We start from the raw sequence: 57671 nt of genomic DNA on the forward strand, positions 1-57671 counted from the left end.
GTCGGGCAGCTCGACGGTGGCGCGTCGTTCAACGTGGTGCCGGACACCGCCCGGGCCCGCGGTGGGCTGCGCGTCATGCGGGAGGAGGACCGGGTCCTGCTCCTCGGGGCGCTCACCGACGTCGTCCGGCACACCGCCGCGGCCCACGGCTGCACGGCCGAGGTGCACAGCCAGGCCAACATGCCGGTGCTGGCCAACGACGCCGGGCTCGCGCGCGGCGCGGCGCCCTGGCTGGCCCGTGCCGGGATGGTGGTGGACGACGGTTTCCGGTCCTTCGGCGCGGACGACTTCTCCCACTTCTGCGCCGACCACCGCGGGCTGATGCTCTTCCTCGGCGTCGAGGGCGGCCCGGCCGGGCCCGACGGCCGGCGGCCCGGCCTGCACTCCCCGCGCTTCCTGCCCGGGGACGAGGTGGTCGGGCAGGTGGCCGAGGCGCTGCTGGCCGGGTACCTCGCCGGGGCGGAGCTGCTCGGACCCGTGGCGCCCCCGCCCGGCTGACCGGGGCCGGGGATCCGCGACATGCCCGGCCCAGCCGGTCGCCGGCCGGCCCGCGGCCTAGCCTGACCGGGTGCCGGCCCACACCCACAGCTCTGGTCCCGACACCGACGTCCCGGTCGACCCGAGCGCGGTCGCCCGACGGCGGCGGGCGGTCCGGCTGATGATGTACCTGCTCGTCCCCGTCGCGCTGGCCACGGTCCTCGGCCTGGTCGTGCTGTGGCCCGCCGGGGAGCAGTCGGCCGCGCAGCAGGCCGCCGAGCAGTACTTCCCCCCGGGCCAGACCTACCCCCAGGCGACGGTCGTCTCGTTGGAGACCTACGACTGCTCCGAGGACGCCGGGCGGCCCCGCGAGTGCGGCACCGCGGTGATGAACGTCAGCGAGGGGGCCAGCGCGGGGGACTTCGTCCGGATCGACCTGCCCGCCGAGGTGGTCAACGTCGGCGTGGAGGTCGGCGACGAGTTCGTGCTCACCCGCGACCCGGCCCTGGACGGCGGCCAGCCCAGCTACGCCTTCCAGGACTTCGCCCGCGGCGCGCCGATCGTGGTGCTCGCGCTGGCCTTCGCGCTCATCGTGGGTGCGGTGGCCCGGTTGCGCGGCCTGCGCGCGCTGGTGGGCCTGGGGTTCGCCTTCGCCGTCCTGCTGCAGTTCATGCTGCCGGCGCTGCTCGACGGCGGCCCGCCGATCTGGGTCAGCCTGACCGGCTCCTCGGCGATCATGTTCGTCGTCCTCTACCTGGCGCACGGCTTCTCCGCCCGGACGACCACCGCGCTGGTCGGCACCCTCTTCGGCCTGGCACTGAGCGCCGCGCTGGGCGCGGTCGCGGTGGCCGCGGCCCGGCTGCTCGGGTTCAACAACGAGGCGACCATCCAGCTGCTCACGTTCGACCCGACGCTGGACTTCTCCGGCCTGGTGCTGGCCGCGACCGTCGTCGCCGGGCTCGGCATCCTCAACGACGTCACGATCACGCAGGCCTCGTCGGTCTGGCAGCTGCACGAGGCGGCGCCGGACGCCGGCTGGCGGGACCTCTACCGCCGGGGGATGGCGATCGGCCGGGACCACATCGCCTCGACGGTCTACACGATCGTCTTCGCCTACGCCGGGGCCGCGCTGCCGCTGCTGCTGCTCTTCGAGCTCTACCAGCGCCCGTTCTGGGTGGTGCTCACCGGCGCGGAGGTGGGTGAGGAGGTGATCCGCACGCTGGTCGGCGGGATCGCGCTGGTCCTCGCCGTCCCGGTGACCACGTTGGTCGGGGCGCTGGTGGCGACGGCGGCGTCGTCCGCCGCCCCCGCAGCGCAGCCGCCGGTGGAGCCCACGCCGGTCCGCCGCCGCCCGGCCGAGGCGACGGCCGGGCCCACGCAGGTCCGCCGGCCGCCGGCCGAGGCACCGGGGCCGGCGTCGCGCCCGGCGACGTCCGCCTGGCGGCACCCCAAGCTCGACCCGGGTGGTCCCGCCGGCCCGCGGGGACCGCGGTGAGCGGCGCCGGGTCCGCGCGACCAGGGACCGGCGACCTGCTCGCGGCCGCCGCGGCCGCCCCGGGGTTCATGCCGCCGGACGAAGGCCGCGCGCTCTACGAGGCCGCCCGGACGGTGCCGGTGGCGGGGCCGCTGCTGGAGGTGGGCAGCTGGCTGGGCAAGTCCGCGCTGTACCTGGCCGCCGCGGCGCGGGAGACCGGCCGGCAGGTCGTCACCGTCGACCACCACCGCGGGTCCGAGGAGCACCAGCCCGGCTGGGAGTACCACGACCCGTCGCTGGTCGACCCGCTCGTCGGCCGCATCGACACCCTGCCCGGCTTCCGGCGGACCATCGCCGGCGCCGGCGCCGAGGACGTGGTGATCGCCGTCGTCGCCCGGTCGGAGGTGCTGGCGCCGCTGTGGTCCACGACGCTGGCGCTGCTGTTCCTCGACGGCAGCCACACCGAGGAGTCGGCCCGGCGCGACCAGGACGCCTGGGTGGCGAAGCTGGCCGCCGGCGGCACGCTTGCCATCCACGACGTCTTCCCCGACCCCGCCGACGGCGGGCAGGCGCCGTACGGGGTGTACCGGCGGGTCCTCGCCTCGGGGGAGTTCACCGAGCTGCCGGGCACCGGATCGCTGCGGCTGCTGCGCCGGACCCGCTGACCGGCGGCCGGACGCAGAGGAGGATGGGCGCGTGACCGCAACGGAGGAGCTGGCCCGGGCGCGGGTGGAGGCCCTCGCCCAGATCGACGCGCTGACGAGGGAGTTCGACGCGATGGTGGCGGCGGCGGAGTCCTCCAACGCCGACGACGAGCACGACCCCGAGGGCGCGACGATCGCCTTCGAGCGGCAGCAGCTCGCCGCGCTCCTGGAGTCCGCCCACCGACGGCTCGCCGACGTCGACGCCGCACTCGTCCGGGCGGCGACCGGCGACTACGGGCGCTGCGTGGAGTGCGGTCAGGAGATCGCCGCGGAGCGGCTGGCGGCCCGGCCGCAGGCGCGCACCTGCATCGCCTGCGCCACGGCGGCGGGCGCGTGACCCGACGCCGGCGTCAGCTCACGTAGCGGCGCGCGGAGGACCTCCGCTGGGCGTCCTCGAGCGCAGCGAACCGCGCCTCGGCGTGCGGCGGCAGCACGCGGCGCTCGCGCAGCACCCAGGGCAGGCCGCGGACCGCCTGCACCAGGCCGCGGGCGGTGACGCGGTCGCGGGGCACGGTGCGCAGCAGGTGGACGGTGCGGCGCAGCGCGGGCCGGGCCGGGCGGCGCAACCAGGTCGTCCAGAGGGTGTTGCGGATGCCGTCGGCCCGCCGCCTGTGCGGGTCGCGCGCGGCGCTGGCCTGGTGGTGGACGGTCAGCTGGGGGAGGTAGCACAGCTCCCATCCAGCGGTGGCCAGGTCACCGGCCATGAGCTCCTCCTCGCCGCCCAGCCACAGCCGCTCCGAGAAGCCGCCGACCTCCTCGAACGCCTCCCGGCGCAGCACGCTGGCGCCGGCGAGGAAGCTGCCCAGCGCCGGGCCGGGCAGCCACGGGGCACCGACGACGGGGGAGTCGCGCAGCTCGGCCACGATCGGGTCCTCGGTGCCGCCGGGCTCGACGAGGATCCGTGCGGTGACCACGGCCAGCCGGGGGTGCGCGTCGAGGACGTCGGCGGCGGTGCGCAGCGAGCCCGGGTCCCACCAGGTGTCGTCGTCGCAGAAGGCCACGTAGGGGGTGTCCAGCCGGGCCACCCCGAGGTTGCGGCCCACGGCGCCGAGGTTCTCCGGGCTGGCGATCAGCTCGACCCAGGGGTGTTGCGCCCGGACGGCGTCGGCGGTGCCGTCGGCCGATCCGTTGTCGACGACGACCACGTGCGGCTGCTCGGGCAGCGCGCGCAGCCGGGAGAGCGCGAGCAGCAGTTCGTCCCGGCGGTCGTGGGTGATGACGACGACGGCGACCCGCGGGTCCGCGGCGGTCCCGGTCGGCACGCCCTCGCTCAGCTCGCTGGTCACTTCCGCAGCTCCCGGACGCCGGTCATCACGGAGGCCGGCAGCACCCGGCGGCGCCGCAGCGCGGCAGGCACCCGGGGCAGGGCAGCGGCCAGCCCGCGGCGGCCGGGGCGGCCGGCGCGCAGGGCCCGGACCAGCTGCCCGGCGAGGTCGCGCAGCGGATAGCGCATCACGGCGGTCAGCAGCCGGCTGCGCCAGATGCCGACCTGCCGGTCGGCGGGGGGCTCGCGCCGGACGGAGGGGTGGTGGTGCACCGTCACCTCGTCGACGTAGGCCAGGCCCCAGCCGGCCGCGGCGAGGTCGAGGGCCAGCCGCTCCTCCTCGCCGGGGAAGCGGACCACCGGGTCGAAGCCGCCGGCGGTGGTGAACGCGTCGGTGCGCACGAGCGCCGCGCAGGCAGCGAAGCCGAGCAGGGACGGGCCGGGGAGGTCGGGATCCGTGCCCAGGGGGCTCCGCGCCATCTCGCCGCACATCGGGTCCAGCTCCTCCTCCGGCCCGACCAAGATGCGGGCGGCGAGCAGCCCGAGGCGCGGATGGGCACGCATGACCTCGACGGCGCGGGCGAGGTCACCGGGCGCCCACCAGGAGTCGTCGTCGGCGAACGCGACGAAGGGAGTGCCCGCGCGCTCGACCCCGAGGGTGCGGGCCAGCGCGCCGGCGTTGTGGTCCAGGGGGACGACGGTGACCTCGGGATGCGCCGCCCGCACCGCGTCGACGGTGCCGTCGGTGGAGCCGTTGTCGACGAGCACGACCGGCGCCTCGTGCCGCGGCAGGGACGCCAGCAGGTCGCCGCGCCGGTTGCGGCTGGCGACCACGCACGTCACCGCCGACCGCGCGCCACCCGGCTCGGAGATCACCCGCGCACCCTGCCCGCTGCCCGGGCTGGTCAACCCCGGGCCTGCCTTCCATCGGAGCGGTCGGCCCCCACGGGAGGCGGCCGACCGGACGCCGGGTCCAGCCGGTCGAGCGCGCCCGGGTCGGCGAACAGCGTGGCGGCGGGTGAGGTGCCGGCGATCGCGTCGGCGGCGAGCACCACGGCCGCCGCCGTCCAGGTGGTGCGCTCGACCGGCCACCGGGCGTCGTCGGCGTAGACGAGGCCGGTCCAGTAGGAGCCGTCCTCCGCGCGCAGGTGCTGCATGGCGGCGAGCTGCTCGACGGCGGCCCCGGTGCGTCCGACCGCGGCCAGGGCGAGGGCCAGTTCGCAGGTCTCGGCGCCGGTCACCCAGGGCCGGTCGGCGACGCAGCGCACGCCCAGCCCGGGGACGACGAAGGTGTCCCAGCCCGCGCCGAGGCGCTCGTCGGCCGCTGGGCCCGGGAACGCGCCGGCCAGCACCGGGTAGTACCAGTCCATCGACCAGCGGGACCGGTCGGCGAAGGCGTCCGGGCGGGTCCGCAGGGCCGCCCCGAGGTCGGTGACCGCGAGGTCCCAGTCCGGCTGCGGGTCGTCGACCAGCGCGGCGAGCGCGATCCCGCACCGCAGCGACTGGTACAGGCTGGCGTTCCCGGTGAGCAGGGCGGTGTCGTCGGCGGACCCGTCCGGGCGCAGCGCCCAGCCGACCGCGCCGGTCGGCAGCTGCATGGCCGTGACCAGGTCCAGGGCGCGGCGCACCGCCGGCCACAGCCGGTCGACGAGGCCGTCGTCCGCGGTGGACAGCCAGGAGTGCCAGACACCGACGGCGAGGTAGCCGGCGTGGTTGCTCTCCGCGGCTGGTGCCACGACCCGGCCGTCCCGGTACTCCGACGCCCACGACCCGTCCGGCCGCTGGTTGCCGGCCAGCCACTCGTAGGCGGCCAGCGCCCGGCCGTGCTCCCCGCCCACGTCCAGGGCCATGGCCGCCTCGACCATGTCCCAGGCGTCGAGCCGTCCGCCGCGGAACCACGGGATCGCCCCGTCGGCCGACTGCTCGGCGGCGATGGCGGCGACCGTCTGCCGCAGCTGCCCGGCGCTGAGCACACCGCTCACCTCGGGCAGGGGGTGGTCAGGCACGGGCCAGCCCCGCCGCCCCGTCCTCCGCCCGGTCGGCGCCGGCGGCGGGTCCGGTCCGGCCGGCGGGCTTGGCGGCGTAGACGACGAGGCTCTTGCCGAGGACCGGGTCGAGCACCCGCTCCGCCGTGCGGGTCAGCCACGGGCGGTGGGTGAGGTCCCACACCAGGAGCCGGTGGTAGGCCCGGGTCAGCCGGGTCTCCCGGTGCACCCCCACCGCGCACCTGAGCCACCAGTAGGGGGCGTGCAGCGCGTGGGCGTGGTGCCTGCCGGTGGGCTGCAGCCCGACCGTGGCCAGCCGCTCCTCCAGCTGGTCGCCGCGGTAGATCCGGATGTGCCCGCCCTCGTTGGCGTGGTAGGCGTCCGACAGCGCCCAGCACACCCGCTCGGGGCCGTAGCGCGGCACGGTCACGGCCACCCGGCCGCCGGGCCTGAGCACCCGGGCGATCTCGGCGAGCGCGGTGCGGTCGTCCGGGATGTGCTCGAGCACCTCGGAGGCGATCACCCGGTCGACGCTGCCGTCGGGCACCGGCAGCGCCCGCAGGTCCGCCCGCGCCGCTCCGGCCGCCGACCCGGCAGGGGCCTCGCCGGCCGCCGCGATCGCGCCCAGCCACTCGCGGGTGGTCGCCACCTCCTGCGCGCCCCAGTCGACGGCCAGGACCGTGGCCCCGCGGCGGTAGGCCTCGAAGGCGTGCCGGCCCTCTCCGCACCCGAGGTCGAGCACCGTCATGCCCGGCCGCACGTCGAGCAGGTCGTAGTCGACGGTCAGCACGAGCCGTCCCGGGCCGTCGACCGGCGGTCGAGGACCTCGCCGTACCACTCCGCGGTGCACTCGGCGGTGCGCCGCCAGGTGTAGGCACCCAGCACGCGCGCCCGGCCGGAGCGGCCCAGCTGTTCCTGCAGGGACGGGTGGTCGATCACCAGTTGCAGCGCGGCGGCCAGCTGGTCGACGTCCCCGGCCGGCACCTGCACCCCGGCGTGCGAGCCGACCACCTCCGGCAGTGCGCCCGCGTCCGTGGTCACCAAGGGCGTGCCGCAGGCCATGGCCTCGACCGCGGGCAGCGAGAAGCCCTCGTACAGGGAGGGGATCGCCACCACGGTCGCCGTCTGGAGGTGCCGGACCAGCTCCTCCTGCGGCACCGGACCGGTGAACCGCACGGCGCCGCGGAGCCCCAGCCGGTCCAGGGCGGTGTCCGCCGGGCCGCCCGCGCGCGCCACGCCGATCACGGTCAGGACCGCCTCCCGTTCGGTGCGCAGCTTCGCCAGCGCCTCCAGCAGCGGGACCAGTCCCTTCAGCGGGACGTCCGCACTGGTGATCACCACGATGCGCGCCGCCTCCCGCGCGGTCCGGGAGGCCGGCGGCCGGAAGACCTCGGGGTCGATGCCGACCGGGATGACCTCCACCGCCGCGGCCGGGACACCCATGTGCGCGGTGATGTCCCGCCGCGAGCTCTCCGACACGGTGGTCAGCCCGTCCAGCCGGGGGGCGACCCGCGCCTGCATCCGGGTGAAGGCGTACCAGCGGCCGAGGGTGACCCGACGGCGCAGGGACGGCGCGGCGGCGAGCTCCAGGTCCCGGTCGATGGCCACCGGGTGGTGGACGGTGGCGACCGTGGGGAGGCGGCGGCGCACCCGGAGCAGGCCGTAGCCCAGCGACTGGTTGTCGTGGACCAGGTCGAAGTCGCCCGTGCGGGAGGCCAGCAGCCGAGCCGCCCGCAGCGTGAAGGTCAGCGGCTCGGGGAAGCCGGCCGTGCACATCGTGGCCCACTCGGCGAGGTCGACGAGGTCCCGGAACTCGCCCGGCCGCGGCGTCCGGAACGGGTCGGGCTCGCGGTAGAGGTCGAGGCTGGGCACCCGGGTCAGCGGGACCCCGGGATCGAGCTCCGGGTACGGCTGACCGCTGAGGACCTCCACGCGGTGCCCGAGTTCGCGCAGCTCGCGGGAGAGGGCGCGGACGTAGACGCCCTGGCCGCCGCTGTGCGGCTTGCTGCGGTAGGACAGCAGTGCCACCCGCAGCGACCGTCCCATGCCCGGACTCTAACGAGGCGGGGTCGGGCCTCCGCGGCTCGGCTGCCCGTCGCAGGTCCACCTCCCCCCGGGGTCGCGTCCGCCGCCGGCCACCTGGCAGGGTGCGGACATGCTGCGCCACGTCGTGCTCTTCACCTGGTCCCCGGACACCGACGCCGACACCCGGGCGGCCACCATCGCGGCCTTGCGGAAGTTGCCGGAGGAGGTGGGCGGCATGACCTCGTTCGCCGTCGGGCCCGACGCGGGCCTGGTGGACGGCAACGCGCACGCCGCGCTGGTGGCCGAGTTCGCCGACGCCGACGCCTTCCACCGGTACGCCACCGACCCGCGGCACCTCGAGGTCATCGCCGAGCACGTCAAGCCGAACCTGGCGAGCCGGTCGGCGGTCCAGTACGAGGTCTGACCACCGCTCCAGTGGACGGATCCGTTCCGGTGATCTCATGATCGCGTCATGATGATCACGGGATGGGGACGTCTCCGGATGCCCGGGCTCGTCAGCGCCGGACTCCTGGCGTCGTTGGCCCTGGCCGGCTGTGGCTCCGAGGTCGAGGGCGCGGCCTCGCCGAGCAGCGCGCCCAGCAGCCCGTCGAGCGCGGCCGGTTCGAGTACTGGGGTGCTGGAGGGCGCCGAGGACCTGTCCGCCGGGCTGCTGCCGGCGGAGGCCTTCGGGCCCGGCGCCCAGGTGACCCCGGTCACCGCGGACCAGCTCGAACAGCAGCAGGGCCAGCTCGGCGGGCTCGGTGGCCTGCGGGACGTCACGATCACCCCGGAGGCCTGCGCGCCCGGGGTGAAGTCGATCCAGCCCGGGCTCGACGACGTCGCCGGCCTCGGCGCGCAGACGGCTACGGCCGGAGCGACGACCACGGTCGAGATCCTGGCGTCGGGTGAGGGCATCGCGGCGGGCGTCGAGGACCTCGCCTCGACGGCGGAGACCTGTCCTCAGGCCACCATCGCCGCCCCGGAGATCGGCACCGCCGACGTGACGTTCACCGCCCTGGACGTGCCCGCGCTCGGGGACGCGTCGGCCGGCATCTCGCTGACCCTGTCGATCACCGGCCCCGACGGGCAGCCGTTCACGCTGCCGATGTTGCTCGGCATGGTGCGGGACGGCGACCGGCTGGTCAGCCTCACCCAGGTCGACGCAGCGGGCGGTGCCGACCCGGCGGCCTTCACCGCGCTGCTGCAGCAGGCCTTCGAGCAGCAGGCCGCCACGCTGGACTGAGCGGAGGGGCGGCGTCGCGATGCGCATGCCGTGACGCTGCACCGCCCGGGAGACGACGTGCCGGCCGCCGTCCACAGCCGAGGTCTCCGTCCACAACCTCGGCTGACGGGCTCCGAGCGGGCCGTGGCGGCAGCAGTGTGCCGGCATGCCCGACACCGATCCGCTGCTGACCGTCCGCCTCTCCGAGCCGGGGGAGGTCGCCGCGGCCCTCCCGCACCTGATCGGCTTCCCGCCGCGCGAGTCGCTGGTGGTGGTCAGCGTGCGGGGCGGCCGGACGCGCAGCTTCGGCCTGACGGCACGCGTCGACCTACCTCCGGCCGGGCACCGGGCCGCCGTGGTCGGCAGCCTGGTGCACTCGCTGATGACCGACCGTCCGGCCGCGGTCGTCCTCGCTGTGGTGTCCGAGGCGCCCGACGACCTGGCCGTCGACCGTTGGCCGGGCGGCGCGGACCGCCGGCCGACCCTCCCGCACCGGGATCTGGTGCACGAGGCGGTGCTCGCGTTCGCCGGCCGGAGCGTGCCGGTGCAGGAGACGCTGCTCGTCCGGCGGAGCTGCTGGTGGTCCTACGACTGCCCCCGGGAGTGCTGCGCCCCGGCCGCCGGCACGCCGTTGCCCGAAGGCACCAGCCCGCTGGCCGCCGCCTCGGCGCTGGGCGGGCAGGTGCTCGCGGAGGACCGGGCGGAGCTGGCACGACGGATCGCCCCGGTCGGCTTCCTGGCCGCCGCCGGGATGTCCCGGGCGTGTGACGAGGTCGGCCTGGACGTCGCCCGGGCCACCGCCGAGCGAGGGTGGGAGGACGTCGCCGAGGAGTCCTGGGCGGAGGTCCAGCGGGCGCTGCTGAGGACCGCCCCCGGGTCGGTGCGGGCGATCCCCGATCACGACGTAGCCCGGGTCGCCTGGGCACTGCGCGACATCGGCGTCCGGGACCGTGCGCTCACCCTCGCCCTGGGGCGCCGCGCCGCCGCGGCCACGGCACTCTGGACCGAGGTCACCCGGCGGGCGCCGTCCCCGCTGGACGCGGCTCCCGCCACGCTCCTCGCGGTGTCGGCCTGGCTGCGGGGCGACGGCGCCATGGCCAACGTCGCTCTCGAGCGCGCCCTGCACAGCGACCCCGCGTACTCCTTCGCCGGGCTGCTGCGGACCGCGCTGGACCGCTGCATGCCACCGGCGGAGCTGCGGCGGCTGATCGCCGTCACCACGGACCCGTTCGATGCGGCGACCTGAGGTCCCGCCCGCCGGTCAGCCGGGACCGCACGGGCTGCGGGCCGGTTCAGACCAGCCCGGGCCGCTGCCAGTCCTCCCCCAGGACGTGCTCGGCCAGGAAGGCGATCACCGTCTCGTACCAGACCGCCGCGTTCCCCGGCGTGAGCACCCAGTGGTTCTCGTCGGGGAAGTACAGGAACTTCGACGGGACGCCGCGCTTCTGCAGGTCGTACCAGAGCCGCAGGCCCTCACCGATCGGTACCCGGTAGTCCTTGTCGCCGTGGATGACCAGCACCGGCGTCCGGATCGCGTCGGCGTAGCGGTGCGGCGAGTTCTGCTCGTAGCGCTTCGGCTCGGTCAGCGGGTCGCCGAACTCGCGCTCCCAGTAGTACGCGGAGTCGGTCGTCCCGCTGAAGCTGTCCAGGTGCCAGAGGCTGGCATGGGTGACGATGGCCCGGAACCGGTCCGTCTGGGTGGCCACCCAGTTGGCCATGTAGCCGCCGAACGAGCCGCCCATCGCCGCGGTCCGGGTCCGGTCGATCTCCGGCAGCGCCTCGGCGGCGTCGACCGCGGCCATCAGGTCGGTGTAGGGCGCCCCGCCCCACTCGCCCCACCCCCGCTGGACGAACTCCTGCCCGAACCCCTGGGACAACGCCGGGTTGGGCAGCAGGACCGCGTACCCGCGGGCGGCGAGCACCCAGGGGGTCCACCGCCACGACCAGGAGTTCCAGCTCATCAGCGGGCCGCCGTGGATCCACAGCAGCAGGGGCGCGGGCTGCTCGGCGCTCGCGCCCTCCGGGAGGACCAGCCAGGACTGGATGCGGGTCCCGTCGGCCGCGGTGGCCTGCAGCTCGCTCAGGGTCCCGGGCAGGTGCGTGATCGTGCCCGGGTTGGGCAGCGGGACGGGGTCTTGGCCGGTCGCCTGCGGGTCGAGCCGCACCGGTACCGGCGGGGTGTCGTAGCCGGACCGGAGCGCGTAGAGGGCGCTGCCGTCGCGGGCCACCTGCAGGTCGCTGTACGCGCCGTCCGCGGTCAGCCGGACCGGGGCGCCGCCGTCGAGCGTGACCCGGAACAGTGCGTGCCGGCCGTCGTCGTCGGCGAGGAAGTAGACGGCGGTGCCGTCGGCGGAGAACTGCGGCGCGCTGGGCCAGCGGTCGAAGCCGGCGGTGATGTCCCGGGGCGTCGACGACGCCAGGTCGACGACCAGCAGCGTGAAGTCCGGGGGCGCGGCGAAGGTGGACTTGCTCTCCCGGACGCAGACCACCTGCGTGGAATCGGGGGAGAAGCGGGCGGCGAAGACGTCCGCCTCCGGGTCGTCCACCAGCACCTGGGTCCTGCCGGTGGCGACCTCGGTCAGCACCAGCCGGGACCGGCGGCCGGCCGTTCCGTCGGGCACGTCCTCGCCGCGGGCGAGGAACCGGCCGTCGGGGGAGAGCGCGATGTCCTCACCGGCGCCGAGCGGCGGGCCGGCGTCCGGCGTGAGGTCCCGCCACTCGGGAGCGGCGGCACTCGCGCCCGGCTCGGGCTCGGCCGGCAGCGCCCCTGCCCAGTAGACGTGCGGCACGGCGGGGCCCAGGTCGTGGTCCCAGTACCGCACCGGATAGCCCTCGTGGAGGATCGCGCTGACCCCGGCGTCCTTGCGGGCCTTGCGGCGTTCCTCGTCGGCGGCGGCGTCCGCGGCGCCCGGGACGGTGGCGGCGACCACGGCCACGCCGCCGCTGCCGGTCGCGACCGCGACCGCACTGATCCCCGGAGCGCGCTGGAGCACCATGCGCGCCTCACCGCCCTCGGCGGGCAGGCACCACAGAGCGGGCGTGGGCTCGTCGCCGTCCTTGCCCGCCGCGGGGTCGGGGCGCGCGGTGGTGAACAGCACGTCGCCGTCGGGGGTGAACACCGGCGCCGACTCGCCGGCCGCTCCGCGGGTGAGCCGCCGGGCCGGCCGCAGCCCGGCGGGGTCGACCTCCCACAGGGCCGACTGCCACTTCCTGCCCTCCGGGTCCAGGGTGGCCACCGACGTGATGAGCCGGGTGCCGTCCGGGGACAGGGCCAGGCCACCGAGCCGGGGCAGCGCGACGAAGTCGGCGAGCCGGTGGAACGGGCTGGGTGGCGGCGTGCCGGGGGGCTGCTCGGCGGAGGAGGGTGCGGAGTCGGTCACCGGGGTCTTCTCTCTGGGTGTCCGGGCAGGGGCAGCCCCGAGACTAGTGAGACCGGTCATGAGCACGGCGAAGGAGTTTCCGCCCGGGACGACGCGAGCCGCGCCCCCGGGTGGGGGCGCGGCTCGCGGAGGCAGCCGGGGTCTTGCCCTCAGCCGACGGAGGCCGTGGCCTCCGCGGCCCCCTCCGGGGAGAGGTCCTCGTCCACCGAGCGGACGAACACGTACTGCGCGACGCCCGGCTGCAGCGCGACGCCGTCGACGAACACGGTCCCGTTGGACACCGACGCCGTCACGGTCGAGCCCGGGCGCACGCCGTGCTCGGCGAGGGAGCGCAGCAGTGCGGCGTCCTCCTGGAGCTGCTCGCTGATCCGCTTGACGACCACCCGCTTGCCCTCGGGCGTCGCGGTCGTGGAGAGCAGGGTCAGCGCGTCGAGCACTGCCGAGGTGCCACCACCGAGCGCGTCCAGCCCGGGGATCGGGTTGCCGAACGGGGAGACCGTGGGGTGGCCGAGCAGCGTCAGCAGCTTGCGCTCCACCGCCTCGCTCATGACGTGCTCCCAGCGGCAGGCCTCCTCGTGCACCTCCTCGTACTCGAGGCCGATGACGTCGACGAGGAGGCACTCGGCCAGCCGGTGCTTGCGCATCACCGCGGTGGCCAGGCGGCGTCCCTCCTCCGACAGCTGCAGGTGCCGGTCGCCCTGCACGGTCAGCAGCCCGTCGCGTTCCATCCGGGCGACGGTCTGGCTCACCGTGGGGCCGCTCTGGTGCAGGCGTTCGGCGATCCGGGCCCGGAGGGGGACGATGCCCTCCTCCTCCAGCTCGAAGATCGTCCGGAGGTACATCTCCGTGGTGTCGATGAGGTCGTTCACGTCTGCTCCTCCGTCAGGTCCGACCGAGTCTACGAGCAGAGCCCGCTGGCACGGGGACGACGACCAGCGGCGTCGCCGAGGCCGCACGTGCCGGGCAACCCCGGTAGCGTCCACGGCGGGGGAGCCGGCCCGCTCACCGACGAGCACGGCGGCGGGGTGCCCGGCACGACGCCCTCCGGGCTGCAGCGAGGAGGACCCATGAGCGACGCCGTCGCCGTGGTCTGGGACGACGCGCTCCTGGGCTACACGATGGGTGGGGACCACCCCATGCACCCGGTCAGGCTGGACCTCACCATCCGGCTGGCCGACACCCTGGGCGTGCTGCAGCGGCCCCGGCTGGAGGTGGTGGCACCGACTCCCGCCGACGTCGAGCTGCTGACCCTCGTGCACGACCCGGCCTACCTGGACGCGGTCCGGCGGGCTCCCGAGGACCCGCACGGGGTCGGCCACGGGCTCGGCACCGCGGACAACCCCGTCTTCCCCGGGATGTACGACGCGGCCGCGCTCATCACCGGCGGCAGCGTGCTGGCCGCCGAGCTGGTCTCCTCCGGGCGGGCGCAGCACGCGGTGAACATCGCCGGCGGCCTGCACCACGCCATGCGGAACTCGGCCTCCGGCTTCTGCGTGTTCAACGACGCCGCGGTGGCGATCGCCTGGCTGCTGCGCCAGGGCTGGCAGCGGATCGCCTACGTCGACCTCGACGTGCACCACGGCGACGGTGTCCAGGCGGCCTTCTACGACGACCCGCGGGTGCTCACGGTGAGCGTCCACCAGACGCCGCTCACCCTGTTCCCAGGCACGGGATTCCCCGAGGAGACCGGGAACCCGCAGACGGCGCTGGGCAGCGCGGTCAACCTGGCGCTGCCCAACGGCACCGACGACTCGGGGTGGCTGCGCGCCTTCACCGCCGTCGTCCCCAGCGTCGTCCGTGCCTTCGCCCCGCAGATCCTGGTCACCCAGTGCGGCTGCGACGCCCACCACGAGGACCCGCTGGCCGACCTGGGGCTCACCATCGACGGTCAGCGCGCCTCCTACCGGGCGGTGCACGACCTGGCCCACGAGGTGTGCGACGGCCGGTGGATCGCCCTCGGCGGCGGGGGGTACGGCGTGGTGCGGTGCGTGCCCCGGGCCTGGACCCACCTGATCGCCGAGGCCAGCGGGGACGGGCTGGGACCGGAGACCGAGATCCCGCAGAGCTGGCGGGACGACGTCGTCCGCCGGGGGCTGCGGACCGAGCCGCCGGCCACGATGACCGAGGGCGGCTACACCGGCTTCTCCCGCTGGGACCCGTTCACCGAGAGCCGCGTCGACCGGGCCATCCTCCGGACCCGGACGGCGAGCTTCCCCTACTTCGGCCTCGACCCGGACGACCCCCGTGATTGAGGACCATCCAGCCCCCCGGGAAGGACCTCGTCCCCCTCATCCCTCGCAGGCCAGGACGAGCCTCCGGGCGAGGCCGTTCGAGGCTCGTGGCGGGCCCCTGCTCGATGGCCGGGAGGGCCCGTGACCGCTCGTGATGAAGCACCTGTAGCCCCCGTGCCGCCGCCGCACTGGGAGGCCGACGTCGTCGCCGCCGACGGCGGAACGGTGCACCTGCGGCCGATCACCCCCGAGGACGCCGAGGGCATCGTCGGGCTGATGGACCGCAGTTCCGACCAGACCCGCTACTACCGCTTCTTCGGGCCGATGCGGCGGCTGTCGGACAAGGACCTCCACCGGTTCACCCACGTCGACCACGACAGCCGTGTCGCCTTCGTCCTGCTGCTCGGCGACGAGCTGATCGGGGTGGGCAGGTACGACCGCTACCCGGGCACCGACGACGCCGAGGTGGCGTTCCTCATCGAGGACGCCCACCAGCGCCGGGGCCTGGGCTCGGTGCTGCTCGAGCACCTCGCCGCCGCCGCGCAGGAGCGGGGCATCACCCGGTTCGTCGCCGAGGTGCTCAGCCAGAACGCGCAGATGGTGCGGGTCTTCCAGGACGCCGGGTACTCGGGCAAGCGGTCCTACGCCGACGGTGTGGTCCACCTGACCTTCCCGATCGCCCCCACCGAGGCGTCGCTGGCCGTCGCCCACGAACGGGAGCAGCGCAGCGAGTCCCGGTCGATCGGCCGGCTGCTCAACCCCGGCTCGGTGGCGGTGGTCGGCGCCAGCAACGACCCGGGCAAGATCGGGTCGGCGGTGCTCCGGCACCTGCTGGCCTACGGCTTCGACGGGCCGATCTACCCGGTCAACCCCGCCGTCCGGCACGTCGGCGGGATCCCGGCGCACTCCTCCATCGAGGCGATCCCCGACGACGTCGACCTGGCGGTGCTGGCCGTGCCCGCCGACGAGGTCCCCGGGGTGGTCGAGGCCTGCCGCCGCAAGCACGTCAAGGGGCTGGTGGTGATCTCCGGCGGGTTCGGCGAGGCCGGGCCGGAAGGACGCGTCGCCGAGCGGGCGCTGGTCGCCTCGGCCCGGGCGTCGGGCATGCGGGTGGTCGGGCCGAACTGCCTGGGCATCGTGAACACCGACCCGGCGGTCCGGCTCAACGCCAGCCTGGCGCCCGACATCCCCGGACGCGGGCGGGTCGGCTTCTTCGCCCAGTCCGGGGCGCTGGGGGTGGCCCTGCTGGAGCGGGCCCGCGGTCGGGGCATGGGGCTGTCGACGTTCGTGTCGGCCGGCAACCGCGCCGACGTCAGCGGCAACGACATGCTCCAGTACTGGGCCTCCGACCCGGCGACCGAGGTCGTGCTGCTGCACCTGGAGAGCTTCGGCAACCCGCGCAAGTTCGCCCGGCTGGCGCGCAGCGTCGGTCGCACCAAGCCGGTCGTCGCGGTCAAGAGCGGGCGGCACGTGGGCATGACCGCGGGGCTGGCGGGCACCAGCGTCAGCGTCCCCGAGCAGTCGGTGGCGGCGCTGTTCGCCTCGGCCGGGGTCATCCGGGTCGAGACGCTGGCCCAGCTGTTCGACGTCGCCACCCTGCTCGCCCACCAGCCGCTGCCGGCCGGGAACCGGGTGGCGATCGTCGGGAACTCCACCGCGATGGGCGTCCTCGTCGCCGACTCGGTCCTGGAGCAGGGGCTGGAGCTGGCGCACGAGCGCCCGGTGGACATCGGCGTCCAGGCCGGTCCCGAGGACTTCCGCGCCGCCCTGCGGGCGGCGCTGGACGACGACGGGGTCGACGCCGTGGTGGCCGTGTTCCTCCCTCCGCTGCAGCGCGGCGAGGAGGTCTTCGGCCGGGTGCTGCGGGAGGTGTCGGTCGGGTCGGCGAAGCCGGTCGTGGCCAACTTCCTGTCCACCGACGGCATCCCCGACGAGCTGCGGGTGCACGACGAGCGGGGCATGCCGGCCCGGGGCTCGGTGCCGTCGTTCTCCACGCCGGAACGCGCCGTCATCGCGCTGGCCCGGGCCACCGAGTACGCCCGGTGGCGCCGCCGCCCGCTCGGCGTCATCCCCGAGCTGGCCGGCATCGACGAGGACGCGGCCCGCGACGTCGTGACCCACGCCCTGGCCGAGTCGCCAGGGGGCCGCGAGCTGACCGACGAGGAGACGATCGCGCTGCTCGGCGCGTACGGCGTGCCGATGCTCCGCACCCGCCGGGTCGAGGACGCCGAGGCGGCGGTCGCCGCCGCGGAGCGGATCGGCTACCCGGTCGTGCTGAAGTCGACCGCGCCGTGGCTGCGGGACCGCCGCGACCTCGGCGGGATGCGCTTCGACCTCGCCGACGCCGACGACGTGCGCGCCGCCTACGCCGCCATCCCCGCCGGCGACCCGGTGATCGTGCAGGAGCAGGCAGCGCCCGGCGTGGCCACCGTCGTGCAGATCGTCGACGACCCGTCCTTCGGCGCGCTGGTGAGCTTCGGCGTCGGCGGTGTGGCCACCGACCTGCTGGGGGACCGGGCCTACCGGACCCTGCCGCTGACCGACCTCGACGCGCACGAGCTGGTGCGCGAGCCACGGGCCTGGCCGCTCCTGGACGGCTACCGGGGCAGCGCGCCGGTCGACGCCGCCGCGCTGGAGGACCTGCTGCTGCGGGTCGCGCGGCTCGCCGACGACCTGCCCGAGGTGCTGGGCCTCAGCCTGGACCCGGTCATCGTCGGGCCGGCCGACGCCTGGCACGGTGGCCGGTCCCTGGTGGTCGCCGGTGGGCGGACCCGCGTCGGGCCACCGACCGCGCGCTTCGACGGCGGTCCGCGGCGCATGTTCCGCCCGGTGGAGTAGCCCGCGAGCACGGAGAGCCGGCCACCCCGTGGGGTGGCCGGCTCTCCGGTACGTCGGGCTCTACCCGAGGTAGTCGCGCAGGGCGTCGGCGCGCTGCGGGTCGCGCAGCTTGGCCATCGTCTCCCGCTCGATCTGCCGCACCCGCTCGCGGGAGAGACCGAACCGCTTGCCGATCTGCTCCAGCGTGCGGGGCTGCTCGCCATCCAGGCCGAAGCGCATGACGACCACGTCGCGCTCGCGGTCCTCCAGCGTCTCGAGCACGGTGCGGACGTCGCCCTTCATCATCTGGAAGGCGACGGCGTCCTCGGCGACGGCGGCGTCGGCGTCCTCGATGAAGTCGCCGAGCCGCGACTCCTCGTCGGCGCCGACGGTCTGGTCCAGGCTCACCAGGTCACGGGAGTACTCCAGCAGCTCGGTGATCCGCTCCGGGGTCATGTCGAGCTCCAGGCCCAGCTCCTCGGGGGTGGGCTCCCGCTCCAGCTCCTGGTGGATCCGGCGCCGGGTGCGCACCACCTTGTTGACCTGCTCGGCGAGGTGGACGGGCAGCCGGATGGTGCGGCCGGAGTCGGCCATCGCCCGGGTGATGGCCTGGCGGATCCACCACGTCGCGTAGGTCGAGAACTTGAAGCCCTTGGTGTAGTCGAACTTCTCGACCGCGCGGATCAGGCCGACGTTGCCCTCCTGGATGAGGTCCAGGAACGTCATGCCGTGGCCGGTGTACCGCTTGGCGACCGAGACGACCAGCCGGAGGTTGGCCTCCAGCAGGTGGGCCTTGGCGGCCTTGCCGTCGGCGGCCAGGGTCTTGTAGTCCCGCTGCAGCGCCGGGGTGAGCTTCTTCTCGACCAGCAGGCGGTCGGCGTACAGGCCGGCCTCGATCCGCTTGGCGAGCTCGACCTCCTGCTCGGCGGTCAGCAGCGCGGTCTTGCCGATGGTGTTCAGGTACACGCGCACCAGATCCGTCGACACCAGCCCGCTGGTGTCGGGGGCACGACGGGGCGCGCGCACACCGAGGGTGTCGTTGGGGGAGGACTGCAGCAGCGTCACGATGAGTCTTCGTCCTTGCTTCGGGGTTCGGATGCGTCCTGGCCGCCATCGGCCCGCAACGCACCCCGGCGTGGTCGGTCAGAGCGTCCACCCGTCGTCTCCGGGGTGGGCCCTCGGTCCATCAGGTCCGGTGTGGTACATCGTGTGCAACGGACCGGGGTGGCCGGGTGTTCCAGGGCGTCACAACTCACAGCCGACGTCCAGGTGCGCCCCGTGACCGTTCTCCTACCCCCGGGGTGCCCGGGTCAGACCTCCAGCAGCAAGGTCATCGGGCCCTCGTTGACCGACGCCACCCGCATCGGAGCCCCGAAGCGGCCGGTCGCCACCTCGGTGCCGCGGCGCCGGAGCTCGGCGACGACCTCCTCGACCAGCGGCTCGGCCACCTCGCCGGGGGCCGCGTCCACCCACGAGGGCCGGCGCCCCTTGCGCGTGTCGCCGTAGAGGGTGAACTGGCTCACCACCAGGACCGGCAGGCCGAGGTCCCCGACGGAGCGGGCGCCGTCCTCGGTGGGGAACACGCGCAGCTCGTGGACCTTCCGGCCGAGCGTCCGCGCCCGGTCGGCGTCGTCGTCCCGGCCGACGCCGACCAGTGCCAGCAGGCCCGCGCCGATCTCCCCGACGACCTCGCCTCCCACCGTCACCGACGCCGAGCCGACCCGGGTCACCACCGCACGCATCCGGCCATCGTGACCGGTGCGCCCGGCGGCCGCCGGGCCGCCGGTCCCGCCGGCACGGCCGGCTCAGCCGCGGCGGGCCGTGACGGCGTAGGCCTCCAGCGGCAGGGCCAGCCGGCCGCCCCCGTCGGTCCACCGGGCCAGCCCGGTCCGGACGTCCTCGCGGATCCGCCGGTACACGTCGTCGCCGATCCGGTCCCGCAGCGGCGTGCTCTCCACCTCGGTGGTCAAGTAGTCGTCGATCGACGGGGCGTGCACGGTGGCCGGCAGCGTGCGGACGCCGGTGACGCGCAGGCCCGCGCGCGTGAGGTGGCCGGTGAGCCGTTCCCGGTCGCCGAGCCGGAAGTAGGTGCTGATCAGGTCGACGGCGTCCCGACCGGCGTGCCGGGCGACGGCGTCGGTGAGCGTCCGGAAGGCGACCTGCCGGTCCAGCGAGCTCCAGACCTGCACGGCCACCCGGCCACCGGGGCGGACGACGCGGGCCAGCTCGGCCACCGCTGCCGCCGGGTCCGGGACGAACATCAGCCCGGACTGGCACAGCGCGACGTCGAAGAAGGCATCCGGGAAGGGCAGGGCCGCGGCGTCTCCCTGCCGCCACTCCAGGTCAGGGCGGACCTCCCGGGCCACGGTGAGCATGGCCTCGTTCAGGTCGAGCCCGACCACCCGGCCGCTCGGGCCGGTCCGCTCGGCGGCCGTCCGGGCGACGATGCCGGTGCCGCAGGCGACGTCGAGGACGTCGTCGCCCGCGGTCACGTCGGCCAGGTCGATCAGCTGCCGGGCGAGGGAGGCGAAGAGGGAGGGGACGAACGCCGCCTCGTAGGTCCGTGCCGTCTCGAGCGAGAGCTGGAAGGTGTCGGTGCCGGTCATGCCGCGGAGCGTGGCCGCGGGAGCCGGGGCGCGCATGGGTCAGCTGCCCCATCGGGCGGCCCATACTGACCCGGTGCCGGGCGGGCAGGTGGCCGTCGGGACGGCGGCGCTCGAGGCGGGGCGGTGGGCGGAGGCCCGGGCCGCGTTCGAGTCGCTGCTCGCCGCCGGGGACCCGCGGGCCGGCCCGCCCGAGGTCTGGGCCGGGCTGGCCGAGGCGCTGTGGTGGCTGGGTGAGCCGCGGGCCTCCCTCGAGTGCCGGGAACGGGCCTACGTCGCGTTCCGCCGGGCCGGGGACCCCGCGGGCGCCGCCTCAGCGGCGATGGACGCCTGCGTGGGCCACCTGGTCCAGTTCGGCAACGCGGCGGTCGCGTCCGGCTGGCTCGGCCGCGCGCGCAGCGTGTTCGCCGACAGCGTTCCCCCGGAGCAGGAGGGCTGGTTCGGGCTGGTCGAGGCCTACCTGTCCGCCGACGACGACCTGGCCTGCGCGCTGATCCGGCGGGCGCTCGACCAGGGCCGGCGGACCGGGGACGCCGACCTGGAGCTGTCCGCGCTGTCGGACCTCGGCGGCCGGTGGGTGCACGCCGGCCGGGCGGCCGAGGGGCTCCGGCTCATCGACCAGGCGCTGGCGGGCGCCCTGGGCGGGGAGTGCCGCCGCCTGCAGACGGTGGTCTGGGCGGCGTGCACGATGCTCGAGGCATGCGAGGAGACGGGCGACGTCCGCCGGGCGGCGCAGTGGCTGGCGGTGGTCGACGACTTCTCCGCCCGGTACGGCTGCCCGTTCCTGTACGCCACGTGCCGCGCCCACCACGGCGGTCTCCTGGTCGCCACGGGCCGCTGGGCCGACGCGGAGCAGGAGCTCGCCGCGGCGCTGGCGATGGCCGGGGGCGCCGGGCCGGTGCCGCGCGTGCTGGTGCTGTCCCGGCTGGCCTCGCTGCGGCTCCGCCAGGGCCGGCTGGAGGAGGCCGCGGCCCTGGCCGGGGACTGCGACGACGCGCTGCTCGACGCGGAGCTGCTCCTCGCCCGCGGTGAGCCGGCCGCGGCCGTCGTCCGGTTGCAGGCCGCCCTCGACGCCGGCGGGTCGGCGGCGGGGGAGTCGGCCGTGCTCGCCCGGCTGGTCGAGGCGCAGCTCGCGGTCGCCGGGCCGGACGCGGCGGCCCCGGCACTCGAGCGGCTGACCCGGCTGGGGGCCCGGCACCCGGGCGGGCTCGCCGCGGCCCGGGCGGACACCGCCTCCGGGCACGTCGCCGCCGCCCGGGGCGCCCCGGATCGGGCGGTGGGCTGCTTCACCGCCGCCCTGCGGCTGCTGCGGCAGCTGGAGCTGCCGTTCGAGGCCGGCTGCGTCCTCCTGGCCCGGGCACGCGTCGAGGCACCGACGGCCGGGCCGCTGGCCGAGGAGGACGCCCGCGCCGCCCTGGCGGTGTTCGACCGGCTGGGTGCCCGGTCGCTGGCGGACGCGGCGGCGGCGCTGCTGCGCAGCCTGGGTGCCCGCCCGCGGCCGGTGGCACACCCCGCCGACGTCCTCACCGCACGCGAGCGGGAGGTGCTCGGCCTGGTCGCCGCCGGCTTGTCCAACCCGGAGATCGCCGCCCGGTTGTTCATCAGCCGGAAGACCGCGGCCCACCACGTCAGCAGCGTGCTGGCCAAGCTGGGCGTGCGCAGCCGCGCCGAGGCCGCCGCCCTGCACGCGCGGGAGCTGGCCGGACCCGCGACGGCGGACCGCGGTCCGCCGCGGCCCGCCGTGCGGCACACTGCCCGATGAGGGAAGGCGGGGGTTCGATGGAGGACCAGCTGTACGGCGGCACGGTCGCGACGGCGCCCGAACCCGAGAGCGTGCTGCTCCCCGGCCACGACGTGCCGCTGGGGCGCTACACCACCGTCCGCCGGCTGCTGCCGCAGCGGCAGCGCCGGATGGTCGGGGCGTGGTGCTTCGTGGACCACTTCGGCCCCGAGGACGTGACCGGTCGCCCCGGCATGCAGGTCCCGCCGCACCCGCACACCGGGCTGCAGACCGTCACCTGGCTGGTGGACGGCGAGATCGTGCACCGCGACAGCCTGGGCAGCGACCAGCCGATCCGGCCGGGGCAGCTCAACCTCATGAGCTCGGGGCACGGCATCTCGCACTCCGAGATGTCCCCGGCGGACCACCCGGCGGGCCTGCACGGGCTCCAGCTGTGGGGGGCGCTGCCGGAGGAGGAGCGGTCCGGCGAACCCCGTTTCGAGCACCACGCCGAGCTCCCGGTCGTGCGCGACGGCGACGCGACGCTCACCGTCCTCGCCGGGCGGTTCGGGTCCACGGAGTCACCGGCCGGCGTGCACACGCCGCTGGTCGCGGTCGAGATGGTGGTCCCGGGGCCGGGCTCGCACCGGCTGGCCGTGGAGCCGACGTTCGAGCACGGTGTCCTGACGATGTCCGGCACCGTGGACGTCGGCGACGCGACGGTGAGGCCGGGATCGCTGCTGTACCTGGCGCCGGGCCGGTCGGAGCTGAGGGTCGAGGCCCGGGGCGAGGCACGGGTGGTGCTGCTCGGCGGGGAACCGTTCGAGGAGGACCTGGTGATGTGGTGGAACTTCGTCGGGCGGTCCCACGAGGACATCGTGCAGGCGCGGGAGGACTGGATGACCGGACGGCGGTTCGGTCAGGTCAGCGGCTGCAGCGCGGAGCCGCTCCCCGCTCCCGCGCTGCCGACGGTCCGCCTCAAGGCGCGGGACCGGCACGGGCGCACGGTCGGCTGACCGCCGGGCGCCGTCCGGTCCCGATCAGGCCGGCCTCGGGCGGACCGGGTGCCCGCTGATGATCGAGACGCGGTTGAAGGCGTTCATCGTGATGGCGAGCCAGCTGACCGCGGAGAACTGGTCGTCGGTCAGGGCCTTCCGGGCGCGGACGCGCTCACGTTCCCGCGCGTGGTGGTCCGGCAGCGTGGTGAGGGTCTCGGCGAGGGCCAGGGCGGCCTGCTCGGTCGCGGAGAACAGGTCGACGTCCCGCCAGGCGGGCAGCACGGCGAGGCGCTGCGGGGTCTCCCCGTTCTTCAGCGCGATGCGGACGTGCAGGTCGAGGCAGAAGCCGCAGCCGTTGAGCTGGGAGATCCGGATGTTGACCAGCTCGACGAGCAGCCGGTCCAGACCCGCGGCCTCCGCCGTGGCGGTCACCTCCCCGGCCACCGCCGACATCGACCGGTAGACGTCCGGGCTCTGCTTGTCGATGAACAGCCGGTCGTACTCCGGTGACAGGCTCACGAGGACTCCATGGCGTCCACCTTCCTCCCGGTCCAGCAGTGGGGCAGCTCGGACGTCGACGGAGCAGGCACGAGCCGGTGCCGCAGCCGGGCGGTCCAGCGCCCCGGAGGTGGGACCATCGCTGCGCTGCGCGGTGCCGGAGGGGGCAGTCATGCGGGTCGCCGTCGTGGGAGCCGGCCCGGCCGGTCTGCTGGTCGGTACTGCCCTCGCGGGCCGCGGTCACGAGGTCGTCGCGGTGGAGCGCGACGCCGGTCCACCACCCCGGGGCGTCTGGGCGCGGCGCGGGGTGATGCAGTTCCACCACGCGCACGGCTTCCGGCCGCAGGTCGCGCAGGTGCTGCAGGAGGAGTGGCCGGCGGCGTTCGCGGCGTGGATGGCGCTCGGAGCGGAACCGATCACCTTCGACGTCCCCGGGTTCGGGCCGGTGCCCGGTGGCCACCGGTCCCGGCGGGACACCTTCGAACGGGCGCTGCGGACGACGGCCGGCGGCGTGGCGGGCCTGTCGGTCAGGCAGGGGCACGTCGACCGCGTGCTGGCCTCGGGTGGCCGCGCCCGCGGGATCGTCGTCGACGGCCACCCGCTCGAGGCCGATCTCGTGGTCGACGCCTCCGGCCGGTCGGGGAGGGCGGCCGACGGCGTGCGCGCCCCGGCGAGCGAGGGCGGTCCCTGCGGGATGGCCTACGTCGACCGGCAGTACCAGCTGCGGGACGGCGCCGAACCCGGACCGATGACCAACCCACTGGCCTGGCAGGCCGACTTCGACGGGTACGCGGCCGTCGTCTTCCTGCACGAGCGGGGCCACTTCTCGGTCGTGCTGGTCCGGCCGACCGCGGACGCGCCGCTGAAGGAACTCCGTTCCGCGGCCGCGTTCGACGCTGCGTGCGCCGCCATCCCCGGGCTGGCCGAGTGGACCGACCCGGGGCGAGCCCGGCCGGTGACCCGGGTGCTCCCCGGTGGCGCGCTGCACAACGTGTACCGGGGGCAGCGGGGGATCGGCAGCGGATCCGGGCTGCCCGGGCTGGTGAGCGTCGGCGATGCGGTGGCGACCACCACCCCGACGTCCGGTCGTGGCCTGGCCATGACGTTCCTGCAGGTGCAACGGCTGCTGGCGCTCCTGGACGCCGAGGTCGACCCGGCGCTGCTAGGGGAGCCGTTCGACGCCTGGTGCGAGGAGACCATGGTGCCGTGGGTCCGTGACCACATCCAGGTGGACGGAGACCAGGTCCGCCGCTGGCAGGGCGGCGACGTCGACCTCACCCGGCGGCTGCCCTCGGACCTGATCCTGTCCGCGGGCCAGGTGGACCCCCGGATCGCCCAGGCCGGCGCCGGCTACCTGGGCATGGTGGAACCGCCCTCCAGCCTGGACCCGGTCGAGCCCCTCGCCCGCGCCGTCTACGAGTCCGGCTGGCGCCCTCCGCACAGTCCCGGCCCCAGCCGCGACGAGCTCGTCGACCTCGTCCGAGCCGCCGCGCCGGGGTGGCCGTGACCCGGGATCGAGCCGCTCCCGGTGGCGGAGCGCGGCCCCTACGGTGACCCGGTGGACGACGGCGTCCGAGCCGCACTGGCCGAGTCGAGCCTCGCCCGGCTGCCCGTTCCGGCGACCCAGCGGCTGCTCACCGGGGCCCGGCTGGTCCGGATCCCGGCCGGCTCGGTCACCCATCGGGAGGGCGAGACGGCCGAGCACCTGGAGCTCGTCGTCGACGGTCTGGTGCGGGCCTTCGTGACCGCGCCGGACGGCCGCACGCTGACCGTGCGCTACTGCCGGCGGGGGGCGCTGATCGGGGCGGTGTCCATGTACGCGACCGGTTTCCACATGCCCGCCGGCATCCAGGCGGTGGTCGACGCCGATGTGCTGCGGATGTCCCCGGACGTGGTACGCCGCGCCGTCGCCGAGGACCCCCGGGTGGCCGACGCCCTCCTGCGGGAGCTGGCCGACCGTGCCCTGGGCTTCATCCACGAGATCACCGGGAGCGCGTTCACGAGCGTCCGCCAGCGGGTCGCCCGCCACCTGCTGGACCTGGCGGCACAGGAGGCACGTGTCACCGGGGGAGCGCAGCCGGTGCCCACGGTGCAGGTCACCCAGCGGCAGCTCGCCGAGTCCGCCGGCACCGTGCGCGAGGTCGTCGTGCGGGTGCTCCGCGACCTGCGCGAGGCCGGCGTGGTCCGCACCCACGCCGACCACATCGACGTCCTCGACCCGATCCGGCTCAGCCGGGAGCAGGGTGGAACCTGGGTCCCTGACAGACCACCCCCGTGAGCGGAGCCTGCCCGCATGGGTACGACGAGGACTGCAGAGGCCGAGGCTCCGCGCCGGCTCGAGGAGACCGCGGTCGCCGGCCTGCGCCGCGTCCTCACCGGGGAGGTGATCGGCCCGGCGGACGACGGCTACGACGCGCACCGCCGCGTCTGGAACGGCTCGATCGACCGGCATCCGGCGCTCATCGCCCGGTGCCGGGGGGTGGACGACGTCCGCGCCGCCCTCCGTCTCGGCCGCGAGCAGCGGCTGCCGATCGCCGTCCGGAGCGGCGGCCACAGTTTCCCCGGGCTGTCGACCTGCGACGACGGCCTGCTCATCGACCTGCGGCTGATGGACGGCATCCGCGTCGACCCCGACGCCCGCACGTCCGGCGTCCAGGCCGGGGTGCTGCTCGGGGAGCTCGACGCGGTGACCCAGCGGCACGGGCTGGCGGTGCCGGCCGGCATCGTCTCCCACACCGGGCTCACCGGCCTGACCCTCGGCGGCGGGATCGGCTGGCTCCAGCGCAAGCACGGCCTCACGGTCGACTCGCTGGTGTCGGCCGACGTGGTGACCGCCGGCGGCGACGTCGTGCGCGCCGCGGAGGACGAGAACGCCGACCTGTTCTGGGGGCTGCGCGGGGGTGGCGGCAACTTCGGGATCGTCACCGACCTCCGGTTCCGGCTCGTGCCGCTGGGGCCGCAGGTCATGGCCGGCGCGACGTTCTGGCCGATCGCCCAGGCGGCGTCCGTGCTGCGCCGCTACCGCGACTGGATCGCCGGCTGCCCCGACGAGCTGATGACCCTGCTCGTGCAGCGGCTGGCCCCACCGCTGCCCGCGGTCCCGGCCGAGCTGGTCGGTCAGCCGGTGATCGCGCTGGTCGCCTGCTACGCCGGGGACGTCGACGAGGGCGAGCGGGTGTTGCGGCCGATGCGCCACCTCGGCGCGCCGGTGCTCGACCTGTTCGCGGCCAAGCCGTTCACGGTCCACCAGCAGATGTTCGACCCGTCGTTCCGGCACGGCTGCTGGTACCACGTCCGCTCCTGCGACGTCGCCGGGCTGAGCGACGACGTCATCGACGTCGTGGTGGAGCACGGCCGGCGGATCAGCTCGCCGCTGAGCAGCATCGCGCTCTGGCAGATGGGGGGCGCGGTGGCGCGGGTAGGGGAGGACGAGACAGCCTTCACCGGCCGCGACGCCGGGTTCACGTTCAACATCAACGGCAACACGCCGACCGCGGACGGGTTCGAGGAGCAGCGGCAGTGGGCGCGGGACTACTGGTCGGCGCTCGCCCCGTTCCACACGGGCGTCTACGTCAACTTCCTCATGGAGGAGGGGGACGAGCGCGTCCGCCAGGCGTACGGCCCCGCGAAGCACGAACGGCTGCGCGCGCTGAAGCGCAGGTACGACCCCGCCAACGTGTTCCGGCTCAACCAGAACATCCCGCCGGACTGACGTGCGGACGGCGGCTGCCGCCCGCCTCGGGCACCGGGCGCGCCACCGGCCGAGCAGGACCGGGGTGGTCGCCTCCTTCCCCGGGACCGTCGCGCAGGCCACCATGCACGTCACCGCTGCTGCCACGCTCCGAGCCCCGGCCCCAACTGGACCAGTTCGACCGGCACGGTCATCGTGGTCACTCCGACCGCCGTCCTGTCAGCAGCCGTGCCGAACGAAAGGGTGAGCTGTGATCGACGTTGATTCCGCGCTCGACGAAGCGGGACTGAACAACACTCATGTCCGGGACTACGTCCGGCACTGGGCCGAGCTGACCGGTGCCGAGCGGATCGAGGTGATCAACGCCGAGGACGACGCGCGACTCCTCCGCGAGGCGGTGGAGGCCGGCGAGCTCCTCCCCGCGGGCGAGGGGCGCTACTACTCGCGCAGCTACGTCAAGGACACCGCCCGGTCCGAGGAGCGCACCATCGTCGCCACCAACGACCCCGCCGACGCCGGTGTCTACAACAACTGGCGTCCCGCGGCGGAGATGAAGGCCCTGCTCGAGGAGCGCATGCGCGGCGCCTCGGCGGGCAAGACCATGTACGTCGTCCCGTACCTGATGGCGCCGCCCGGCTCGCCGCTCGAGGCGTACGCAGCCGGTGTCGAGGTCACCGACGCGCGGCCGGTCGTGCTGCACATGATCCGCATGGCCCGCGTCGCGGTGAAGTACGTCAACGAGCTGGCCGACCAGAACAGCTTCGTCCGCGCCGTCCACGTCACCGGCGACCTGGAGAACCTCGGCCAGGGGACGCCGGACGACCAGCGCTACTTCGTCACCGTCGCCGACGAGCGGACGATCCTGCACTACGGCTCCTCCTACGGCGGCAACGCGCTGCTGGGCAAGATCGCCCACGGTCTGCGCCAGGCCGCCTACGACGGCTGGGCCTCCGGGGAGTTCCTGGCGGAGCAGTTCCTGCTGCTCGGGATCACCGACAAGCAGACCGGCCGCACGTACCACGTCTGCGGCGGCATGCCGAGCGCGTCGGGCAAGACCAACCTGGCGATGACGCTGGCCCCCGACGTCCTCGGCGACCGCTACCGCGTCGACTTCTACGGCGACGACATCGCCTGGCTGCGGGTCGACCCGGAGGACGGCCGGGTCTACGCGATCAACCCGGAGTTCGGCGTCTTCGGCGTCGCCAAGGACACCAACGAGCAGACCAACCCGACCGCGGTCGCGGCCATCGCGGAGGGCACCGGCGCGATCTTCACCAACGTCGCCTACAACGACGACACCGCCGAGGTCTGGTGGGAAGGCAAGACCCCGGAGCCGCCGGCCGACGTCACGGGCTGGCGGGACTGGAAGGGCGAGCTGATCGCGGAGCGGCCGGACGCCGAGCGGAACGCCCCCTGGGCGCACCCGAACAGCCGGTTCACCACCACGCTGGCGCGGATCCCGAACATCGCGGCCGACTACGAGAACCCCCGCGGCGTGCCGGTCGACGCGATCATCTTCGGCGGCCGCACCCGTGACCGGGAGCCGCTCGTCCGCGCCATCACCGACCTCGCCGAGGGCGTCTACGACGGCTTGACCCTGGGCGCGGAGGCCACCTTCGCCGCCGAGGGCACCGAGGGCGTGCTGCGCTACGACCCGATGTCGATGCGGCCGTTCATGTCCTACCCCGAGGGTGCCTACGCCGCCCACTGGCTGAAGGTCATCGGCGCGGCGACCGAGCGGCCGGTCTTCGCGCACGTCAACTGGTTCCAGCGGGACCCGGAGGACGGCCACTTCCTGTGGCCGGGCTACCGCGACAACCTGCGGGCCCTGCTCTGGCTGGCCCGGCTCAAGGACGGCGAGGTGACCGGACGCCCCACGCCGGTCGGCATCGTGCCCACCGAGGAGGAGCTGGACCTGCGCGGCATGGACCTGCCGCCCGGCGACCTCGAGCGGCTGCTCACCATCGACACCGAGCGCTGGCGGCAGGAGATGGCCCACCGCGAGGAGCACCTGTCGGCCTTCGCTGACCTGCCGGAGGAGATCTGGGAGGCGCACCGCCGGGTCGCCGCCGCGCTCGACGCCGAGGCCTGACCGTGGGTGCGCCGCCGGCCCGTCGCAGACGACGGGCCGGCGGCGCCGCCGGCGTGGGTCACCTGCGCCAGAACAGGTGGTGCGTCACGCCGCTCGGGCTGGGCACGACGTCGAGGTGGAAGCGGTCGAGCAGCTCGTCGGGTGAGGTCCAGAGGCGTACGCCCGAGCCGATCTCGACCGGTGAGACCGCCACGTGCAGGGTGTCGACCAGGTCGGCGTCGAGGAACTCGCGGATGACGGTGGCTCCGCCACCGAGCCGGACGTCCCGGCCCCGGGCCGCGTCCCGCGCCTGGTCGAGGACCGTGGCCGGGTCGGCGTCGACGAAGTGGAACGTGGTGTCGGCGAGCGTGAACGACGGGCGCGGGTGGTGGGTCATCACGAACACCGGGGTGTGGAACGGCGGCTCGGCACCCCACCACCCTTGCCACTCGTGGTCCTCCCAGGGGCCGCGCTGGGGACCGAACTTGTTGCGGCCCATGATCTCGGCGCCGATGTTGTGGGCGAAGTCCCGGGTGAAGTAGTCGTCGATCCCGCGGCTGCCGCCGGGATCGGTCCGGTTGGGCCAGCTCGCCGTGGCGCCCGCCCAGGCGAAGAGCTGCCCGGGGTCTGCATGGCCGAACGGCCTCTCCAGGCTCTGGTGCTCACCCGCTCCGAACCCGTCCCTCGAGACGGTGAAGTTCTGGACCCTCAGCAGCTGGTTCACGTGGCTCCCTTCGTCAGTGTCCGATGACAGTCCGACCGCTGCAGGTCAGGGAACTCATCGCGGGTGCAGCAGGATCGCCCGGGCGCCGACCCCCGCATCGGACGCCGACGCCGACGAGCTGCTGAACCGCCATGCCGGTCGGACCCAGGACGAGGCCGTGCTGCCGGCCACGCGGTGGCGGCATGGATGCGCCGCGACCGCGCTGACGATCGGCGGCGGGATCGACGGGCTCGCGGGTGCACCCCTACGGTCGGCCGAAGAGCGACGCGAGATGGTGGTCGAGGGTCGCGATCGCGTCCTCCTCGGAGCAGCGCCGCAACAGCAGCTGCAGGCCCAGACCGTCGACGAGTGCGAGGAGCCCCGCCGCCGCGCGTTCGGCGTCGGCGCCGCCCGTTCCAGCTGCTCGCAGCTGATCGGCGACGAACGTGCGCATCCCCCCGGCGGTCTTGCGCGAGCCCGTGGCGATGGAGGGCTTCACGGCGGCGTAGGCGAGGAAGGCGAGCACGACGTGGTTCTCGAGGCGGCGCGGTTCGTCGAGCGGCAGGATCTCCAGCAGGAGACCGCGGACGAGCTCGCGCGGTGTCTCCGGCGCCGTCGCGCTCTGTGACCTCGTGCGGATCCGGTCCGTGACCATCTCGAAGGCGAACGTCATCATCTCGTCCTTGGTGCGGAAGTAGTGCTGCACCATCCCGGTCGACACCCCCGCCTCGGCCGCCACCTGCCGCAGGCTGACGCCGTCCAAGCCCCGCGCCCCCGCGAGGCGCATCAGCGCGTCGGCGAGCTGCTCACGACGCTCTCGGCTGTCGACCTTGCGCGGCATGCGGACACTTTACATTGCACCTGTATCGTCATGTCTGGCATTGCAGTCGTATCGGATACAGGGGGTCCCCGTGCACGTGATCGGGTTGAGTGCGGTCGGCGCGGAACGACGCGACCTGGTGGGTGGGAAGGCCGCCGGTCTGGTCCGCCTGATCCGGTCGGGGGAGCGCGTGCCGGAGGGCTTCTGCGTCACGACCGAGGCGCATGCCCGTGGCGAGGTGCCCCGGGCGGACGTGGTCGCGGCGTACGAGCGGCTCGGCGGCGGACCGGTGGCGGTCCGGTCCAGCGCAACCGCCGAGGACATGCCGGATGCGAGCTTCGCCGGTCAGCAGGACACGTTCCTCGCGGTGACGGGCGCCGAGCAGCTGCTCGAGGCGATCCGCGCGTGCTGGGATTCCCTGCACGCCGAGCGTGCACGCGCCTACCGGGAAGCCGTCGGAGTACCGCACGACGCCGTACGCATGGCGGTCGTCGTCCAGCGGATGATCGACGCCGAGGTGGCGGGGGTCCTGTTCACCGCCAATCCGGTCACCGGCTCGCGGAGCGAGACCGTCATCGACGCCGCGCCGGGACCCGGCACCGCGGTCGTGGACGGGACGACGGCGGCCGACCACTACGTGCTCGACGGCGACGGGCCGGAGGAGCGCGGCTGCCTCAGCCCCGCCCGGCTCACCGAGCTCCGGGACGTCGGCCAGCGGCTCCAGGACCAGTTCGGCGTGCCGCAGGACGTGGAGTGGGCCTACGACGGGGACGGCACGTTGTGGCTGTTGCAATCGCGGCCGATCACCACGCTGTTCCCGGCGCCTCCGGCGAGCGACGAGCCAGGATCGCGGCTCTACGTCGAGTTCGGTCATGTCCAGGGCATGCTCCGGCCGGTCACGCCGATGGGCATGTCCACGTTGAAGGGGATGCTGGCGGGCATGCTCGCGGCAGTGGGCCTCACGGTCGAGGTCGTCGACATCGGCGGCCGGCTCTACGGTGACCTCACCGACGCGATGCGCGACCCGTCGACCCGGCAGCGGCTCGTCACGCTCATGGCCGTGGACTTCGGTCCGCGCGCGCAGGCGGTGACCGAGTACCTGCTGGACGATCCGCGGTTCGCCCCGCAGAGGGTCCGCCGGCGGCGCAACACCGCCGCGCTGACGACCGGCCTGCGGGCGGTGACCGGGATCCTGGGCGCGTTGGCCCGACCGGCCGCGGCGCGGGCGCGCGTGCTCGGCGAGATCGAGCGCCTCCGGCAACAGCCGGCCTCCGATCCGTCCACGCCCGCGGACCTGGTGGACCTGGTGGCGGAGAACGCCGCCTCGACCCCGGGCCTGGACGCGATCACCTGGCCCGTCGTCAGCGGACTCGTGGTCTCCGCGGCGCTGCCGCCGCTGCTCGCGGGGATCGCGACCGACGACGAGGTGCGCACCGTGCTCGGTGGCATGCCGTACAACGTCACGATCGAGATGGACCTGGCGCTCTGGCAGGTGGCCCAGCAGGCGGCGCCCCATCGCGAGATGCTCCTGGACACGCCACCGGACGCACTCGCCGAGGCCTACCTGACAGGAGAGCTGCCGGACTTCGGCCTGCGCGCCTTCCTCGACTCGTACGGTGTCCGGGCTGCCGGGGAGGTCGATGTCGGCCTGCCCCGCTGGTCGGAGGACCCGACGCCGGTGTTCGCGATGCTCGCCAACTACCTGCGGGTCGGGGATCCCGCGCAGGCGCCGGACCGACGGTTCGAACGCGCCGCGGCCCGGGCCGAGGCGATGGTCGCCGAGCTCTCCCGGCGGGCGCGCCGCGCCCGGCCGGTGCGCGGTCGGCTCGCGGGCTTCTTCCTGCGTCGGGCGCGCGAGCTGAGCGGCTTGCGCGAGGCGGGCAAGTTCGCCGGGCTGTACCCGTTGCGGGACCGACGCCGACGCCTCCTGCTGCTGGGCACCCAGCTCCAGGAGAGGGGGCTCGTCGAGCGCCCGGACGACGTCATGTTCGTCACGCTCCCGGAGCTGCGTGCGGCTGTGGAGCTGGGCGAGGACCTGCACGAGCTGGTCGCCGGACGGCGATCCGAGTACGCGCGCGAGCTGAGGCGCCGAACGGTGCCGGTCGCCCTGCTCTCCGACGGCACCGACGTGGAGACGTTGCTGCCGCCTCCGGCGGCCGATGACCACACACTCACCGGCATCGGTGCGTCGGCCGGTCAGGCCTGCGGCCGCGCCCGGGTCGTCCGCGACCTCGCCAGCGCCACGATCGAGCCGGGGGAGATCCTGGTCGCACCCACGACCGACCCGGGCTGGACACCGCTGTTCCTGACCGCCGGCGGGCTCGTCGCCGAGACCGGCGCGGTGATGGCGCACGGGCCGACCGTGGCGCGCGAGTACGGCATGCCTGCGGTGATCAGCGTCCCGGGCGCCACGGAGTTGATCAGGACCGGTCAGGTGATCACCGTCGACGGTGCGGCGGGGACGGTCACCATCGAGCAACCGGCGTGAACGGTGGGCCGGGATCCGACGAGCGGCGGTTCGGGGCGTCGCTCCCGCCTTCTCCGACCCGCGCGATCCGGAGGTCTCCGGGTGACTGACGTCGACCGGGGATGAGGCACGATCACCGCGTGCCGCAGCTCCGCATCGCCCAGGACCCTGCCGCCGACGAGCTGCTGGGCCGCGACCCGCTGGCCCTGCTCATCGGCATGCTGCTGGACCAGCAGTTCCCGATGGAGCGCGCCTTCGGCGCACCCCGGCTGCTGGCGCAGCGGCTCGGCGTCGACACGCTGTCGGCCGCGGAGCTCGCCGAGCACGACCCGGAGCTGCTGCTGCGCCACTTCCAGGGCCCGCCGGCGCTGCACCGCTACCCGGGCTCGATGGCCACCCGCACCCAGGAGCTCGCCCGGCTCCTCGTCGAGCGGTACGACGGCCGGGCGGAGGCCCTGTGGACCGACGTCCCGGACGGTCGCACCCTGCTCCGCCGCCTCGGCGAGCTGCCCGGCTTCGGCGCGCAGAAGGCCAAGATCTTCCTGGCCCTGCTCGGGAAGCAGGTCGGGGTCACCCCGCCCGGCTGGCGGGAGGCGGCGGGGGAGTACGGCGAGGAGGGCTCCCGCCGCTCGGTCGCCGACATCACCGGCCCGGAGTCGCTGGCGGAGGTGCGCAGCTTCAAGCAGTCGGTGAAGCAGGCGGCGAAGGAGGCCAGGGCCGCCCGCGCCGGCTCGTGACCAGCTGAGCAGGAGCCCGGGAGAGAGCTGCCGCGGGCACCTGCATCGTGCACCACCGAGTGGCACGATGGGCTGCGGAGCCGGGGCTCCGGGGCCGAGCCCTCCACCGACCACCGCCGCCATCCCCGGCCGGTCCAGGGAAGGACACCCGTGGCCTCCAGCCAGTCCGCCAGCCGGCATCCGCGCAGCGCGCCCGTGCTCATCACCGACGCCGAGCCCAGCCGCACCGAGCAGCACGACGCCCGCGTCCGTCGGTACCTGATCACCATGGGGATCCGCGGGCTCAGCGTGATCGCTGCCGCGGTGAGCTACCAGTACTCGGTCTGGCTGATGATCACCTTCGCGGTCCTGGGGACCGTGCTGCCGTGGGTCGCGGTGGTCCAGGCCAACGACGGGCCGCCGAAGAAGAAGCTCGACGTGAACCGGTACCGACCTCCTGCTCCCGACCGCATCCTGGAGAGCCGGCCCGGCAGCGGGCGCGTCATCGACATGTGACGCCGGTCGGGGCGCGCCCTGCGCCCTGTCATCATGGTGGCCGGCTCCGAGCGGACCGGATCCCCGGTCCCCACCCGACCCAGGAGGCAGCGCGTGAGCAGCAGCGACATCCTCGAGCGCCCGGACGTCCGGGACGCCGACACCGGCAACGCCAACGAGGTCTTCCACTACGTCCGGAAGAACAAGATCGCCGAGAGCGCCGTCATGGGGACCATGGTCGAGGCGCTGTGCGGCGAGGTCTTCCCGGTGACCAAGAGCCCGAAGCCGGGCAGCCCGGTGTGCCCGGCCTGCAAGGAGGTCTACGAGCAGCTCCGCAGGGAGTGAGCAGCTGACCACTCGCCTGGCCGGCAGGCCGGCTCGGCGGTCGGCGCTCAGCGGAGCCCGAGCTTGCGGGCCTCCAGCTCGATCTTCGCGGCCCGGCGCTGCTGCCGGCGCCGGTCGTGCCGGCGGCGCTGCGCCGGCCAGCGCGCCTCGACGGTCGCGTTGAGCTCGGCGCCGAGCAGGATCGACATGCCCAGCAGGAAGCAGAACAGCAGCGCGGCGATCGGTGCGGCCAGCGCCCCGTAGGGCAGTGCCGTGGTGAGGATGTCCGCGACGTAGCCGCGCAGGACGCGGGCGGCGATCACGAAGAAGCCGACGGCCAGCACCGCCCCCGGCAGGTGCCGGTGCCAGGGAACCCGGCGCGGCAGGACCACGTGGTAGAAGGTCGTCAGCACGAGGACCAGGCCGATGAGCACCAGCGGCCAGTAGACGGCGTTGATCAGCAACGTCGCGGTGCCCCGCCAGTGGTCGGGGAGGAACCCGACCAGCACGCCCCGGCCCAGCACGAGCAGCGGCAGGGTGAGGACGGCGACCACCAGGCCCACCACGAACAGCCACAGCGCCATCAGCCGCATGGCGATCGGGCCGCGGACGTCGCGCTGGCCGTAGGCGATGACGACCGTGTTGGCGAAGGTCGCGGTCGCCGAGGAGCCGGCCCACAGCGAGAGCAGGAAACCGACGCTCACGACGTCCAGCCGGCCCGAACCGAGGATGTCCTCCAGCGTCGGCTGCACCAACGTGTCGACGACGTCCGGGGTCAGCGCCTGCGCCGAGGCCCGGACGAGCTGGTCCTCGACCTGGGCCACGGTGTCCGCGCCGATCCAGTCGCCGAGGTAGCCCAGCGACCCGAGCAGCCCGATCAGCAGCGGGGGCACGGAGAGCACCTGCCAGAACGCGGCCTCCGCCGACAGCCCGAGGATCCGGTCCTGCCATGCCTTGGCCAGGCTGTGACCGAGCACCTGGAACGGCACCCGCACGAGTCGGGGCAGGCGCCGCAGACGGCGTACCCGCGGTGGCCGTCCGGGCTCCGACGGGCGCGCCGGCGCCCCCACGTCGGAGTCGGCCGGGAGGTCGACCGGGTCCCGCAGGTCCCCGGCCGGAGCCGAGGACGAGGACGGGAACGCGGTGGTCACGGCCCAAGTGTGCACGGCCCCCACCCGGCCGGTCGGGCGACGACCCGTGCCCACCCGTGCTGGGGAGGCGGCGGACAGCCGGCTCAGCCCGGGGGTGACGGGACCGCCGGCGGCTCCGCCGGGTCGGGCGCCGGCGCGGCCGGGGGCACGCACCGGATGATCGCCGCGGCCGCGTAGCGGGTGTTGAAGTCCTCCCGGCGCAGCTCGGCTCCGGTCTCCAGGTCACGGAAGACACGGGTGACCGTGATGTCGAAACCGGTCGAGCCCGACTGCGGGGTGCAGTCGCCGTCGTCCACCTTCTCCTGGACGGCGGGCTGCCGGAGGTTGCGGCGCTCGGAGCTGATCGACTCGATCTCGTAGCGCTTGGTGCCCCAGAAGGTGACCGTGATCGAGCCGGGCGTCCACTCGGTCTGCACGTAGATGCCGGTGTCGCTGTCGTTCTTCCACCGCAGGTCGATGGCGCCCTCGTACACCGTCGCCTCACGCCCGGCCGGGTACCGGCTGATGTAGAAGCTGTGCGGCTTGTGCTCGACGTCCTCGAGGCCGGCGAAGAACACCGCGTTGAACATCGTCGTGGCGAACTGGCTGACGCCACCGCCGACGGCCTGGGTCAGTTCGCCGCCGCTGATCACCGCCGAGGTCACGTACCCCTGGGCGGTGCCCCGCGGACCCGTGTGCTGGTTGAGGCTGAACGTCTCACCGGGCTTGACCAGGGCGCCGTCGACCTCGGCGGCGACCACGCGGATGTTCGTGCCGCTGGCGCTGTTGGTGAAGTTGGTCGTGAACGAGCTGACCTCCTCCTTGATCCCCAGGGCCTGCGCCTCCTCGGTGGTGAACTCCGCGGGCACCGGGCCGAGGGCGGCGGTCACCTCGCGGGGCGCCGGGTCGTCGAGGACCTCCAGCATCTGGGTGGCGATCTCGGCCGGGTTGACGCCCTCGCCGTCGACGGAGGGGACGACGGTGACGCCGCCTCCGCCGATCTCGAAGCGGGCGTCCTGGGCGGGCGTACCGAACGCGGCGAAGCCGTCGCCCATCGCGGTCTGCAGGGCGGCCGGGTCGACCGCGACGGCCAGGGTGCCGTCGTCCTGAGGGGTGAAGGTCAGCGAGGCGGCGATCGCGGCGACCGGCACCTCGACCGACTCGGCACCCTCGGCGCCGACCACGGTGACCGGTGCGGACAGCGCCGGGGTGACCGTCTCGTCCAGGACCCGCTCGGCCTCCTCGGCCGGAACCCGGGCGGGCGTGACCTCGACCGGGACCTCGATCGGGGTGCCCGGGTCGCCACCGGTGGCGAGCGCACCGGTGATGGCCTCGGCAGCTGCCTGCTGGTCGACGGTGCGTCCGTCCACCGGCGTCACCACCGACGCCTCGGTGCCCTCGATGGCCACGGTCGCGTCCGTCGGGACCCGGTCGACCTGCGCCGCCAACTGCTCGACCTGGGCGTTCAGCGCGGTCTCGTCACGGGTGAGCACCGGGTCGACCGGGTGGTCGCCGACCAGGGACACCAGGCGGGTCCAGGGGTTCAGCGGCTGGTCGTCGGCGGCGTCGACGGTGGCGGGGACGTCGAGGGAGATGCCGGCCGCCGGAGGGTGCAGGACGGCGTCGACGTCGTCGGCCACGAGGGTGCGGTCGGCGGCGATCCGGGGCGCCAGGTCACTGGTGAGCCGTTCGGACGCGGCGGCCGGGGACAGGCCGCCCACCTGCACACCGGCGACCACCGTGCCGCGGGGCAGGTCGTCGCCGGCCGCCAGCAGGTCCACCGCGTAGGCGGTGCCCAGCACGAGGACGGCGGCGGCGGGGGCGAGGACCGCCGGACGGCGCCACCACGGGCGACCCGCGTCGTCGGCGGGCGGCGGGCCGGCGGGGGTCCCCGGACCGTCTGCGGAGCCGCCGGCGGCGGGCCCCCCGGTGATCGTGGTCTCCGGGGTGGTTCCCGGCAGGACCGGCGGGACCACCACGGTGTCGTCCGCGGCGGGGGACGTCTCCTCGGCGGGGACCCGGGGCACGACCACGGTGTCGTCCGCCGCGCGGTCCGTCGCGGCCGGCTCGCCGCTGTCGCCGGCGGCGGGCGGTGCCGCGGACCCCGCTGCCGGGGGCGCGGACGCCGCGTCGGCGGCCGGCTCGGCCGGGGGAGTGGCGACCGGCTCGGCGGGGGGAGTGGCGACCGGCTCGGCGGGGGGAGTGGCGACCGGCCCGGCCGGGGGAGCGGCGGCCGCAGGGCCGGCCGGCGGGACGGCGACGCCGGGCGGCGGTGCCGGGCGGGCGCTGCCCACGGTGCCGTCCCTGTTCAGGCGGACGGTGTCGTCGCGGGGGTCGTCGGGCGCCATCGGTTGCTCTCTGGGTCGGGAGGGACCGGCGTCCGGTCCCGAGGACGACGAAGCCGCCGGCACCCCGGGCCCGCGGTGCGGGAACGGAGGGCCGGCGGCTTCGTCGAGTGGGGGCTTCATCGCTGGCGCGACGATAGTTGCCCCCCTCAGTTGCTGAGGCGCGCCTCGCCGTCGGTCTCGATGATGTCGACGGCGATGTCACGGAGCTTGGTCTCGTACTCCCGGGCGTGGTGCCCGCAGAACACGAGGTCACTGCCACTGGCCAGCATCACACGCACCTTCGCGAGCGCTCCACACCGGTCGCAGTGGAAGGGAACGACGAGGTCATCGGTGGGCGGGGTCGTCGTCAGCGTCTGGGTCATCTGGCTCATCACTCGCTCTCTACCGCACGGACCCGCGACTGCGGATCGGCCTCCTGCACAGCGCCAGGATGGCCCCTCGTGTTCCCGTTCCTACCTCGTTGTGCACGGACGCGCCGATCGAGACACGGTCGTGATCATCGAGGTACCGGTGGAACGGTCAGCAGGGGACGTCACGTGGCTCGGGACTTGCTCGTGCTGGTGTTCGGGGTCGCCGACCGGGGGGCCGGCTGTGGGTCCGCTGCTGTTCTGACGTCCCCCACGCTACGCCGTCTACCCGACGCTCGCCGTCGTACACCGATCGGTCACCCGAAGGCGGGAGCGAACCCGACGGCGGGGACGGGGGTGGAACCGGTGACGGACCGTGTCCCGGGGGCCACGACAGCGCGACGGCGCGCGACATCGTCCCGATACGGAACCGCACAGGCCGTGTCGTGCGTGGGGCGTCATGCGTCAACCTGGCCGCTGCGCCCCGGCCTCCGGTCCGGGCGGCGGCGACGACGGGCACGGACGTCGGACCGTCGTGTTCCCGACCACCGCCGTGCCCCGTCCCGCCCACCGGAGGTCCAGCATGCGTGTCCGGAGACTTGCCGCGGTCGTCGCCGCCGCAGTCGTGTCGTTCTCCGGCCTGGGCGCACTGCCCGCGCAGGCCGCTCCCGCGGAGCAGCCGACGGCGTCCGCGGCCACGCGGGCCATCGCGGGGTCCTCCCCGGAGAACATGTACGAGTTCCTGGAGACCTGGATGCTCGACATCGGGGGGTACTGGTCCTCGGTGCCCGGGCTGGCGCCGTTCGCGTACTACTCCTTCCCGGCCGCCGGGGAGTCGGTGGAGTCCGGGTGCGGCGTCCCGACCACGGACGACTCCGCCTTCTACTGCCCGCTGGACGACACGGTGTTCGTGTCCCAGAGCCTCGCGGCGCGGATCTGGGACGGCACCTTCGAGATCTACCCGGGCCAGTTCGCGGCCGGGCCCGCCGGCGACACCGGGGTGCTGTACGTGCTGGGGCACGAGTACGCCCACAACCTGCAGGGCGAGCTCGGGCTGTACGGGGACCCGACGATCAGCGCGGACGACCCCTACCCGCTGATCAACACCGAGCTGCACGCCGACTGCTGGTCGGGGGTGTACCTGCGGGCCAAGCTGGACGCGGGCCAGCTCGAGGAGGGCGACCCCGACGAGGCGGTCTGGGCGGCCGCCCGGGTCGGTGACTACGCCTACGACAACCCCACCCACCACGGCACGCCGGACCAGCGGGTCGCCGCCTTCCTGGTCGGCTACGACAACGGTCAGCCGATCGCCTGCGACGAGGTCCTCTTCGCCCAGTACTGAGAAGGGACCCCGTCCTCCTCATGCCTCGCAAGCTCGGCACGAGCCTCGGGACGGGGCCGAACAGCAGAACGCCCCCCGACCCGGAGGGCGGGGGGCGTTCTGCTGGTCTCTTCTCAGTCGAGGTAGTCGCGCAGCACCTGGGAGCGGCTGGGGTGGCGCAGCTTCGACATCGTCTTGGACTCGATCTGCCGGATCCGCTCGCGGGTGACCCCGTAGACCTGGCCGATCTCGTCCAGCGTGCGCGGCTGGCCGTCGGTGAGCCCGAAGCGCAGCCGGACGACGCCGGCTTCCCGCTCGGACAGCGTCTGCAGCACGCTGGTCAGCTGGTCCTGCATCAGGGTGAAGCTGACCGCGTCGACGGCGACGACCGCCTCGGAGTCCTCGATGAAGTCACCGAGCTGGCTGTCGCCCTCGTCGCCGATGGTCTGGTCGAGGCTGATCGGCTCCCGGGCGTACTGCTGGATCTCCAGCACCTTGTCCGGGGTGATGTCCATCTCCTTGGCCAGCTCCTCCGGGGTGGGCTCGCGGCCCAGGTCCTGGAGCAGCTCGCGCTGGATGCGGCCGAGCTTGTTGATGACCTCGACCATGTGCACCGGGATGCGGATGGTGCGGGCCTGGTCGGCCATGGCGCGGGTGATGGCCTGCCGGATCCACCAGGTGGCGTACGTGGAGAACTTGTAGCCCTTGGTGTAGTCGAACTTCTCGACCGCGCGGATCAGCCCGAGGTTGCCCTCCTGGATGAGGTCCAGGAACGCCATGCCGCGGCCGGTGTAGCGCTTGGCGAGGGAGACGACCAGGCGGAGGTTGGCCTCCAGCAGGTGGTTCTTGGCGCGCTCGCCGTCGCGGACGATCCAGTTGAGGTCGCGGCGCATCTGCGGCGAGATCTTCTGGCCCTCGTCCTCGACCTGGCGCAGCCGCTCGGCGCCGTAGAGGCCGGCCTCGATCCGCTTGGCGAGGTCGACCTCCTCCTCGGCGGTGAGCAGCGCGACCTTGCCGATCTGCTTGAGGTAGGCGCGGACCGAGTCGGCGGAGGCGGTGAGCTCGGCGTCCTTGCGGGCCTGCCGCAGCGCCTCGGACTCCTCCTCGTCGTCCCACTCGAAGTCGCCGCCCTCGGCGTCCTTCTCGTCGACCTCGTTCTCCGCGACGCCGTCCTTGCCGGCGACGACGGTCTCGTCGAGCTTCAGACCCTCGGAGCCGGCGTCGACGACGGCGACGGCCGAGTCCTCGGTGGCCACCGCGGTCAGCACAGCACCCTCACCGCTGCCCGGGGAGGGGGCGATCGTCGGCTTGCGCGTCGCGGCCGTCTTCGCCGGCGTGGACTTCGCCGGGGCCTTCTTGGCCGGGGCCTTCTTGGCGGCGGGCACTCAAGTTCCTTCCCGTACTGCGGTGCGTTCCTCGGGGGCCGTGTGGCCCGCGGGCAGCGGCCCCCCGCCGTCCCCTGCGCTCCAGGGCCTCCGCTGGGCCCGACGAGACGAACCACAAGGGCGTGGTTTCGACGGACCGGTGGCGGGGGATGACCTGTTGGCTGGGGGAGACGTGCGAACGGGCTCTTCCATTGTAACGACGCCCTGGCGCGGGTCCACCGATTCGGGCCGCGGGCGGCCCGGTGGCCTGCATGCTCCCCCCGAGGGGGGAGCTCCCGGTCACTGACCGATGCGCTCCTCGGCGGCCAGGGCCGCGCCGACGATCCCGGCGTCGTTCTGCAGCTGGGCCGGGACGACGCGGGTCCGGGTGCTCAGCAGCGGGACCCACTTGTCCGCCTTCCTGCTCACCCCGCCGCCGACGATGATCAGGTCGGGCCACACGCTCTTCTCCAGGACGTCGAGGTACCGGTCGACCCGCTTGGCCCATTGCGGGTAGCTGAGCCCCTCCCGGTCCCGCGCCGCCGCCGAGGCGGCCTTCTCGCCGTCCCCGCCGTCGACCTCGATGTGGCCGAACTCGGTGTTGGGCACCAGTCGCCCGTCGATGAACAGGGCGCTGCCGATCCCGGTGCCGAACGTGAGCATGAGCACCAGGCCACGCTCCTCCCGGCCGGCGCCGTAGGCCATCTCGGCGATGCCCGCGGCGTCGGCGTCGTTGAGGGTCTGGACGGTGCCGGGGATGACCGCGGCCAGCCCGCTGGCGACGTCGGTGCCGATCCAGCTCTTGTCCATGTTCGCGGCGGTGAACGCCACACCGTGCTTCATGACGCCGGGGTAGGTGACGCCGATGCGGCCCTCCCAGCCGAACTGGTCCACGACCTCGGCGACCACGCCGTAGATCGGGTCCGGCGCGGCGGGTTGCGGGGTGGGGACCCGCACCCGCTCGCCGACCAGCTCGCCCTTGTCCAGGTCGACCACGCAGCCCTTGATGCCGCTGCCACCGATGTCCACTCCGAAGCCCTGCACGCGCGCAGCCTAGTGACCGGACACGGGAGCGCGGGGCCGGTCAGGCAGGATCGCCCGATGTGACGACCACCGGTACGACCGCACCCGACCTCCCCACCGAGCTGCTCGAGCTGGCCCGGGCCACCGCCGAGGAGGCCGCGGCGCTGGTGGGCGCCGGGCGCAGCACCGCCGCCGAGCAGGTCGACACGAAGTCGAGCTCCGTGGACGTGGTGACCGCGGTGGACCGGGCCAGCGAGGAGCTGATCGTCCGGCGGCTGACCGGGGCCCGCCCGGACGACGGCGTGCTGGGCGAGGAGGGAGCGTCGCGCGAGGGCAGCAGCGGGGTCCGCTGGGTGGTCGACCCGATCGACGGCACGGTGAACTTCCTCTACGGCGTCCCGGCCTACGCCGTGTCGATCGCCGCGGAGGTCGAGGGCACCCCTGTGGTCGGGGTGGTGCTCAACGTCCCCACGGGCGAGCTGTTCACCGCCGTGCGCGGCCGGGGCGCGTGGCTGACCGCCCCCGGCGCCGCGGCACAGCGGCTGCACGGCAGTGCCGCGACCCGGCTCGACGAGACGCTGGTCGCCACCGGGTTCGGCTACCGGGCCGAGCAGCGGCGGGCGCAGGGCGCCGTCGTCGCCGAGCTGCTGCCCCGGGTCCGGGACATCCGGCGGATCGGCACCGCCTCGCTGGACCTCTGCGCCGTCGCGGCCGGCCGGGTGGACGCCTACTACGAGCTGGACCTCAAGCCCTGGGACCACGCTGCCGGCGCGCTGGTCGCGGCGGAGGCCGGGCTGGTGGTCACCGGCACGGACGGGCGGCCCTTCGCGGAGCCGATGGCCGTCGCCGTCGCCCCCGGGGTCGCCGAGCAGTTCATCGCGCTGATCGAGGGGCTGCACGCGGAGGGCTGAGCACCCTGTCGGCCTACCGGCCTCCACCGCGGCCAGGTGCCGTCCCCGGCCGACGGTGAGCCGCTGCCGGCCCCTCCTCGCGGGAGCCTCCGGCCCCCACTCAAGCCGCTGCGCGGCGTCTACGTCAGCAGGCGGCTTCGGCGCTGGCGGCCGGGGCCAGCGCGGCGGACACCTCGTCGGGGGTCGCCAGCGCCTGAAAGTCCGGTCCGATGACCAGGTCGACCCGGTCGTCGGCCCGGGTGTCGGGCCGCTCGGTGGAACCGGGCAGGAAGACCCCGACGTAGTCGGCGGCCTCCGCGCCCACCGGGCCGAAGCGCAGCTCGCCGACGCCGGTGACCTCGACGTCGGCGGAGTCGTTCGCGATCTCGGCGACGACGAAGCCCCGGGCCTGCAGCTCGGCGGCGACCGTGCCGGCCAGCCCGCCCCGGTCGGTGGCGTTGAACACCCGCAGGGTCACCGTGGTCGGGTCGAGGGACGGCGGGGCGGCCTCCGCGGAACTGCAGGCGGCGGCCTGCTCACGGTCCAGGGCGGCGTCCGCGCGCAGCACGCTCCACCACACGCCGAGGGCGGCCAGCGCCAGCACCGTGAGGAAGATCAACGCGGGCAGCGGCCGGCGGCTCCGCGGCGCCGCCGGGCGCCGTCCGACCGTCTCGGTCACGGCGTGTCCACGGCGGCGAGCTGACTCACGGGCGAGACCCTAGTGGCGGTCAGACCCGCTAGAGCGCACTGTCCTCCAGCGCGGCGCGTCCCAGCTCCACGCACGGGTCGATCTTGTCCGCGTAGCCGGTCGTGTCCTTGCCGGCCATCGCGCCGGCGGCCGACCGGGCCACGATCCCGGCGACGATCGCGGCGAACTTGAAGTAGGCGAAGCCGACGTACCAGCGCAGGTCGGTGAGGTCGGCGCCGGTGCGCTCCGCGTACCGCTCGGCCAGCTCCAGCCGGCTGGGGAAGCCGGGCAGCGTGGTCACCGGGGAGATCGCCACGCCACGGTCCTCGCCGGCCTGCGGCCAGTAGACGAAGAGCATGCCGAGGTCGGTGAGCGGGTCGCCCAGCGTCGACATCTCCCAGTCCAGGACCGCCCGGACCGCGCCGGGGGTGTCCGGGTCGAGCAGGCAGTTGTCCAGCCGGAAGTCGCCGTGCGTGATGCCCGAGCGCTGCGTGTCGGGCACCGTCGCGGCCAGGCGGGCGGCGAGGGCGTCCATGGCGGGGCGGTCGGCGTCGCGGGTGGCGTCCCACTGGGTCGTCCAGCGGCGGACCTGCCGCTGCAGGAACCCCTCCGGCCGGCCGAAGTCGGCCAGCCCGACCGCGGTCGCGTCGACCGAGTGCAGGTCGGCCAGCACGTCCATCAGCCCGTTCGCGAGCGCCCGGCGTTCCGCCGGCTGCTCGGCGTAGCCCGGCGGAAGCTCCTGGACGACGTGCACCCCGACGACCCGCTCCATCACGTAGAACGGGGCGCCGAGCACGGCGGCGTCGGTGGCCAGGTGCAGCGTGCGGGGCACCGGGACCGGCGTTCCGGCCAGCGCGGAGATCACCCGGTGCTCGCGCACCATGTCGTGCGCCGTGGCCAGCACCGCGCCCGTCGGCGGGCGGCGCAGGATCACCGCGTCGGCGTCCGGGCCGCCCTCCGGGGTGACCACGTAGGTGAGGTTCGACATGCCCGCGGTGATGAGCTCGACCCGCACCGAGCGCCACTTCCGGTCCCCGAGCGCCTCGGCCAGATAGGGCCCGACGACGGCCGGATCGGCACCCACGGTGGTCGTCACCGGCGCAGGGTAGCCTCTGGCGCTTCCGTGCTCGCCGGTTCCCCGAGACGCCGCGGAGCTCCTGATGTGTCGGCCCACGCGCGGCGGGCACAAACGGGGGCCGGACCGCGTTGGGGGGCTCGCCGGAGTGCAGCCCCGGGTCGCCGAGGCGGCGGTCCGGGAGCACGGGCGGTTCCAGCAGTGGGGCTGCCGCAGAACCGACTCCCGGCCGTTCCTGCGGCCGGCACGACCAGCCCGGAGCGCTGCGGCGCCGACGGCAGAGGAGCGGGCAGCGAGCCCGCGACGAGAGAGAAGAGAAGGGGCACCCCATGGCCACCGACTACGACGCCCCGCGACGCAACGAGGTCGACGAGCTCGGCGAGGACTCCCTCGAGGAGCTCAAGGCACGGCGGGCCGAGGCGCAGTCGTCCTCGGTCGACGTCGACGAGACCGACTTCAACGAGAACCTCGAGCTCCCCGGGGCGGACCTGTCGAACGAGGAGCTGACCGTCCGCGTGCTGCCCAAGCAGGAGGACGAGTTCACCTGCTCGCGCTGCTTCCTGGTGCAGCACCGCAGCCGGCTCGCCGCCACCAAGGGCGACCAGCTGTTCTGCCGGGACTGCGCGGCCTGATGAAGGACCCCTCTGCCCCCCACGCCTCGCAAGCTCGGCGCGGGACCCTGCAGAGGGGCCTCCCGTCCCCGCCGGGACGGGGCCGTTCCAGCACGTCACCACGCTCGGCGTGGGGCCCTGCAGAGGGGTCGTTCCAGCACGTCACCACGGGAGGGAATCGATGAGCGAGCAGCCGGGCCACTCCGTTCCGCCGCGGGACGTTCCGCCGCCCCGCCCGGTCGGCGGGGCGGGCGCACCGACCGGTGGGCCCGTCGAGGGCGAGGTGGTGGGGGGCTCCGGGCTAGGCGCCGCCGCCCGTTCGCTGGCCGACGCGGTCTCCGGGCTGCTCGGCCGGGACGCCGGGTCCCCCGGTGCCGGCCGCGGCCGGGGCGCCGCGAGCGTGCTCACCGACCTCGCCGGTGCCCTCGGGCAGGCCGCCCGCTCGGCGCGCCCCGGCACGGGCGGCGGGGCCGGCCGCACCGCTGGGGGAGACCGGCTGGGCGACCTGCTCGCCGCCGCCGCGCCCCGGCTTCCCGTTCGGGACCGTGAGCGGCTCCGCCAGGCGTACCCGGGCGCGACCGACGACGAGATCGCCGAGGCGCTGGCTGCCCGCGCCGCACGGCTGACCGGGGCGATCGGTGCCGCGACCGGTGGGCTGGCCGCCGCCCAGCGCCTGGTCCCCGCCGCCCTGGTCGCCGTCCCCCTCGAGCTGGCGGCACAGACACTGCTGGTCGGGGCGGTCGAGGTCGTCCTCGTCGGGGAGCTGCACGAGCTGGCCGGCCGGCCCGCCTCCGGCGACCCCCGCAGCCGGGCCTCCGCCTACGTGTCCAGCTGGCAGGCCAGGCGCATCGCCGGCGGCGCCCGGACCAGCGGGTTGGCCTCGGTGCTCGGTGCCGCGGGGGCGAGCGCGGTCCGCCGTCAGGCGAACCGCCGGCTCGCCCGCGGCCGGTCCGCGACGGCGCCGCTGGTCCTGGGTGCCTCGCTCGCCGCGCGGGCGTACCGCAGGAGCACGGTCGCGCTCGGTCGGGAGCTGTGGGCCCAGCTGCGCGGCTCCCAGCCGCGGTGACCGGTGTCCGACCGCCTCGCGCCGCGGTCGGGTTCCGCGGCTAGCCTCGCCGCCGTGCCCGAGGTCCCCGACGCCGCCGCACCGGTCGACGTCCCCGTGCTGCTCACGTCGCCGGACGCGGTGCTCCCGGCGTACGCGCTGCCCGGCGACGCCGGCGCGGACCTCTGCCTGGCCGAGGACGTCGAGCTGGCGCCCCACCAGCGGGCGCTCGTCGGCACCGGGGTGGCCGTCGCCATCCCCGAGGGCCACGCCGGCTTCGTCCACCCGCGCTCGGGGCTGGCGCACCGGCTGGGGCTCAGCCTGGTCAACGCCCCGGGGACCATCGACGCGGGGTACCGGGGGGAGATCAAGGTCAACCTGGTCAACCTGGACCCCACTCGCACGATCCACCTGCGGCGCGGTGACCGGGTGGCCCAGCTCGTCGTGCAGCCCGTGGTCCGGGCCCGCTTCGTGCCCGTCGCCGGGCTGCCCGCCAGCGAGCGGGGCAGCGGCGGGCACGGTTCCACCGGGGGCGCGGACGCACTCGCCGCCCCTCCCACCTCGACCCTGGAAGGACGCGCCTGACATGCCGTTCGGACACCGGCGCAACCGGATCGACCGCAGCCTGCGGGAACGCGGGGTGCCCCCGGAGCCGCAGCAGCGGGAGCGCGAGGAGCTGGCCACCGACGGCCCGTGGGACCAGGCCGACGCACCGGCGGACGGCCTGCCCCGCGTGGACCTGGGTGCGCTGCGCGTGCCGGCGCTGAAGGGCACGGAGCTGCGGGTCGACGTCAACCAGCAGCAGCAGGTGGTCGGTGCCACGCTGCGCGCGGGGGAGTCGCTGCTCCAGCTGTCGGTGTTCGCCGCGCCGCGGGCCGGCGGGCTCTGGGACGAGATCCGCGTCGAGCTGGCGAAGAGCGCCAGCGGCCAGGGAGCCTCCCTCACCGAGGTCGAGGGGCCCTTCGGCACCGAGCTCGCCGGCACCGTCCTCGTGCAGCAGCCCGCGCAGCCCGGCCAGCCCCCGGCCAAGCCGGTCCGCCGGCCGGCCCGCTTCCTCGGGGTCGACGGCCCGCGGTGGTTCCTGCGGGGGATGATCAGCGGACCCGCGGCCGCTCCGGGCGAGGACGCCCGACTGCTCGAGGAGGCCTTCCGGGCGGTCGTCGTCGTCCGGGGGAGCGGGCCCATGCCGGTGCGCGACCCGCTGCCCCTGACCCTGCCGCCGCAGGCGGCCGAGCAGCTGGCGCGCCGGCAGGCGGCCGGACCTCGGCCTCCCGGCGGTCCGGCCCGCCCGGCCGGTCCCGGCAGCGCCGGGTGACCGGCGTCGACGCCCCGGCCGTCCACTCCTACGGACCGCACCCCGACCAGTTCCTCGAGCTCTCCCTCCCGGCGGGGAGCGGGCCGGCGCCGGTGGTCGTGGTGCTGCACGGCGGCTTCTGGCGGGCCCGGTACGGCGTCGAGCTGGCCCGCCCGCTGGCCGCGGACCTGGCCGGCCGCGGCTGGGCCGCGGTGGCGGTCGAGTACCGGCGGGTCGGGGACGGCGGCGGCTGGCCGACGACCCTGCAGGACGTGGCCGCCGCCCTCGACGCGCTGCCGGACCTGCCGGGCGGGGAACGGCTGGACCTCACCGACGTGACCGTCGTCGGCCACTCGGCCGGCGGCCACCTCGCCGCCTGGGCCGCCGGCCGGGGCCGGCTGCCGGACGGCGCCCCCGGCGCCGGGCCGCGGGTGCCGGTGGGCGCCGCGGTGCTGCAGGCCGGCGTGCTGGACCTCACCGCCGCGGTGGACGACGACCTGGGCAGCGGTGCCACGGTGGCCTTCCTCGGCGGCGGGCCGGCGGACGTGCCCGGCCGGTACGCCGCGGCCGACCCGGTGCGGCTGCTGCCCACCGGCGCCGCGGTGCTGTGCGTGCACGGGGCCGCCGACACGACCGTGCCGCCGGTGCAGAGCGAGCGCTACGCGGCCGCGGCCCGGGCCGCCGGGGACGACGTCGCGGTCACCGTCGTCCCGGACGACCACATGGCCGTCATCGACCCGGCCGGTGCGGCCTGGCGGCACGTGCTCGATTGGCTGGCCGGCCGTCGGACAGCCCGCGCAGGCCGCACTACGCTGGAGCCGTGACCGAGACCAGGCCCGCAGCCGCTCAACCAGCCACTCGTGGCTGGTTGTCCCGGGCGCTGCAGAAGCTCACCGCGGACGACCAGACGGTCGACGCCCAGGAGCTCCAGTCCGACGTCGCCTCCTCCGGGTGCGCCCCGGTGAGCACCTGCCGCAAGGGCCAGGTGGTCACCGTGACCGGCCGGCTGAGGTCCGTCGTGTACACCCCTCGGGAGACCGTCCCGACCCTGGAGGCCGAGCTGTTCGACGGCTCCGGGTCGGTGACCCTCGTCTGGCTGGGCCGCCGGCGCATCCCCGGCATCGAGCCGGGGCGCCGGCTGACCGCCCGGGGTCGGTTCGCCGCCTTCGACGGGCAGCGGGTCATCTACAACCCCTGGTACGAGCTGAGCGCCGGGTGACCTGCGCGTGACCGAGGCGCCCGCGGGGGAGGGCCGGGACGGGGCGACCAGCCCCACCTTCGACCGGCACCTGGTGCTCGAGCAGCTCGGCGGCTGGCGTGGGATGGTCGACGCCTCGTTGCCCACGGTGGCGTTCATCGTCGCCAACTCCGTCGGCGGTCTGACGGTGGGCATCTGGGCGGCCGCCGGCGCCGCCGTCCTGGTCTTCCTGCTCCGCCTGCTCCGCCGGGAGACCGTGCAGCAGGCCGTCAGCGGCCTGTTCGCCGTCGGCATCGCGGTGGCGATCGCCGCGTACTCCGGCCAGGCCCGCGACTTCTTCGTCCTGGGCATCGTGCGCAACGCCGGCATCGGCGTCGTCCTGCTCGGCTCGCTGCTGGTCCGCTGGCCGCTGGTCGGGGTGGTCGCCGAGTTCCTGGCCCCCAGCCACCTGGGCACGATGGCCTCGCACCGGCTGCCCTCGCTGCGCGGCGGACTGCGCCGGGAGCGGCCGCTGCAGGCCGTCGGCGAGGCCGCCGCCGCGACCCGGCGGACGCCGGACGCCCAGCCCGGACAGCACTGGCGCGACGACCCCCGGATGCTGCGCGCCTACGGCTGGCTCACCGTGCTCTGGGGCGGGGTGTTCCTGCTCCGCGCAGCGGTCCAGGGGTTTCTCTACTGGCGCAACGAGGTCGAGTGGCTGGGCACCACGTCGCTGCTGCTGGGCCTCCCGCTCACCGCCGTCGAGCTGGTGGTGACCCTGTGGGTGGTGTCCCGGCTGCACCGCCACCGCTCGGACGCCGACGTGCCGTCCGACGGTCAGGAGCGCCCGGCGGCCTAGTGGCCCCGCGGCGGTGGCAGCAGGGTGCGCCTGTCAGGCGCCGCCGCCGCCCATCGTCTTCTGCAGCTCCTCCTCGATGTCCCCGTGGGTGACGAACAGCAGCTCGTCGCCGGCCTCGAGCGGCTCGTCGGCGTCGGGGGTGATGACCCGGTCGCCGCGCAGGATCGTGGTCAGCACCGTCTCGCGCGGCAGCGGGACCTCGCTCACCGGCCGGCCCACCCACGGGGTGTCCTCGGCGAGGGTGATCTCCACCAGGTTGGCCGCGCCCTTCCGGAAGCTCATCAGCCGCACCACGTCGCCGACGGTGACCGCCTCCTCGACGAGCGCGGCCAGCACCCGCGGCGTGGAGACGGCGACGTCGACACCCCACGCCTCGGTGTAGAGCCACTCGTTGCGCGGGTCCTTCACCCGGGCCACCACGCGGTTGACCGCGAACTCGGTCTTCGCCAGCAGCGACACGACCAGGTTGGCCTTGTCGTCACCGGTCGCGGCGATGACCACGTCGCAGGTGGCGAGCTGCGCCTCCTCCAGGGAGGACACCTCGCACGCGTCGGCCTGCACCCACTCGGCTCCGGGCACGGCCCGGGGCTTCACCCGGGAACCGTTCTTCTCGATCAGCATGACGCTGTGCCCGTTGGCGAGCAGCTCGCCGGCGATGGACCGGCCGACGGCGCCGGCGCCGACGATGGCGACGCGCATCAGCGGTGCCCTCCCTCGGGGCCCTGCTCCACCGTCTGGTGCACCCGGTCGGTGAGCTCGTCGGTGGCGGCGACCACGAGGTGGTCGCCGGACTGCAGCACGGTGGACGCCGTGGGCAGCAGGGCCTCGCCGAAGCGGACCAGCCAGGCGGCGCGGGCCCCGGACGCGTTCTCCAGCTCGGTCAGCGGCCGGCCGACCCAGCCGTCGGTGACGGTGAGCCGCATGAGCAGGACCTTCCCGGTCGGCTCCCGCCAGACCTCGCTGACCTTGACCGAGAGCAGCTCGCGCATCAGCCGGTTCACCGTCCACGGGACGGTGGCCACGCTCGGGATGCCCATCCGCTCGTAGACCTCGGCGCGTTTGGAGTCGTAGATGCGGGCCACGACGTGCTCGACGCCGAACGTCTCCCGCGCCACCCGGGCGCTGATGATGTTGGAGTTGTCGCCGCTGCTGACCGCGGCGAACGCGCCGGCCGAGTCGATGCCGGCGTCGAGCAGGGTCTGCCGGTCGAAGCCGAGCCCGGTCACCTGGCGACCGCCGAACTCCGGCCCCAGCCGGCGGAAGGCCTCCGGGTCCTGGTCGATGACCGCGACGCTGTGGCCGATCGCCTCGAGCCGCCGGGCGATCGCCGAGCCGACCCGGCCGCAGCCCATCACGACCACGTGCACCTGTTCCACCCCGCCCGGTCGACCCACCGCGCCCGGTCCGATCACTCGGGCGTACAGCGCGCGAACGTACACCTGGATGCGACGCGGAGGCGGTGGGCGGGGCCGTGTCAGCGACCCGGGGGAGTGAGGTCGCCCGCACTCGCGGCAGCGAGGGTCCCGGCGTCCGTACCATCGCCGCGTGCCGTCCCGGTCCGACCTCGGACAACTGCCCAAGCGCCTCGTGCTCGGCCGGCCGGTCCGCAGCGACCGGGCCGGTGAGTCGCTGCTCCCCAAGCGCCTGGCGCTGCCGATCTTCGCCAGCGACCCGCTGTCGTCCGTGGCGTACGCGACGCAGGAGATCCTGCTCATCCTCACGCTGGCCGGGACGGCATTCCTGTTCCTGGCCCCGTGGCTGGCGGCGCTCGTCGTGCTGCTGCTCGTCGTCGTCGTGCTGTCCTACCGGCAGGTGGTGCACGCCTACCCGTCCGGCGGCGGCGACTACGAGGTCGCCATGAAGAACCACGGCCAGTTCGCCGGTCTGGTGGTGGCCAGCGCGCTGCTCACCGACTACGTGCTGACGGTCGCGGTGTCGGTGAGCGCGGGCACCGACAACATCATCTCGGCGTTCCCCTCGCTGGACGAGCACCGCGTGGCCATCGCGGTCACCCTGGTCGCGGTGCTGGTGGCGGCGAACCTGCGGGGGGTGCGGGAGTCCGGCAAGACCTTCGCCGTCCCGACGTACCTGTTCATCAGCGGGATCATGGTGATGGTCGTCACCGGCCTGATCCGGGACTTCTTCACCGACAACCCCGTGGTCGCCGAGAGCGCCGCGTACTCGATCGAGCCCGAGCCCGGGTACACCCAGCTGACCGGGCTGGCGCTGATCTTCTTCGCGCTGCGGGCCTTCGCCTCCGGCTGCACCGCGCTCACCGGGGTGGAGGCGATCGCCAACGGCGTGCCCGCGTTCAAGCCGCCGAAGAGCCGGAACGCGGCCACCACCCTGGCGCTGATGGGCGGCATCGCGGCGACGATGTTCGTCGGCGTGACCGCCCTCGCGCTGCTCGGCGACGTCAAGTACGTGCAGCACCCGTGCGACCTGATCGGCTTCGCCGACTGCGCGACCGAGCCGCAGCGGACCGTCATCGCCCAGGTCGCCGCGGCGACCTTCGGCGGACCGAGCTCGGTCGGCTTCTACTACGTGCAGGCCGTCACCGCGCTGGTGCTGATCCTCGCCGCCAACACCGCGTTCAACGGGTTCCCGCTGCTGGGGTCGGTGCTCGCGCAGGACCGCTTCATGCCGCGCCAGCTGCACACCCGCGGCGACAAGCTGGTCTACAGCAACGGCATCCTGCTGCTCGCCGGGTTCGCCATCGTGCTGCTGGTGGCGTTCGAGGCCGACCCCACGCAGCTGATCCAGATGTACATCGTCGGTGTCTTCACCAGCTTCACCATCGGGCAGTGGGGCATGGTGCGGCACTGGAACCGCGAGCTGGGCGCCGAGACCGTTCCGGCGGCCCGGCGGCGCATGCAGCGCTCCCGGGTGATCAACGCGATCGGCGGCACGCTGACGACCGTCGTGCTGGCCATCGTCGTCGTCACCAAGTTCGTCTCCGGCGCCTGGATCGTCATCTGCGCGATGCCGGTGATCCTGCTGCTGATGAAGTCGATCAACCGGCACTACTCGCACGTCGCCAGCCAGCTGGTCCCCGACAGCGCGGCGCGGATGAAGCCCAGCAGGGTGCACGCGGTCGTGCTGGTGTCCAAGGTGCACAAGCCGACCCTGCGGGCGCTGGCCTTCGCCCGGGCCACCCGGCCGGACGTGCTCACCGCGCTGACGGTGAACGTGGACGACACCGAGACCCGCGCGCTGCAGGCCGACTGGGAGCGCTACGACGTCCCGGTGCCGCTGACCGTGCTGGACTCGCCCTTCCGGGAGGTCACCCGCCCGGTGCTCGACTTCGTCAAGGACATCCGGCGCTCGAGCCCGCGCGAGCTCGTGGTGGTGTTCGTGCCGCACTACGTGGTCGGGCACTGGTGGGAGAACCTGCTGCACAACCAGAGCGCCCTGCGGCTGCGCACCCGGCTGCAGTTCCTCCCCGGCGTGATGATCACCAGCGTGCCCTGGCAGCTGGAGAGCTCCCTCGACCACGGACCCCTCGACGGGGCCGGCGGCTCGGCACCCGGCGACCTGCGCCGCGGGCTGACCGACGAGATGGAGCAGACCCCCTATGGCTGAGCCACAGGGCCCTGAGGGGCGGCCGAAAGGCCTTGGTTGGGTTGGCTCCCGTTTCGTCGTGACCGTCGGGGCGGTGGCGCACGGGGGGCACTGCGTGGCCCGGCACGAGGGGCGGGTCGTCTTCGTGCGGCACACGCTGCCCGGCGAGCGGGTGGTCGTCGAGGTGACCGAGGACCGGCACGCGTCGTTCTGCCGCGCCGACGCGGTCGAGGTGCTCGAGGCGGCCCCCGACCGGGTCGAGCGGCCCTGCCCGTACAGCGGTCCGGGCCGGTGCGGCGGCTGCGACTGGCAGCACGTCGGCCACGAGGGGCAGCTGCGGCTCAAGGCCGACGTCGTCCGGGAGCAGCTGGCCCGGCTGGCCGGCCTGGACGTCGACGTCGTCTGCGAGGCGCTGCCCGGTGGGCCGTTGCGCTGGCGGTCGCGGGCCCGCTTCGCGGTCGACCGCTCGGGGGCGCCGGGGCTGCGCCGGCACCGCTCGCACGACGTCGTCGTCCTCGACGACTGCCCGATCACGGCCGAGCCCGCCGCGCAGGCCGTGCTGTCCCGGTCCTGGCCCGGCGCGGGCGGGGTCGACGTCGCCGTCGACTCGGCGGGCGTCGTGACGACGACCCGGCTGGACCGCCGCGGCCGGCCCACGTCCACCCGGGTGCTGCGGCCGGGGAGCGAGGTGCCCGCAGAGCCCGCCGGCCGCGCGCAGCGCACCGCCGGCGGGCGGGACTGGGAGGTCGAGGGCACCGGCTTCTGGCAGGTCCACCCCGCCGCGGCCGACGCCCTGGTGGCCGCCGTCTCCGGGTACGCCGCCGTCGGGCCGGGGGAGACGGTGCTGGACCTCTACGCCGGCGCCGGGCTGTTCGGTGGCGCACTCGCCCCGGCGGTCGGCGCGGCGGGCAGGGTGGTGTGCGTGGAGTCCGACGCCGCGGCCTGCGCCGCCGCCGACGTGAACCTCGCGGACCTGCCGCAGGCGGAGGTGTGGCAGGGCGACGTCGACGCCCCCGGCCTCACCGAGCTGCTCGGTGACCTGGGCCGGCCGGACGTCGTCGTGCTGGACCCCCCGCGGGCCGGCGCCGGCCCGGACGTCAGCCGGGTGCTGGCCGGGGCCGGGCCGCGCGCGGTGGTGTACGTGGCCTGCGACCCCGCGTCGCTGGCCCGGGACGTCGCGGTGCTCACCGCCGCGGGCTACCGGCTGGACGGGCTGCGCGCCTTCGACTGCTTCCCGATGACCGCCCACGTGGAGTGCGTCGCCCTGCTGGTCCGGGCGTAGCCGCGACCGGGCGGCTCAGGCCCAGGGGGCGCTGGTGTCCCGCGTGCAGACCGGGCAGGCCCGCCCCTCCGCGCCGCCCTCCGGGGGCCAGTCGCCGACCACCAGGGTGACCTTGGCGCCGCACTCCGCCCCCCAGGGGGCCTCCTTGCGGGTGGTGGCCAGCGCCAGCACCGCGTGCCCCTCGCCGACCGGTTGCCCGTCGGCGCCCGCCCGCCGCCCGATGACGTACTCGCTCATGGGGGAGTGCTACCACCGAGCGGGCCGGACAACCATCTCGCGGGGCGCCGGTCAAGATCCGAACATGCGTTCGAGGCGCTCTCCCGCCGGTCGGGACCGGGGGGCCACACTGACGAGGTGGACGCACTGCCGCCGGGCTGGCCGGACGAGGTGGCTCCCCCGGGCGCCCCCGGCTGGGAGCGCACCGCAGTGGCCTGGCTGTACGACCTGGTGCCCCCGGACTACCGGGCGCACGAGGTGCTGCGCCGCTACCCGGTGCTGCTCGCCCGGTTCGCCGCGGACCACGTCGAGGCCGGGCTCGAGGCGGCCCGGGCCGGCTGGCGGACCGTCCGGGTCGAGCTCGCCGACCAGCTGCCCGCCGACGCCATGGAGGCGGCGATCAGCGCCTACGAGCGGGAGGGCGCCCGGCTCGGCCGCGCGGCCCGCGGCGTGGAGGTGGTGGCCGCGGCGCTGCGCGGCGAGCGCTGGGTGCCGAGGCTGTGAGAGCCGGTCCGCTCACCCCGGGGAGTGTCGCCGTGCGCGGTTTACAGTGGGATGCCACCCGGCGGCGCCCGCACCACCGACCGCGCCGCCGACGTCGAGAGGACCCTGCCCCGTCGTGTCGCTGCTCCGTTCGCTGACCGGGCCCGCCGACCTGCGGGCACTGCAGCCCGACCAGCTCCCCGTCCTCGCCGCCGAGATCCGCGACGCGCTGGTCACCAGCGTCGCCCGGACCGGCGGCCACCTGGGCCCCAACCTCGGCGCGGTCGAGCTGACCATCGCCGTCCACCGGGTCTTCGACTCCCCGCGCGAGCCGGTCGTCTTCGACACCGGCCACCAGGCCTACGTGCACAAGCTGCTCACCGGCCGCCTCGACGGCTTCGCCCAGCTGCGCCAGCGCGGCGGGCTGTCCGGCTATCCCAGCCGGGCGGAGAGCGAGCACGACTGGGTGGAGAACAGCCACGCCTCGACGTCGCTGTCCTACGCCGACGGGCTGGCCAAGGCCCTCGCCGTCCGCGGCGAGTCCCGGCCGGTCGTCGCCGTCATCGGCGACGGCGCGCTCACCGGCGGCATGGCCTGGGAGGCGCTGAACAACATCGCCGCCGCCCACGACCGTCCGGTGGTCATCGTCGTCAACGACAACGGCCGGTCCTACTCGCCGACGATCGGTGGCGTGGCCGACGCGCTGGCCAGCCTGCGGCTGCGGCCGGGTTACGAGGAGGCGCTGGCCGCCGTCCGGCAGGCCCTGCACCGGGCGCCCGTCGTCGGCACGAAGCTGTACGACGCGCTGCACGCGATCAAGAAGGGCCTCAAGGACGTCCTGTCCCCGCAGGGCATGTTCGAGGACCTCGGCCTGAAGTACGTCGGCCCGGTCGACGGCCACGACATCGAGATGATGGAGTCCGCGCTGCGCCGGGCCCGCGACTTCGGCGGCCCGGTCATCGTGCACGCGGTCACCACCAAGGGCTTCGGCTACCCGCCGGCGGAGACCGACACCATCGACGCCTGGCACTCCACCGGGGTCTTCGAGCCCGACAGCGGGCTGTCCGCGGCGGCCAAGGGCCCGGAGTGGACCGACGTCTTCGCCGACGAGCTGGTGCGGATCGGCACCGAGCGCTCCGACGTCGTCGCCATCACCGCGGCGATGCTGCACCCGACCGGGCTGGCGCCGTTCGCCGAGCGGTTCCCCGAGCGCACCTTCGACGTCGGGATCGCCGAGCAGCACGCCCTCACCTCGGCCGCGGGGCTGGCGATGGGCGGCATGCACCCGGTGGTCGCGGTCTACTCGACCTTCCTCAACCGGGCCTTCGACCAGGTGCTGATGGACGTCGCCCTGCACCGCCAGCCGGTCACCATCGTGCTGGACCGGGCCGGGGTCACCGGCTCGGACGGCGCCTCGCACAACGGCATGTGGGACATGTCGATCTGCGGTGTGGTCCCCGGGCTCCGGCTGGCCGCGCCGCGCGACGAGGGGACCCTGCGCGAGGCGCTGCGCGAGTCGGTGGAGGTGACCGACGGGCCGACCGTCGTCCGCTTCCCGAAGGGCGCCCTGCCGCCGGAGGCGCCCGCGGTGGAGCGCCGCGGCCCGGTCGACGTGCTGCGCCGGGCGCAGGCACAGGAGGTGCTCCTCGTCGCCGTCGGGGCGCTCGTGCCGATGTGCCTGGCCGCCGCCGAGCGCGCGGCCGACCACGGCATCGAGGTCACCGTCGTCGACCCGCGCTGGGTGCTCCCGGTCAGCGCGGAGCTGGTCGGGCTGGCCCGCGAGCACAAGCTGGTCGTCACCGTCGAGGACAGCGGCCGGGCCGGCGGCGTGGGGACGACGCTCACCCAGGCGCTGCAGGACGCCGACTGCGACGTCCCGGTGCGCAGCCTCGGCCTGCCCCAGCGGTTCTTCGAGCACGGCAGCCGCGGGCAGGTGCTGGCCGATGCCGGCCTCACCGAGCAGGACGTCGCCCGGCGGATCGTCGAGTGGGCCGCCCGGGTCGCCGAGCGCGGCACCACCGGCCCGAACGTCGCCGCCGCGGTCCAGGACATCGAGGGCCGCCAGCCGTGACCGACCGGGTCATCGCCGAGATCCAGGTGGCCCCCTCGCCGCCGGGCACGGACGAGGACCGGCACGCGCACGTGGAGGCCGCGATCGCGGTCATCCAGGCGTCCGGGCTCCGCGCCGAGGTGGGTGCCCTGGGCACCACGCTCGAGGGGGACGCCGACACCGTGTGGGCGACGCTGCGGGCGGCGCACGAGGCGATGCTCG

The 57671-nt window shown here is 74.9% G+C and carries 56 protein-coding genes (2 of these 56 cut by a window edge); 33 read left to right on the top strand and 23 right to left on the bottom strand.

All coding sequences use genetic code 11. The features are described 5' to 3' along the window. From HL189_RS13090 to HL189_RS13105, 4 genes are all read left to right on the top strand, one after another. Positions 1-498 carry the end of a M20 family metallopeptidase gene (locus tag HL189_RS13090; RefSeq protein WP_369134146.1) on the top strand. The gene continues 747 nt to the left of window position 1, outside the view, so 498 of the gene's 1245 nt are visible here — the last part of the coding sequence; the start codon falls outside the window, past its left edge; it ends in the stop codon at positions 496-498. 70 nt (positions 499-568) lie between these two features. Further along, positions 569-1972 (top strand): YibE/F family protein, encoded by a 1404-nt coding sequence (locus HL189_RS13095; protein ID WP_369134147.1) that lies wholly within the window; start codon positions 569-571, stop codon positions 1970-1972. Then, on the top strand, positions 1969-2616 hold the full coding sequence (locus HL189_RS13100; protein WP_369134148.1) for a class I SAM-dependent methyltransferase: 648 nt from the start codon (positions 1969-1971) through the stop codon (positions 2614-2616). The genes HL189_RS13095 and HL189_RS13100 overlap by 4 nt, the downstream gene beginning before the upstream one ends. A gap of 31 nt (positions 2617-2647) precedes the next feature. Then, complete coding sequence (locus tag HL189_RS13105; protein WP_369134149.1) at positions 2648-2992, top strand: TraR/DksA family transcriptional regulator; 345 nt, start codon at positions 2648-2650, stop codon at positions 2990-2992. A 13-nt stretch (positions 2993-3005) separates the two neighbouring features. Here HL189_RS13105 and HL189_RS13110 read toward each other — a convergent pair whose 3' ends face one another. Genes HL189_RS13110 through HL189_RS13130 form a run of 5 tightly spaced genes read right to left on the bottom strand, consistent with a single transcriptional unit; the run spans position 3006 to position 7950 of the window. After that, positions 3006-3941: a glycosyltransferase family 2 protein gene (locus HL189_RS13110; RefSeq protein WP_369134150.1), complete on the bottom strand. Its 936-nt coding sequence runs from the start codon at positions 3939-3941 to the stop codon at positions 3006-3008. Continuing rightward, positions 3938-4795 carry a glycosyltransferase family 2 protein gene (locus HL189_RS13115; protein ID WP_369134151.1) on the bottom strand — a complete coding sequence of 286 codons (858 nt, stop codon included), beginning with the start codon at positions 4793-4795 and terminating at the stop codon, positions 3938-3940. The genes HL189_RS13110 and HL189_RS13115 overlap by 4 nt, the downstream gene beginning before the upstream one ends. A gap of 29 nt (positions 4796-4824) precedes the next feature. Then, complete coding sequence (locus HL189_RS13120; RefSeq protein ID WP_369134152.1) at positions 4825-5925, bottom strand: prenyltransferase; 1101 nt, start codon at positions 5923-5925, stop codon at positions 4825-4827. After that, positions 5918-6694 carry a class I SAM-dependent methyltransferase gene (locus HL189_RS13125; RefSeq protein ID WP_369134153.1) on the bottom strand — a complete coding sequence of 259 codons (777 nt, stop codon included), beginning with the start codon at positions 6692-6694 and terminating at the stop codon, positions 5918-5920. Before HL189_RS13125 ends, HL189_RS13120 begins: the two co-directional genes overlap by 8 nt. Next, positions 6688-7950 carry a glycosyltransferase family 4 protein gene (locus HL189_RS13130; RefSeq protein WP_369134154.1) on the bottom strand — a complete coding sequence of 421 codons (1263 nt, stop codon included), beginning with the start codon at positions 7948-7950 and terminating at the stop codon, positions 6688-6690. The genes HL189_RS13125 and HL189_RS13130 overlap by 7 nt, the downstream gene beginning before the upstream one ends. A gap of 109 nt (positions 7951-8059) precedes the next feature. Here HL189_RS13130 and HL189_RS13135 point away from each other — a divergent pair, with 109 nt between their 5' ends. The 3 genes from HL189_RS13135 to HL189_RS13145 all read left to right on the top strand — a co-directional run bounded on the left by HL189_RS13135 (position 8060) and on the right by HL189_RS13145 (position 10397). Next, complete coding sequence (locus HL189_RS13135; protein WP_369134155.1) at positions 8060-8353, top strand: Dabb family protein; 294 nt, start codon at positions 8060-8062, stop codon at positions 8351-8353. 48 nt (positions 8354-8401) lie between these two features. Continuing rightward, positions 8402-9172 (top strand): hypothetical protein, encoded by a 771-nt coding sequence (locus HL189_RS13140; RefSeq protein WP_369134156.1) that lies wholly within the window; start codon positions 8402-8404, stop codon positions 9170-9172. A 145-nt stretch (positions 9173-9317) separates the two neighbouring features. Next, positions 9318-10397, top strand: coding sequence for a DUF4192 domain-containing protein (locus HL189_RS13145; protein ID WP_369134157.1), 1080 nt, complete (start codon positions 9318-9320; stop codon positions 10395-10397). Positions 10398-10443: 46 nt separating this feature from the next. Here HL189_RS13145 and HL189_RS13150 read toward each other — a convergent pair whose 3' ends face one another. Then, positions 10444-12531 (bottom strand): alpha/beta fold hydrolase, encoded by a 2088-nt coding sequence (locus HL189_RS13150; RefSeq protein WP_369134158.1) that lies wholly within the window; start codon positions 12529-12531, stop codon positions 10444-10446. A 149-nt stretch (positions 12532-12680) separates the two neighbouring features. Continuing rightward, complete coding sequence (locus HL189_RS13155) at positions 12681-13400, bottom strand: metal-dependent transcriptional regulator (protein ID WP_369134159.1); 720 nt, start codon at positions 13398-13400, stop codon at positions 12681-12683. Between the two features lie 198 nt (positions 13401-13598). On the opposite strand from HL189_RS13155, the gene HL189_RS13160 reads away from it, so the two are divergent. Together HL189_RS13160 and HL189_RS13165 are read left to right on the top strand one after the other, a co-directional pair. Beyond that, entirely contained in the window at positions 13599-14783 is a 1185-nt protein-coding gene (locus HL189_RS13160) for an acetoin utilization protein AcuC (RefSeq protein ID WP_369134160.1), read from the top strand. Between the two features lie 153 nt (positions 14784-14936). Next, positions 14937-17600 carry a GNAT family N-acetyltransferase gene (locus HL189_RS13165; protein ID WP_369134161.1) on the top strand — a complete coding sequence of 888 codons (2664 nt, stop codon included), beginning with the start codon at positions 14937-14939 and terminating at the stop codon, positions 17598-17600. 60 nt (positions 17601-17660) lie between these two features. On the opposite strand, the gene sigB is transcribed toward HL189_RS13165, so the two are convergent. From sigB to HL189_RS13180, 3 genes are all read right to left on the bottom strand, one after another. After that, the gene (gene sigB, locus HL189_RS13170; protein WP_369134162.1) at positions 17661-18644 is read right to left on the bottom strand and encodes an RNA polymerase sigma factor SigB; all 984 of its coding nucleotides are present in this window, start codon (positions 18642-18644) and stop codon (positions 17661-17663) included. Positions 18645-18889: 245 nt separating this feature from the next. Then, a complete protein-coding gene (dtd, locus tag HL189_RS13175; RefSeq protein ID WP_369134163.1) occupies positions 18890-19321 on the bottom strand; it encodes a D-aminoacyl-tRNA deacylase in 432 nt (143 codons plus the stop codon). Positions 19322-19384: 63 nt separating this feature from the next. After that, complete coding sequence (locus HL189_RS13180) at positions 19385-20185, bottom strand: methyltransferase domain-containing protein (RefSeq protein ID WP_369134164.1); 801 nt, start codon at positions 20183-20185, stop codon at positions 19385-19387. Between the two features lie 73 nt (positions 20186-20258). On the opposite strand from HL189_RS13180, the gene HL189_RS13185 reads away from it, so the two are divergent. Both HL189_RS13185 and HL189_RS13190 read left to right on the top strand, forming a co-directional pair. Beyond that, positions 20259-21944, top strand: coding sequence for a LuxR C-terminal-related transcriptional regulator (locus HL189_RS13185; RefSeq protein ID WP_369134165.1), 1686 nt, complete (start codon positions 20259-20261; stop codon positions 21942-21944). A gap of 17 nt (positions 21945-21961) precedes the next feature. Then, entirely contained in the window at positions 21962-22918 is a 957-nt protein-coding gene (locus HL189_RS13190; protein ID WP_369134166.1) for a pirin family protein, read from the top strand. Between the two features lie 24 nt (positions 22919-22942). On the opposite strand, the gene HL189_RS13195 is transcribed toward HL189_RS13190, so the two are convergent. Next, entirely contained in the window at positions 22943-23419 is a 477-nt protein-coding gene (locus tag HL189_RS13195; protein WP_369134167.1) for a carboxymuconolactone decarboxylase family protein, read from the bottom strand. A gap of 151 nt (positions 23420-23570) precedes the next feature. Between HL189_RS13195 and HL189_RS13200 the strand changes: the two genes are divergently transcribed. From HL189_RS13200 to HL189_RS13215, 4 genes are all read left to right on the top strand, one after another. Beyond that, complete coding sequence (locus HL189_RS13200) at positions 23571-24905, top strand: FAD-dependent oxidoreductase (protein ID WP_369134168.1); 1335 nt, start codon at positions 23571-23573, stop codon at positions 24903-24905. A gap of 51 nt (positions 24906-24956) precedes the next feature. After that, on the top strand, positions 24957-25676 hold the full coding sequence (locus HL189_RS13205) for a Crp/Fnr family transcriptional regulator (RefSeq protein ID WP_369134169.1): 720 nt from the start codon (positions 24957-24959) through the stop codon (positions 25674-25676). Between the two features lie 15 nt (positions 25677-25691). Then, positions 25692-27110: an FAD-binding oxidoreductase gene (locus HL189_RS13210; protein ID WP_369134170.1), complete on the top strand. Its 1419-nt coding sequence runs from the start codon at positions 25692-25694 to the stop codon at positions 27108-27110. Positions 27111-27339: 229 nt separating this feature from the next. Then, positions 27340-29181, top strand: coding sequence for a phosphoenolpyruvate carboxykinase (GTP) (locus HL189_RS13215; protein WP_369134171.1), 1842 nt, complete (start codon positions 27340-27342; stop codon positions 29179-29181). A 58-nt stretch (positions 29182-29239) separates the two neighbouring features. Here HL189_RS13215 and HL189_RS13220 read toward each other — a convergent pair whose 3' ends face one another. Continuing rightward, positions 29240-29884: a dihydrofolate reductase family protein gene (locus HL189_RS13220; protein ID WP_369134172.1), complete on the bottom strand. Its 645-nt coding sequence runs from the start codon at positions 29882-29884 to the stop codon at positions 29240-29242. Between the two features lie 244 nt (positions 29885-30128). Beyond that, positions 30129-30704 (bottom strand): TetR/AcrR family transcriptional regulator, encoded by a 576-nt coding sequence (locus HL189_RS13225; protein ID WP_369134173.1) that lies wholly within the window; start codon positions 30702-30704, stop codon positions 30129-30131. Positions 30705-30774: 70 nt separating this feature from the next. Here HL189_RS13225 and HL189_RS13230 point away from each other — a divergent pair, with 70 nt between their 5' ends. From HL189_RS13230 to HL189_RS13245, 4 genes are all read left to right on the top strand, one after another. Beyond that, a complete protein-coding gene (locus tag HL189_RS13230; RefSeq protein WP_369134174.1) occupies positions 30775-33171 on the top strand; it encodes a PEP/pyruvate-binding domain-containing protein in 2397 nt (798 codons plus the stop codon). Positions 33172-33290: 119 nt separating this feature from the next. Next, a complete protein-coding gene (locus HL189_RS13235; protein WP_369134175.1) occupies positions 33291-33887 on the top strand; it encodes an HhH-GPD-type base excision DNA repair protein in 597 nt (198 codons plus the stop codon). Between the two features lie 150 nt (positions 33888-34037). Then, positions 34038-34382 (top strand): DUF3099 domain-containing protein, encoded by a 345-nt coding sequence (locus HL189_RS13240; protein ID WP_369134176.1) that lies wholly within the window; start codon positions 34038-34040, stop codon positions 34380-34382. A gap of 93 nt (positions 34383-34475) precedes the next feature. Then, positions 34476-34706 carry a DUF3039 domain-containing protein gene (locus HL189_RS13245; RefSeq protein ID WP_222266165.1) on the top strand — a complete coding sequence of 77 codons (231 nt, stop codon included), beginning with the start codon at positions 34476-34478 and terminating at the stop codon, positions 34704-34706. 47 nt (positions 34707-34753) lie between these two features. Here the strand turns inward: HL189_RS13245 and HL189_RS13250 are convergent, their stop codons facing one another. The 3 genes from HL189_RS13250 to HL189_RS13260 all read right to left on the bottom strand — a co-directional run bounded on the left by HL189_RS13250 (position 34754) and on the right by HL189_RS13260 (position 38534). Beyond that, the gene (locus HL189_RS13250) at positions 34754-35836 is read right to left on the bottom strand and encodes a YihY/virulence factor BrkB family protein (RefSeq protein WP_369134177.1); all 1083 of its coding nucleotides are present in this window, start codon (positions 35834-35836) and stop codon (positions 34754-34756) included. Positions 35837-35919: 83 nt separating this feature from the next. Continuing rightward, positions 35920-38163: a VanW family protein gene (locus tag HL189_RS13255; RefSeq protein ID WP_369134178.1), complete on the bottom strand. Its 2244-nt coding sequence runs from the start codon at positions 38161-38163 to the stop codon at positions 35920-35922. A gap of 146 nt (positions 38164-38309) precedes the next feature. After that, entirely contained in the window at positions 38310-38534 is a 225-nt protein-coding gene (locus HL189_RS13260) for a hypothetical protein (RefSeq protein ID WP_369134179.1), read from the bottom strand. Positions 38535-39093: 559 nt separating this feature from the next. Between HL189_RS13260 and HL189_RS13265 the strand changes: the two genes are divergently transcribed. Continuing rightward, positions 39094-39852 (top strand): neutral zinc metallopeptidase, encoded by a 759-nt coding sequence (locus tag HL189_RS13265; protein ID WP_369134180.1) that lies wholly within the window; start codon positions 39094-39096, stop codon positions 39850-39852. A 113-nt stretch (positions 39853-39965) separates the two neighbouring features. Here HL189_RS13265 and HL189_RS13270 read toward each other — a convergent pair whose 3' ends face one another. Together HL189_RS13270 and ppgK are read right to left on the bottom strand one after the other, a co-directional pair. Continuing rightward, positions 39966-41216 (bottom strand): RNA polymerase sigma factor, encoded by a 1251-nt coding sequence (locus tag HL189_RS13270; protein ID WP_369134181.1) that lies wholly within the window; start codon positions 41214-41216, stop codon positions 39966-39968. 279 nt (positions 41217-41495) lie between these two features. Next, on the bottom strand, positions 41496-42239 hold the full coding sequence (gene ppgK, locus HL189_RS13275; RefSeq protein ID WP_369134182.1) for a polyphosphate--glucose phosphotransferase: 744 nt from the start codon (positions 42237-42239) through the stop codon (positions 41496-41498). Between the two features lie 59 nt (positions 42240-42298). Between ppgK and HL189_RS13280 the strand changes: the two genes are divergently transcribed. Further along, a complete protein-coding gene (locus HL189_RS13280) occupies positions 42299-43129 on the top strand; it encodes an inositol monophosphatase family protein (protein ID WP_369134183.1) in 831 nt (276 codons plus the stop codon). A 124-nt stretch (positions 43130-43253) separates the two neighbouring features. Here the strand turns inward: HL189_RS13280 and HL189_RS13285 are convergent, their stop codons facing one another. Both HL189_RS13285 and HL189_RS13290 read right to left on the bottom strand, forming a co-directional pair. Further along, positions 43254-43787, bottom strand: a complete 534-nt coding sequence (locus HL189_RS13285; RefSeq protein WP_369134184.1) for a LytR C-terminal domain-containing protein — start codon at positions 43785-43787, stop codon at positions 43254-43256. A gap of 58 nt (positions 43788-43845) precedes the next feature. Continuing rightward, entirely contained in the window at positions 43846-44892 is a 1047-nt protein-coding gene (locus tag HL189_RS13290) for a phosphotransferase family protein (RefSeq protein ID WP_369134185.1), read from the bottom strand. Positions 44893-45200: 308 nt separating this feature from the next. Here HL189_RS13290 and HL189_RS13295 point away from each other — a divergent pair, with 308 nt between their 5' ends. From HL189_RS13295 to HL189_RS13325, 7 genes are all read left to right on the top strand, one after another. Then, positions 45201-45503 carry a DUF4193 domain-containing protein gene (locus HL189_RS13295; RefSeq protein WP_222266181.1) on the top strand — a complete coding sequence of 101 codons (303 nt, stop codon included), beginning with the start codon at positions 45201-45203 and terminating at the stop codon, positions 45501-45503. 160 nt (positions 45504-45663) lie between these two features. Beyond that, complete coding sequence (locus tag HL189_RS13300; RefSeq protein WP_369134186.1) at positions 45664-46548, top strand: hypothetical protein; 885 nt, start codon at positions 45664-45666, stop codon at positions 46546-46548. 54 nt (positions 46549-46602) lie between these two features. Further along, complete coding sequence (dut, locus tag HL189_RS13305; RefSeq protein ID WP_369134187.1) at positions 46603-47112, top strand: dUTP diphosphatase; 510 nt, start codon at positions 46603-46605, stop codon at positions 47110-47112. 1 nt (position 47113) lies between these two features. Next, positions 47114-47842 (top strand): DUF3710 domain-containing protein, encoded by a 729-nt coding sequence (locus tag HL189_RS13310; RefSeq protein WP_369134188.1) that lies wholly within the window; start codon positions 47114-47116, stop codon positions 47840-47842. Further along, the gene (locus HL189_RS13315) at positions 47839-48645 is read left to right on the top strand and encodes an alpha/beta hydrolase family protein (RefSeq protein ID WP_369134189.1); all 807 of its coding nucleotides are present in this window, start codon (positions 47839-47841) and stop codon (positions 48643-48645) included. Before HL189_RS13310 ends, HL189_RS13315 begins: the two co-directional genes overlap by 4 nt. Further along, positions 48642-49040, top strand: a complete 399-nt coding sequence (locus HL189_RS13320; protein WP_369134190.1) for an OB-fold nucleic acid binding domain-containing protein — start codon at positions 48642-48644, stop codon at positions 49038-49040. Before HL189_RS13315 ends, HL189_RS13320 begins: the two co-directional genes overlap by 4 nt. A gap of 7 nt (positions 49041-49047) precedes the next feature. Then, on the top strand, positions 49048-49857 hold the full coding sequence (locus HL189_RS13325) for a DUF3159 domain-containing protein (protein WP_369134191.1): 810 nt from the start codon (positions 49048-49050) through the stop codon (positions 49855-49857). Positions 49858-49890: 33 nt separating this feature from the next. On the opposite strand, the gene HL189_RS13330 is transcribed toward HL189_RS13325, so the two are convergent. Together HL189_RS13330 and HL189_RS13335 are read right to left on the bottom strand one after the other, a co-directional pair. Beyond that, entirely contained in the window at positions 49891-50556 is a 666-nt protein-coding gene (locus HL189_RS13330) for a TrkA family potassium uptake protein (RefSeq protein WP_369134192.1), read from the bottom strand. After that, positions 50556-51296, bottom strand: a complete 741-nt coding sequence (locus HL189_RS13335) for a TrkA family potassium uptake protein (RefSeq protein WP_369134193.1) — start codon at positions 51294-51296, stop codon at positions 50556-50558. The genes HL189_RS13330 and HL189_RS13335 overlap by 1 nt, the downstream gene beginning before the upstream one ends. Before the next feature lie 106 nt (positions 51297-51402). Between HL189_RS13335 and HL189_RS13340 the strand changes: the two genes are divergently transcribed. Together HL189_RS13340 and HL189_RS13345 are read left to right on the top strand one after the other, a co-directional pair. After that, positions 51403-53439: an APC family permease gene (locus tag HL189_RS13340; protein WP_369134194.1), complete on the top strand. Its 2037-nt coding sequence runs from the start codon at positions 51403-51405 to the stop codon at positions 53437-53439. Then, positions 53432-54700 (top strand): class I SAM-dependent RNA methyltransferase, encoded by a 1269-nt coding sequence (locus HL189_RS13345; protein ID WP_369134195.1) that lies wholly within the window; start codon positions 53432-53434, stop codon positions 54698-54700. The genes HL189_RS13340 and HL189_RS13345 overlap by 8 nt, the downstream gene beginning before the upstream one ends. Before the next feature lie 15 nt (positions 54701-54715). Here the strand turns inward: HL189_RS13345 and HL189_RS13350 are convergent, their stop codons facing one another. Continuing rightward, positions 54716-54937 (bottom strand): hypothetical protein, encoded by a 222-nt coding sequence (locus tag HL189_RS13350; protein WP_369134196.1) that lies wholly within the window; start codon positions 54935-54937, stop codon positions 54716-54718. A 117-nt stretch (positions 54938-55054) separates the two neighbouring features. Between HL189_RS13350 and HL189_RS13355 the strand changes: the two genes are divergently transcribed. From HL189_RS13355 to HL189_RS13365, 3 genes are all read left to right on the top strand, one after another. After that, positions 55055-55420 (top strand): hypothetical protein, encoded by a 366-nt coding sequence (locus HL189_RS13355; RefSeq protein WP_369134197.1) that lies wholly within the window; start codon positions 55055-55057, stop codon positions 55418-55420. A 115-nt stretch (positions 55421-55535) separates the two neighbouring features. Next, positions 55536-57470 carry a 1-deoxy-D-xylulose-5-phosphate synthase gene (gene dxs / locus HL189_RS13360; protein ID WP_369134198.1) on the top strand — a complete coding sequence of 645 codons (1935 nt, stop codon included), beginning with the start codon at positions 55536-55538 and terminating at the stop codon, positions 57468-57470. After that, positions 57467-57671, top strand: the 5' portion of a protein-coding gene (locus tag HL189_RS13365; protein ID WP_369134199.1) for an MTH1187 family thiamine-binding protein. The gene runs 86 nt beyond the window's last position; the window shows 205 of its 291 coding nt (coding positions 1-205); it begins with the start codon at positions 57467-57469; its stop codon lies off the right edge, out of view. The genes dxs and HL189_RS13365 overlap by 4 nt, the downstream gene beginning before the upstream one ends.

Origin of the sequence: Modestobacter sp. I12A-02662 (assembly GCF_041028325.1) — a bacterium.
Classification (GTDB): domain Bacteria; phylum Actinomycetota; class Actinomycetes; order Mycobacteriales; family Geodermatophilaceae; genus Modestobacter.

Coding starts and splice junctions, on each gene's coding strand:
- HL189_RS13130 (WP_369134154.1), bottom strand. CDS start 7,950: ATGGGACGGTCGCTGCGGGTGGCACTGCTGTCCTACCGCAGCAAGCCG.
- HL189_RS13135 (WP_369134155.1), top strand. CDS start 8,060: ATGCTGCGCCACGTCGTGCTCTTCACCTGGTCCCCGGACACCGACGCC.
- HL189_RS13140 (WP_369134156.1), top strand. CDS start 8,402: ATGATGATCACGGGATGGGGACGTCTCCGGATGCCCGGGCTCGTCAGC.
- HL189_RS13145 (WP_369134157.1), top strand. CDS start 9,318: ATGCCCGACACCGATCCGCTGCTGACCGTCCGCCTCTCCGAGCCGGGG.
- HL189_RS13160 (WP_369134160.1), top strand. CDS start 13,599: ATGAGCGACGCCGTCGCCGTGGTCTGGGACGACGCGCTCCTGGGCTAC.
- dtd (WP_369134163.1), bottom strand. CDS start 19,321: ATGCGTGCGGTGGTGACCCGGGTCGGCTCGGCGTCGGTGACGGTGGGA.
- HL189_RS13180 (WP_369134164.1), bottom strand. CDS start 20,185: ATGACCGGCACCGACACCTTCCAGCTCTCGCTCGAGACGGCACGGACC.
- HL189_RS13190 (WP_369134166.1), top strand. CDS start 21,962: ATGGAGGACCAGCTGTACGGCGGCACGGTCGCGACGGCGCCCGAACCC.
- HL189_RS13200 (WP_369134168.1), top strand. CDS start 23,571: ATGCGGGTCGCCGTCGTGGGAGCCGGCCCGGCCGGTCTGCTGGTCGGT.
- HL189_RS13210 (WP_369134170.1), top strand. CDS start 25,692: ATGGGTACGACGAGGACTGCAGAGGCCGAGGCTCCGCGCCGGCTCGAG.
- HL189_RS13225 (WP_369134173.1), bottom strand. CDS start 30,704: ATGCCGCGCAAGGTCGACAGCCGAGAGCGTCGTGAGCAGCTCGCCGAC.
- HL189_RS13255 (WP_369134178.1), bottom strand. CDS start 38,163: ATGGCGCCCGACGACCCCCGCGACGACACCGTCCGCCTGAACAGGGAC.
- HL189_RS13260 (WP_369134179.1), bottom strand. CDS start 38,534: ATGAGCCAGATGACCCAGACGCTGACGACGACCCCGCCCACCGATGAC.
- HL189_RS13265 (WP_369134180.1), top strand. CDS start 39,094: ATGCGTGTCCGGAGACTTGCCGCGGTCGTCGCCGCCGCAGTCGTGTCG.
- HL189_RS13295 (WP_222266181.1), top strand. CDS start 45,201: ATGGCCACCGACTACGACGCCCCGCGACGCAACGAGGTCGACGAGCTC.
- HL189_RS13300 (WP_369134186.1), top strand. CDS start 45,664: ATGAGCGAGCAGCCGGGCCACTCCGTTCCGCCGCGGGACGTTCCGCCG.
- HL189_RS13310 (WP_369134188.1), top strand. CDS start 47,114: ATGCCGTTCGGACACCGGCGCAACCGGATCGACCGCAGCCTGCGGGAA.
- HL189_RS13330 (WP_369134192.1), bottom strand. CDS start 50,556: ATGCGCGTCGCCATCGTCGGCGCCGGCGCCGTCGGCCGGTCCATCGCC.
- HL189_RS13345 (WP_369134195.1), top strand. CDS start 53,432: ATGGCTGAGCCACAGGGCCCTGAGGGGCGGCCGAAAGGCCTTGGTTGG.
- HL189_RS13350 (WP_369134196.1), bottom strand. CDS start 54,937: ATGAGCGAGTACGTCATCGGGCGGCGGGCGGGCGCCGACGGGCAACCG.